The sequence below is a fragment of the Paracoccus marcusii genome, assembly GCF_028621715.1.
GTDB classification, from domain to species: domain Bacteria; phylum Pseudomonadota; class Alphaproteobacteria; order Rhodobacterales; family Rhodobacteraceae; genus Paracoccus; species Paracoccus marcusii.
Genome location: NZ_CP117466.1, coordinates 860731 through 917418, shown reverse-complemented (window position 1 = coordinate 917418; position 56688 = coordinate 860731). Strand labels below are relative to the sequence as shown.

The window sequence follows — 56688 nt, the reverse complement described above, 5'->3', positions numbered from 1 at the left end:
ATCATCGGCGCAATAGGGCTGGTCGTCGACGGCCATTTCCGACACCGGCATGGTCTGGATGTCCTCCAGCAGGGCGGCAGGCTCGATGCCCTGCATCGCGCTCCAGCCCTGAACCGGCTGGTTGGGGCTGGCCGACAACGCCGGCGTGACGCTGAGCAGCGCCACGACGCCGGCGCAGCCAAGGCGGGTGATGCTGTCTGCACGGGTCATGATGATAGCCTTTCTTGCGAATTCCCCAACAAAACGCGGGTTTGTTCGCAAGAGTTCCGTCGGCCCGTCTTACGCCCAGCTGCGCGCCAGTGCCAGGCGGGCCTCCAGCCCCTGCGGCGCGCGGTGGAATTCCAGCCGTCCGCCATGCTGCGCGGCGATGGTCGACACGATGGCCAGGCCCAGCCCGACGCCGCTGGCGGTGCCGGCATTTTCTCCGCGCTGAAAGGCCCCGGTCAGGCGCGCCAGGTCGTCCTCGGTCAGGACCGAGCCGCGGTCGGTGACCGAGATCCAGGCCTCGTCCGCGTCGCCGCCGGTCAGCACCTGCGCCTCGCGCCCGTATTTCAACGCGTTGTCGATGAGGTTGGACAACGCGCGGCGCAGCGCGGTGGGCTGGCCGCGCATCAGCAGGGCGTGGCTGTCCACCGTCGGACGGCTGGTGGTTCGTGAAAACAGCGTGCCGGCGCGGGCAGGAGGCAGCGATGACTGGCGCAGCGTCACGGGCAGGCCCACGTCCTGGTAATCGGCCACGACCGCCTCGGCCAGGGATGTCAGGGACAGCTGGCGGAACGGTTCGGCCCCGATCTCGGCGCGGGTATAGGTCAGGACGCCGTCGATCATCGTCGTCATCTCGTCGATGTCGCGGTCCAGGCGGTCGCGCAGGGCGGCATCCTCGATCATCGCGCTGCGCAGGCGCAGGCGGGTGGCGGGGGTGCCCAGGTCGTGGCTGACCCCCGACAGGACCAGGGCCCGGTTCTCCAGCGCGGCGCGGTCCTGGGCGACATAGGCGTTCACGGCCTCGGCGGTCTGGCGTAGCTCGATCACGCCGCCGACGGGCAGGGCGGCGGTGCGGGCGCGGTGATCGCGCAGCGCGGCCGCAAAGGCGGTGAACGCCCCCGCGACCCCCGCCACCCAGCCCAGCAGCAGGGCCAGCGCCCCCAGGGCCAGCGCGCCAGCCAGAAGGCGGCGGTCGGGCGGCGCGGCTTGGCAGCCCCAGACGGGCGCACCGTCCACGCGGATCCATGGGCCGGTGTCCTGCTGCACGAACAGCCGCGGCTCGCTGCAGAACCGTGCCAGGGTGCGGGTGATCGAGGCCAGGCCCGCGGCCTGGCTGCCGCCGCCGACGGATTGCACCTCGGCCGCGGGATAGGTCAGGTCGGGCGACTGGATGCGCACCGACAGCCGCGCGCCCTGCGACAGGTCGGGCCTGCCGCCGCCGGTCAGGGTGATCACCGTCTGCCGCCAGCCGGGCGGCAGGTCGGGCGCGGCGCGCAGCTGGACTTGGGACAGGCCCTGGGGCAGGGCGCTGCCCGCCTCCAGGCTGTCGGCCAGCGCCAGACCGGCGATATAGGCGCGGTTCAGATGCGCGTCCCAGGCCGCGTCGCTGGCGGTCCACAGCCAGACCGACCCGCCGCCCGCCAGCATCGCCAGCACGACCCACAGGCTTGCCACCACCCGCAGCGACAGGCGGTCAGTCAGCGTCACGCGCGACCTCGGCCGACAGCACATAGCCCAGCCCGCGTTCGGTCCGGATCAGCGCCGGGTCGGTCTTCTGGCGCAGGCGGCCGACCAGCATGTCGATCGCGCGCCCCTCGGCCGCCTCGTCGTCGTCCAGCGCGGCGGCGATCTCGTCGCGGGTCAGGGGGATCAGCGGATTGGCCAGGAACACCCGCAGCAGCGCGGTTTCGCGCGACGACAGGCTGACCTGCCAGCCGCCGGGGGCGGTCACCTCGTCGCGCCGCGCGTCATAGCGCCAGCCCGCGAACCGCAGCACGCTGTCGCGCTTGCGGTGCGACAGGCTGGGCGCGCGGCCCGCGCGGCGCAGCACCGCCCGGATGCGCGCCAGCAGCAGGTCGGGGTTGAAGGGCTTGGCGATATAGTCGTCCGCACCGACCTCGTAGCCGGCCATGCGCTGGTGGTCGGCGGACAGGGCGCTGACCATGATGATGGGCACGTCCTGCGCCTCGCGGATCTCGGCGCAGATCGCCACGCCGTCGTCATCGCCCAGGGACACGTCCAGCAGGATCAGGTCCACCCGGCCGCCGCGCAGCGCGGCCAGTGCGGTCGCGCGGCTGTCGGCGCGCGTCACGTGCAGGCCGTGGCGCTGCAGATAGGCGGCCAGCATGGCGGCCATGTCTGCGTCATCCTCGACCAGCAGAAGGCGGTGCAGGCTCATCAACGGTCCTCCGATCCGTGATCTAGCATCGCAGGGAGGGGTTACGTAACAGTTTGTAACGTAACGCTGCGAAAACTGCCGGGCGCATGGCTGCACTGCGTTGCGGACATGACTGGGCTTGCGGCATGATCGACCCACACGCGGTCACCGAATCCGCGCGGGATAGATCTGGGAGGATCCATGAACATCAAATCCGTTCTGGCGGCTTCGACCGCCGTGATGCTGGCTGCGCCGGCGATGGCCGAACCCACCGCAGAGGTGCTGCACTGGTGGACATCCGGCGGCGAGGCGAAATCGGTCGCCGTCCTGCAGGAGCAGTTCGCGGCCGAGGGCGGCACCTGGACCGACATGCCCGTGGCCGGCGGCGGCGGTGACGCCGCGATGACCGCGCTGCGCGCCCGCGTGCTGGCCGGCAACGCGCCGACCGCCGTGCAGCTGAAGGGCCCCGCGATCCAGGAATGGTACGAAGAGACCGGCCTGGCCGACATCGGCACTGTTGCCGAGGAGAACGGCTGGGCGGACGTGTTGCCCGCGCAGATCGCCGCCCACATGAAGTGCGAGGACCAGTGGTGCGCCGCACCGGTGAACGTCCACCGCGTGAACTGGATCTGGGGCAACAAGCAGATCCTGGACGAGAACGGCATCGAGATGCCCACGACCTGGGAAGAGTTCAACGCCGCGGCCGAAAAGCTGCAGGCCGCGGGCATCACGCCCTTGGCCCATGGCGGTCAGAACTGGCAGGACGCGACCATCTTCGAGACGGTCGTTCTGGGCTTGGGCGGGCCGGAATTCTATCAGCAGGCGCTGGTCGATCTGGACCCCGAGGCGCTGACCTCGGACACGATGAAGCAGGTCTTCGACCAGATGCGGACCATCCGCGGCTTTGTCGACGACAACTTCTCGGGTCGTGACTGGAACCTGGCCACGGCCATGGTCATGAACAACGAGGCCGCCTTCCAGATCATGGGCGACTGGGCCAAGGGAGAGTTCCTGGCCGCCGGCAAGCAGCCGGGCGTTGACTTCGTCTGCGCGCCCACCCCGGGCGAGGGCTTCCTCTACAACGTCGACAGCTTCGCCTTCTTCGAGCTGGACGGCGAGGACAAGCAGCAGGGCCAGGCCCTTCTGGCCAGCCTGATCATGGGCCCGGACTTCCAGAAGACGTTCAACCTGAACAAGGGCTCGATCCCGGCCCGCACCGACGTGGCGCTGGACGACTTCGACGACTGCGCCAAGCAGTCGAACGCCGACATGACCGCGGATGCGGAAAACGGCTCCCTGCTGCCCAGCTATGCGCATGGCATGGCGCTGCGCGGCGCGCCGGCCGGTGCGATCACCGACGTGGTGACCGCGCATTTCAACAGCGACATGTCGTCGGACGACGCCGTGGCGCAACTGGCCGACGCCGTCGCCAACGCGATGTGATCACGGCCTGACGACCCCGCGCCCCGGATCGCGGGCGCGGGGTTTTTCTTTGGGGGTTTACCGGAAATGGAATGGCTTGAACGCAACGTGCCCAAGGTCGTCTTGGCGCCGTCCTTCGTGGCGATCCTGGTCTTTGTCTATGGCTTCATCGCCTGGACGGCCTGGATCAGCTTCACCCGCTCGCGGCTGATGCCGCGCTATGAACTGGACGGTATCACGCAATATCAGCGGCTGTTCGACGCCCCCCGCTGGGACGTGGCGATGAACAACCTGTTCATCTTCGGCGCCCTGTTCATCGTCATCTCGATGGCGATCGGGCTGATGCTGGCGATCTTCCTGGACCAGAAGATCCGGGCCGAGGGCGTCCTGCGCACCATCTATCTCTATCCCATGGCGCTGTCGCTGATCGTGACGGGCACCGCCTGGAAATGGATTCTGAACCCGGGCCTGGGCATCCAGCAGGCGATCCGCGGCTGGGGGTTCGAGAATTTCACCTTCGACTGGCTGATTAAGCCCGAAATGGCGATCTATACCGTCGTGCTGGCGGCTGTCTGGCAGGCATCCGGGTTCGTGATGGCGCTGTTCCTGGCCGGACTGCGTTCGGTCGACACCGAGATCATCCGCGCGGCCCAGGTCGACGGCATTCCTACGCACCGCATCTATTCCGCGATCATCATCCCGACGATGGCGCCGATCTTCCTGTCGGCCTTCATCGTGCTGGCGCACCTGGCGATCAAGGCGTTCGACCTGGTCATCGCGCTGACCGGCGGCGGACCGGGCTATGCCACCGACCTGCCCGCGACCTACATGTACGCCATGGCGTTTTCGCGCGGCGACCTGGGGCAGGCGGCATCCAGCGCCATGATCATGATGATGGTCATCTTCGCCATCGTGGTTCCCTATCTCTACAGCGAATTGAGGCCGCGCCATGACAAGTAAGACCGTGCTGCGGTGGGGCCTGTACGGGATCCTGATCCTGTTCGCCCTGTTCTATCTGATGCCGCTGTTCGTCATGCTGACGACATCGCTGAAATCCCTCGAGGAGATCCGCACCGGCAGCCTGCTGGCCCTGCCGCGAGAGATCACCTTCGCCCCCTGGGCCGAGGCCTGGTCGTCCGCCTGCGCCGGCACCCAGTGCGAGGGCCTGCGCCCGTTCTTCTGGAACAGCGTCCTGATGGCCGTGCCCGCGGTGATGATCTCGACCATCATCGGCGCGCTGAACGGCTATGTCTTCGCCCAGTGGCGGTTCCGCGGCGCGAACCTGTTCTTTGCCGCGATCCTGTTCGGCTGCTTCATCCCGTTCCAGGTGGTGCTGCTGCCGATGGCGCAGATGCTGGGCCTGATGGGTCTTGCGGGCACCATCCCGGGGCTGATCTTCGTCCACGTGATCTATGGCCTGGGCTTCACCACGCTGTTCTTCCGCAACTACTATGTCACCATCCCGCAGGAACTGGTGCGCGCGGCCAAGGTCGACGGGGCAGGGTTCTTCCGCATCTTCTGGTCGATCTTCCTGCCGATCTCGCTGCCGATCATCACCGTGTCGGTCATCTGGCAGTTCACGCAGATCTGGAACGACTTCCTGTTCGGCGTCAGCTTCAGCGGGGCCGGGTCGCAGCCCGTGACCGTCGCGCTGAACAACATCGTCAACTCCACCACCGGCGTCAAAGCCTACAACGTGGACATGGCCGCGGCGATCATCGCCGCCCTGCCCACGCTGCTGGTCTATGTCGTCGCCGGCAAATACTTCATCCGCGGCCTGACCGCCGGCAGCGTCAAGGGATAAGCCATGCCCATTCTGGAAATCGACCACCTGCAGAAAGCCTATGGCGACACCCATATTCTGCACGACATCAACATCAGCATCGACGAGGGCGACTTCCTGGTGCTGGTCGGCCCGTCGGGCTGCGGCAAGTCCACGCTGCTGAACTGCATCGCCGGGCTGGAGCCGATCACCGGCGGCGCCATCCGCATCGCGAACCGCGACGTGACGGGCGTCAGCCCCAAGGACCGCGACATCGCGATGGTGTTCCAGTCCTATGCCCTCTACCCGACGATGACGGTCGCCAAGAACATCACCTTCGGCATGAAGGTGCGCGGCGTCGACAAGGCCACCCAGGCCACCAAGCTGGCCGAGGTCTCGCGCCAGCTGCAGATCGAGCCGCTGCTGGATCGCAAGCCGGGTCAGCTGTCGGGCGGCCAGCGCCAGCGCGTCGCCATGGGCCGCGCCCTGGTCCGCGACCCCGCGCTGTTCCTGTTCGACGAACCGCTGTCCAACCTGGACGCGAAGCTGCGCGTGTCCATGCGGACTGAGATCAAGAAGCTGCACCAGGACCTGAACGCATCCATCGTCTATGTCACCCATGACCAGATCGAGGCGATGACGCTGGCCACCAAGATCGTCGTCATGAAGGGCGGGGTGATCCAGCAGATCGGCACCCCGGCCGAGATCTACAACAAGCCCGCCAACATGTTCGTGGCCGATTTCATGGGCAGCCCGGCGATGAACCTGATCCCGGCCCGCGTCCGGTCCGAGGCGGGCCAGACCCGGATCGAGATCGACCGTCCCGGCGACACGCCGCTGGTCATCACCGACCCGGTGGCCCGCGACCTGCCCGACCAGATCGTCCTGGGCGTGCGCCCCGAGGACATCCACGAGGCGACGGGCAACGCCCATCTGCCCGGAACCGCTCAGGGTGCGGGCGGCGACGTGATGATCGAGATCGTCGAACCGGCGGGTGCCGACACCTTCGCCGTGACCCATCTGGGCGGCAAGGCGGTCACCGCGCGGCTGCGCGCGGAAAGCGCCGTCCGGGCGCGCCAGCCGTTTCCGCTGGCATTCGACCTCTCGAAAGTGTCGTACTTCTCGCCTAAGGACGGGGAACGGCTGAACTGAGAAGGGGTGACAGCATGGCGATGCTTCTGGGCGATGTGGGCGGAACCAATGCGCGGATGGCGATCGCGCGCAACGGGTCCATCGACGCCGGCACGGTCACCCGCTTCAAGGGTGACGACTTTGCCAGCTTCGACGATGTGGTGCGCCAGTTCATGGCGGAACAGCACCAGCCCAACATCTCGTCCATGTGCATCGCCGTGGCGGGGCCGGTCAGCGGCGGGCGTGCGCAGCTGACCAACCGCGACTGGTCGTTCGACGAGGACAACCTGGCGCGGCTGACCGATGCCGACCAGGTGAGGCTGATCAACGACCTGTCGGCGCTCGGCTATTCCACCCCGTCGCTGGCGGGCGAACAGCTGGGCACGCTGCGCGCGGCCCCCGTGACCCGCGCCCGCAACGGGCAGGCGCTGGTCGTGGGCCTGGGCACCGGCTTCAACGTCTGCGCGGTGCGCGTGCTGCCCGGCGGCGCGATCACCGTCCTTGAGGCCGAGGAGGGGCACACCCATCTGCCCGCCAACATCATGGCCCGCCTGCAGGACCGCGTCGGCACCGACGCCGCGGCCGGCTTCTTTTCGACCGAGGAGACGTTCGCGGGCCGCGGCCTGTCGCGCCTGCACGCTGCGATGACCGGCACCGCCCCCATGCGCAGCGAGGACGTCGCCCGCGCCGCCGAGGCGGGCGATCCGGCGGCCGTCGCGACCTATGACCTGTTCGCCGAACTGGTCGGGCTGTTGTGCCGCGAACTGTCGCTGCGCTTCATGCCGCTGGAGGGGCTGTTCCTGGCCGGCAGCGTGGGCCGCAGCATCGCCGACCGGATGGCGCTGTTCGAACCGGCCTTCCTGGCGGAAAGCCACATGCGCCATATCCCTGAAAACACGCCGGTCTTTCTGATCCGTGACGACATGGCGGCGCTGCACGGCTGTCTGGCGGCCCTGGGCTAGGCTTCGCCGGTCCCGCAAAGGTTAACTGCCAATCCGGGAAAATCCCCAAAGATTGCTGGATTCGCCCCGTCGATCCTGTTTGAATTGCCGCAAGCAAAAAGACGGGGCAGGCGATGCGGGCATATCTTAGGGCGATCCTGGTGGCAGGGACGGCGCTTGGCGTGGCGGGTGCCGCGATGGCGCAAAGCAGCTCTCCGTTCTCTGGCCTGTTTGGCGGCAGCAGCGAATCCGAGGGGCCCGTCGCGCTGGACGTGCAGGTCGCCGGCGGGGACGAGGGGCTGACCCGCCAGATCCGCCAGTCGCTGCTGCTGACCGGCGCGCTGAACGAGGATCGCACCACCGGACAGGACGTGCTGGCGGCTGCGCGCGGCGATTACGCCCGCATCCTGGGCCTGCTGTACGATCAGGGGTTCTACGATGGCGCCGTGACCATCACCCTGGACGGGGTCGAGGCCGCCGAGGTGGCGCCCCTGGACGCGCCCGCCCAGGTGTCCCGTGTCGTCGTGACCGTCGATCCCGGCCCGGTCTTCCGCTTCTCGCGCGCCCAGATGGCCCCGGTGGCCCCCGGCACCGAGGTACCTGACGAATACGCCATGGGCGAGATTGCGGGCACCGGCGTCATGCGCAGCACAGCCCTGGCGGGTGTGGACGGCTGGCGCGCCTATGGCCATGCCAAGGCCGATGTCGCCGACCAGCAGATCGTGGCCGATCACGACGCCGATCAGGTCGACAGCCGCATCGCCCTGTCACCCGGCCCGGCCGTCACCTTCGGGCGCATGTCCGTCAGCGGCAACCAGCGCCTGAACGAACGCCGCCTGCGCAAGATCGCCGGCTTCCCCGAGGGGGAGCGCTTCGACCCCCAGGAACTGGACACCGTCCGCCAGCGCCTGCGCCGCACCGGCGTGTTCTCGGCGATCACCCTGCAGGAGGCAGAGACGCTGAGCCCCGGCAACACGCTGGACGTGGACCTGGCCGTGGTCGAACAGCCCCCCCGGCGCATCGGGGCCGGCGCCGAGATCTCGACCACGGACGGGGCGCTGGTGTCGGCCTATTGGATGCATCGCAACCTGCTGGGCGGGGGCGAGCGTCTGCGCATCGACGGGCGGATCAAGGACATCGGATCCGAGACCAGCGACCGCGACGACGAGCTGACGATCCGTTTGGAACGCCCCGCTACGATCACCCCCGACACCACCGCCTATGTCGAGGCCGAGGTGGCCCAAATGCGCGAGGAGGATTACGACGAGGACCTGGCGACGTTGGGTTTCGGTCTGAACCACATCTTCAGCGACCGCCTGACCGCCGACGCGGCGCTGGAATACCAGTACTCGCGCGTCTTCGACGCCAACGGGCGCACCGACTTCAAGGTCCTGGCCCTGCCGATGGACGTGATCTGGGACCGCCGCGAGGATCAGAACAACGCCAAGCGCGGCTTCTATCTGTCCGCCGAGGTGACGCCCTTTGCCGGATTCGAGGACACCAGTTCCGGCATGCGCGCCCTGGCCGAGGGGCGGGCCTTCCGGTCGTTCGGCGCCGATGATCGGTTCACCCTGGCGGGCCGGGCGCGGGCGGGGTCGGTCTTTGGCAGCGAGCTTGCCACGACGCCGCGCAACTATCTGTTCTTCTCGGGCGGGGGCGGCACGGTGCGCGGCCATCCCTATCAGTCCCTGGGGGTCGAGGAGATCGCGGGCCCGGACGGCCCGATCAAGACCGGCGGCCTGTCGGTTGCCAGCGCCACGGCCGAATTCCGCGTCCAGGTGCGCGAGAAGATCGGCGTCGTGGCCTTTGCCGATTACGGCCAGGTCTGGACGGGCGACGCCTTCGGCGGCGAGGGCGACGATCACGCGGGCGCCGGTCTGGGCGTGCGCTATGACACGCCGATCGGACCGCTGCGGTTCGACGTGGCCGGGCCGGTCAGCGGCGACACCGGCAACGGCGTGCAACTTTACCTTGGATTGGGGCAGGCATTCTGATGCGCAAGTTCTGGATCACCGCCTTTGTCGTCCTGTTCCCGATGGCCGTGCTGGGCCAAAGCGCCGCCGAGATCAGCGCCGAGGCCGACAGCGACCGCGGATTTCTGACCGGACTGCTGGAAAGCAACCTGTCCGGAGAGGGGCGCCAGGTGGTGATCGAGGGGTTCCAGGGCGCGCTGTCCTCGCGCGCGACCTTCACCGAACTGCGCATCTCGGACGAGGACGGCGCCTATCTGACCCTGCGCAACGGCGCGATCCAGTGGAACCGCAGCGCCCTGCTGCGCCGCCGGATCGAGATCGCGGAGCTGTCCGCCGACGAGATCCTGCTGCCCCGCCTGCCACAGTCGGACGAACCGGCCGTGCAGGCCGAGGCGCCGGTCTTTGCGCTGCCCGAACTGCCCGTGTCGCTGAACATCGAACAGATCCGCGCCGACCGCGTGATGCTGGGCGAACCGGTCATCGGGGTCGAGGCCGCGCTGAGCATCTCGGGCGGCATCAGCCTTGAGGGGGGCGAGGGCACGGCCCAGCTGACCGTCGATCGCCTGGACGGCCCGCGCGGCCAGTTCGTGCTGGACGCAGGCTATGCCAACGAGACGCAGATCCTGCGCCTGAACCTGGGCCTGGACGAGGCCGCCGACGGCCTGCTGGCCAACCTTGTCGGCATCTATGACAAGCCCGCCCTGACCGCCCAGATCAGCGGCGAGGGCCAGATCCGCGATTTCGCCGCCGACATCCGTCTGGCCACGAACGGCCAGCCCCGCATCACCGGAAAGGTCAGCGCCAACGGCCAGACCGGCGCCGACGGCACCCCCGGCACCGGATTCCGGTTCCAGCTGGGCGGCGATGTCGCGTCGCTGCTGCGCCCGCAGGACCGGGCCTTCTTTGGCCAGGACACCCAGCTGCTGGCCGAAGGCTGGCGGGCCGAGACTGGCCGCCTGGACATTCCGCGTCTGGACATCCGCACCGAGGCGCTGCGCATTGCCGGGTCGCTGTCGACGAACGACCAGTCCGCGCCCCAGCAGGCCAATCTGCAGGTGATGCTGGGCCGCGACGCGGGCGCCCCGCAGGTGCCCGTCCCGCTGCCCTTCGCGGGCGAGGGGGCGACGGTGGATTCCGGGCGGCTGACCTTTGACTATGACGCGGCGCAAAGCGACGGCTGGCGCCTGGACGGGGGCATCGGCGCGCTGAACCTGGACGGGGTGGCGCTTGGCGTGCTGGACCTGGCCGGGCGCGGCCAGATCTTCCTGGACGAGGGCGCCCTGTCCGAGGTCATCGGCGCCATCGATTTTGCCGCCCGCGATCTGGATTTCGACGACGCGTCCCTGGCCGAGGCCGTGGGCACGCAGATCGAGGGGCGGACCGGGTTCAACTTTACCCCCGGCAACGCGGTCGACATCACCAACCTGCGGGTCCGCGGCGCGGATTACGGTCTGGATGGCAACTTCCTGGTCTCGGGCCTGGGCAGCGGCATCACGCTGTCGGTGGATGCGGGTGCCCGGTATACCGACCTGACGCGCCTGTCGGGCGTCGCGGGCCGGCCGCTGACCGGCAGCGCGGATGCCACGGTCGAGGGCTATTACGTCCTGCTGAACCGCAGCTTCGACATCGACGCGCGCGTGTCGGGCCGCGACATCGCGCTGGACCAGCCGCAGCTGGACCGGCTGCTGGACGGCGAATCCACGATCCTGCTGCAGGCGCGCCGCGACGAGCTGGGCCTTGAGGTCGAGGATTTCCGCGTCAACGCCAGCCGCCTGACCGCGACCGCGCAGGGCCTGATCAACTCGACCTCCAGCAATCTGCGCGCGCAGGTGTCCATGCCGTCGCTGGCGGATGCCGGCCCCGAACTGGGCGGGTCGCTGGAGGCCACCGCCGAGGTCACCGGACCGCAGAACCAGCGCCGCCTGACCCTGAACGGGCAGGCCCAGGATCTGCGCATCGGCATCGAGGCGCTGGACAATGCGCTGAGCGGGCAGACCGAGCTGACCGCCAGCGCGCTGCAGACGGCGCAGGGCTTTCAGCTGGAGGATTTCCGGCTGGCCAACCCGCAGCTGAGCGCGGATGCGCAGGGCAGCTTTGCCCAAGGCGCGCTGGACGCCGTCGCGCAGGTGGCGGTCGTTGACCTGTCCTCGATCCGCGCCGATTGGGCGGGCGGATTTCAGGCCCGCGCCACGCTGCGCGAGGAGGATGGCGCACGCCTGATCGACGTCACCGGCAGCGGGCAGGACCTGTCCCTGGGCGCGACCGGGGCGGATGGCGCGCTGACCGGGACGACGCAGCTGGCGCTGCAGGCGTCGGAACGAGACGGGGTCGTGACGATCACCGAGGGCCGGCTGACCAATGACCAGATGCGCGCGGTGGTGCAGGGAACCTATGGTCCGGGCGTCACCGATCTGACCGGCGACGTGAACGTCGCGTCGTTGGCGCCCTTCGGGCCGGGATGGCGCGGCAGCCTGCAGGCGCAGGGCAGCTTTGCCGAGGTCGGCGACGGCATCCGCAGGCTGGCCGTGACCGGGACCGGGCGCGACCTGTCCTTCGGCCAGGCGCAGGTGGACGGCGCCCTTGCGGGCGAGACGCGGCTGTCCGTGACCGGCACCGAACAGGGCGGCATCTTCACCATCGACACCGCGCAGGTCGAGAACCCGCGCCTGTCGGCCAGTGCCACGGGCCAGGTCGGCGCCGGGGCGACCGATGTCGCGGCCACGCTGAACGCGGGCGATCTGCGGTTCCTGGGCAACGGCATCAGCGGCGCGGTCCAGGCGCAGGCCCGGCTGACCGATGACGGCACCACCCGCCGGATCGAAACGACCGGCACCGCCAGCGGCCTGTCCCTGGGCCAGCCGCGGATCGATCCGATCCTGACGGGGCAGACCCGGTTCGATGTGGCGGCCAGCCAGGGGGCGCAGGGCATCTCGGTCCAGCGGCTGAACGTGACCAACCCGCAACTGCAGGTGACCGCGGACGGGGCGCCCGCGACGGGCATCAACCTGAATGCGCGGCTGGCCGATCTTGGCCTGATCGTCCCCGAGTTTCCGGGCGCCGTCGCGGTGACCGGAACCGTGCGCGAGGAGGGCCCGTCCTTTGCGGTCGACCTGCGCGCCACCGCGCCGGGCAGCACCGACCTGCGCATTGCGGGCACCGCCGCCCGCGACGGATCGACCGTCGATCTGGGCGTCAATGGCAGCGCGGATTCCGCGCTGGCCAACACGACCCTGCGGACCCGCAGCGTGTCGGGCCCGCTGGCGATCATCCTGCGTGTCCAGGGCGCCCCGTCGCTGCAGGCGGTGTCGGGACAGGTGCGGCTGACGAACGGCCAGCTGGCCGATCCGGGCCTGGGCGTGCGGCTGGACGGGATCGACGTCACCGCCGGGTTCCAGTCGGGGCGGCTGCAGATCGACGGGGCGGCCAACGTCTCGGCCGGGGGGCGGGTGACGCTGTCCGGGCCGGTGGACCTGACGAACGGAGCGACCGACATCTCGGTTGCGCTGGCGCAGGTCGTGCTGCGCGACCCGAACCTGTACCAGACGATCATCGACGGGCAGGTCCGCTTCAGCGGAACGGCCGCGACTGGCCAGACCCTGTCCGGCCGCATCGACCTGGGTGAGACCGAGATCCGAATCCCCTCGACCGGCCTGGGCGGCGCGCGGGCGATCCCCGACATCACCCATGTCGGCAACCAGCGCCCGCCGGTCCGCGCCACGCGCGCCAAGGCCGGGCTGGAGCCCTATCCCAGCCAGGCCTCGCGCGACGCGGGCATGTCGGGGCCGCCGGCCACGCCGGGACGGCCGCCGGCGCTGGACCTGGTCATCAACGCGCCAAACCGGGTGTTCATCCGCGGCCGCGGGATCGACGCGGAACTGGGCGGCGGCTTTCGCATCCAGGGCACCGCCCGCAACGCGATCCCCATCGGCAACCTGCAGCTGATCCGCGGCCGGGTCGACCTGCTGGGCAGTCGCTTCAACCTGACCGAGGGTCTGGTCGAGCTGCAGGGCAGCCTGATCCCCGTCATTCGCCTGGTCGCCGAGACCGAGCGCGACGAGATCACCACCCGCATCATCATCGACGGAGAGGTCCGCGACCCTGACATCACCTTCGAATCCTCTCCGGAACTGCCGCAGGAGGAGGTGCTGTCCCAGCTGCTGTTCGGGCGGGGGCTGGACAGCATCAGCCCGCTTCAGGCGGCACAGCTGGCCAATGCCATCGCGGTACTGGCCGGGCGCGGCGGTGACGGAATCATCAGCAACCTGCGCGAAAGCGCGGGCCTGGACGACCTGGACCTGACGACCGACGACGAAGGCAACATCGAACTGCGTGCCGGTCGTTATCTGTCCGAGAACGTCTATACCGACGTCTCGGTGGGCGAGGGGGGGCGGTCGTCGATCAACCTGAACCTGGACATCACGCAGTCGCTGCGGGCGCGGGGATCGGTGGGCAGCGACGGCGGCAGCTCGCTTGGGGTGTTCTTCGAGCGCGACTACTGATCAGTCGGCGCCGATCGCGCTGGACAGGGGGCGCGTGTCCTGGGGCAGGCCCTGGGACATTACCTGTCCCGAGGCGATGCCGAAACGCAGCATCCGCCGCCCGCCCGACAGGATGGTGACGGTCCAGCCCAGCAGCTGGCCCTGGGGGCCGGCCATCGCGCCGCTGGCCCGCGGGGCATCGGCATGGTTCAGCGCGTCGCGCAGTGCCGCAAAGCCCCGCCCGGCGGGGGCCGCGGCCTCCCAGGTGGCGATGGCATCGGCCAGGCTTTCGGGCGGCGCGCCCCACAAGCCGCGATAGGCCTGGTTCGACAGGACCAGCTGGCCTGCGTCCGAAAAGACCACCAGCCCGTCCTCCAGCCCGTCCAAGACATGCGCGCCCAGCAGCAGCTCTGCCCGGAATTCGCGGGTCAGCGACATTTCGGAGGTGATGTTCTCGAACAGGAAGGCCACCGCGCCGTCGGGATGGGGGCGGCCGGTCACGCGATAGGTCTGACCGCCCGGCAGGGACCATGTCTCGACGTGGTGGCCGTTGGCGGCGGCGCTTTCCAGATTGGCCATATGCTGTCGCCAGCTGCGATAGTCCTTGGGTTCGGGCACCATGCGCTGTTCGCGCAGCTGGTCCAGGAAATCGAACAGCGACGGCCGCGCGGTCAGGAAGCCCGTCGGCAGGTTCGTCAGGTCGATCAGCGCCGGGTTGAACAGCTGCAGGTTCCGGCCCTGGTCGAAGATCGCCAGCCCGATCGGCAGGTCGGCGAATGTCTTGGTCAGGGTCTGGACGAAATCGCGCAGGCTGCGTTCGGCGCGCACGGCGGCGTCCGCGGGCAGGGCAAACATCATCACCTCGTCGCCCATGCGGTGGCTGTGGCAGTCGTACCAGGACACCGCGCCCTGATCCTCCAGCCCGGCGCGGCGGGTGGCGGTGCCCGCACCCGGCACGGGGCGCGGCGCGTCCAGCAGGCGGGGCAGGGGCCAACCAAGCGCCTCGTCGGACCGGGCCTCGGCACGGCGCAGATAGGCGGCGTTGGCCCAGGTCACGCGGTCCTCCTCATCCAGGCGCCAGACCAGCATCGGCGTCTGGTCCAGCGCGCCGCGCAGCAGGTCCAGCTCTTCCTCCATCGCCTGCAGGGACATCGAATCGACCACGATGCCCGCATGTTCGGCACCCGGATCGGTGACGTTGACGCGCCACAGCCGGTCGCCCAGATCCTCGGCCACAAGGCGCAGGGTGGCGCTGCCCCGCCCCTGCTGGCCCACCAGCTCGATCCGGCCAAGGCGGGGCAGCATGGACAGGCGGTCGGGCGCGTCGGGAAAGCGCGGTCCGATCCAGCGCATCAGGCGCAGCCAGTCGTCATCCGGCGCACCCATCCGGTCCAGCAGCGCGCGGGCCGGCGCGGTCGCGTCGACCAGGCGTGCGGCGCGGAACAGGAACACCATCGGCTGCACCTTGCCGTCCAGTGCGTGCCCGGCCCGTGCCGCGCGGCCCTGGCCCGGTTGTCGGCGGTCCCAGACCCGGATCACCGCCACCGCCAGAAGAACCGACGCCGTCCCGCACAGGACCGCCATCGCCACAAGACCCGCACCCTGAATGTCCACTGCCGACGCCCCCTTCCGTTCGATGGGACCATAATCCGGGCTTGATTAACAGGGCGTTAAGAAACTCAGGCGTCGAAGGTCGGATTGTGGGCGAGCGCGATCCGGTCCTGGGCGCGGATGCGGTCCAGCGGCCAGCGCACCGACACCATGGCACCCGGCCCGCCATTGGCAAAGGTCAGCCGCGCGCCCGACCGTTCCAGCAGCGTCTTGGCGATGAACAGACCCAGGCCCATCCCTTCGTAGCTGCCGCGCTGCGCCTCGGCGCGCCGGGTCAGATAGGGGTCGCCGATCCGCGACAGCAGGTGCGGCGGATAGCCCGGCCCGTCATCGCGCACCGTGACGACCAGCGCGCCCTGGGTCACCTGGGTCTCGATCACGACGCGGCTTTCGGCGAAATCGACGGCGTTCTGGATCAGGTTGCGCAGCGCGTGGATGATGGCCGGATCGCGGTGGATCACCGGGCCTTCGGCATGGATCTCGATCAGGGGGCCGCGGTCCATGTGGGGCTGGGCGGCGTCCTCCAGCACGGCGCGCAGCGGGGCCGCGCGCATGTGCAGGTCGTCCTTGCCCGCGCGCCCCATGCTGCGCAGGATCGCCGCGCAGCGGTCGGCGCTGTCGCGCAGGGCGATGGCGTCTGCATGCAGGTCGGGGCGGTCGCGCAGCTCGTCCGCCAGTTCGCCGGCGATCAGCTTGATGGTGGCCAGGGGGGTGCCCATCTCGTGCGCGGCGGCTGCTACGACGCCGCCCAGATGCTGCAGACGCTGTTCGCGCGACAGGGCCATCTGGGTCGCGAACAGCGCGCCCGAGGTGTCCGACAGTTCCGCCGTCACCCGATGCGCGTAACCCGCAAAGAACACCACGCCGATGACCAGCGCGACCCAGTGGCCGACCGCCAGGATCGGCTCCATCCGCAGGATCTGGCCGTCCGGATCGCGCAGCGGCAGCCCGAAGACCGCCGCGACTGAGATCAGCGCCACCGTGGCCAGCCCCAGGGCCAGCACCTGCCGCGCGTTCAGCGACGCGGCCGCGATCGTGACCGGCGCCAGCACCAACAGCGCGAAGGGATTGGCCATCCCCCCGGTCAGCGCCATCAGCGTCGAGATCTGGACCAGGTCGAAGGACAGCTGCCGCACCGCGCGCCCCGGAGAGGTACGTTTGTGCGGGCGCAGGAACAGCCACAGGTTCATGGTGATCGACGCCGCGATCAGCAGGATGATCGGCGTCTTGACGAAGCCGATGCCCATCATCCACGCGACGATGACCGCGGCCATCTGCCCGCCGATGGCGAACCAGCGCAACAGCACCAGCGTGCGCATGCGGATCGGTTCGGCCTTGGGGGTGTCGATCGGCCGCGACATGGCCTGGTGCAGGTCGGGATCGGCGATGTCGTCGGGGGCTGTGGATGTGGACATCGTCGACCCTTGCTGCGACATTGCCCGATCTTGATACCCGCGCGCCGATGGACGATCAATGCGGGCATTTGACACGCGAAGGAGGCCCGCCAATGACGGACCGGAAAATCCTGCTGATCGGCACTGCGGCCGCCATCGGCGTGCTGGCGGGCGGGGCGCTGTTCCTGACCATGCGTCCGGGTGACGACCAGTTCGCGCAATGCAGCAGCAGCAGCGTCGCGGGGGGCATGGACGCCTTTGGCACACCCTTCACCCTGACGCGCGACGACGGCCAGCGTGTCACCGACCAGGATGTCTTCGACAAGCCGACGCTTCTCTATTTCGGCTATACCTTCTGCCCCGACGTCTGCCCCCTGGACAGCGCCCGCAACGCCGAAGCCGAGGTCCTGCTGACAGAGGCCGGAGAGGATGTGCAGACCGTCTTTGTCACCGTCGATCCCCGCCGCGACACCCCCGAGGTTCTGGCGGACTATACCGAATTGTTTTCCGACCGCATGATCGGCCTGACCGGCAGCGACGAGGAGATTGCTGCCGTAAACAAGGGCTGGCGCAATTACTTCAAGCTGAATGACGAAGAGGATCAGGAATATTATCTGGTCGATCACATGACAAATACCTATCTGGTGATGCCCGGCGGAAAGACGGTCGAATTCTTTTCCCGCGAAACCACCCCCGAACAGATTGCCGAGACCGTCGCCTGTTATGCCGATGCCTCTGCATAAGGCAGTTTGTCGCATGGGGTTTGATATTGCCCGCGCGACTTCCCATTTGCCGTTAAATTCCGTGAAAAGGCCAACAGATGGATCAGTTGAACGCACAAATCGGCCCCGACGCCTCGCTGCTGCTGGTCGACGATGACGAGATCTTCGTGACCCGCCTGGCGCGCGCGATGGAAAAGCGCGGGTTTCAGCCGGAAACCTCGCTGACCGTGGCCGGTGCGATGCGCCTGATCGAACGTCGTGCGCCCGCCTATGCGGTTGTGGACCTGCGGCTTGAGGACGGCAACGGCCTTGACGTGGTCGAGGCGCTGCGCGAACGGCGCGCCGACGCCCGCATCATCGTCCTGACCGGATACGGCGCCATCGCCACGGCCGTCGCCGCGGTGAAAATGGGTGCCACAGATTATCTGGCAAAGCCCGCCGACGCGAATGACGTGACATCCGCATTGCTGTCCAGCGGTGAATTGCTGCCGCCGCCACCGGAAAACCCGATGTCCGCGGATCGCGTGCGGTGGGAGCATATTCAACGCGTCTATGAGCAATGCGAGCGCAATGTCAGTGAAACCGCGCGCCGATTGCATATGCATCGCCGGACATTGCAGCGTATTCTGGCAAAACGCGGACCACGCTGACGATTTAAATATATTGAACGTTTAAAAAAACGGTCTATATTGGATGGGGATTAACATTCCTTATATAGAAACCGGAACCAATGAGCATCGATTTCGACACCATGTCCCTCAAGGAAATGCGCGACCTGCGGACCAAGCTGGATCGCGCGATCAACTCCTATGAGGACCGCAAGCGGCGCGAAGCCCTGACGGCCATCGAGGAAGCCGCGCGCGAGCATGGCTTCAACCTGTCCGAGCTGACCGGCGCCAAGACGCGCAAGTCCGGGACCGTCGCCCCGAAATACGCTAACCCGCAGGACCCGACGATGACCTGGACGGGTCGCGGCCGCAAACCGCGCTGGGTGCAGGAAAGCCTGGAAAGCGGCAAAGAGCTGGACGATCTGCTGATCTGATCCACGCATCGCCGACGTGATCGACAGGGGGCCCTTGCGGCCCCCTTTTGCGTATCAGCATGTCTTGTCGATCAGGGCGATCAGCTGTGCGAACCGTTCAAGATACGCGGCTCGTGTCTGGGCGGGCGGGCGCAGGGTGATCTGCAGGTCTGGCAGCATCTGCGCCTCGGGGACGGGGAAAAGACGCCGCGCCTCGGGCAGGGCAAAGCCTGCGATGGTCACGGCCTCCAGGCGGGCGGACACGCGGTCGGCGGCCTTGATGCGCCGCTTGACCGCCACGGGCAGCGTCGCGGGCAGGCCGAACCGACGGTGGATGGCCGAGGCCAGCCGTTCGTCCATCGCCCCGTATTCCCGCCCCAATGCCGCCTTGACCGGAGAGATCATGTCCCCGATCACGTATTCCGGCGCATCATGCAGCAGGGCCGCCAGCCGCCAACAGGGATCGCCGCCGGGGTTCAGCCCGTCGAAGATCTGTTCCACCAGCAGCGAATGTTCGGCCACCGAATAGGGCCAGTCGCCGCGCGTCTGGCCGTTCCAGCGCGCGACGAAGGCGAGACCGTGGGCGATGTCCTCGATCTCGATGTCGAAGGGCGTCGGGTCCAGCAGGTCCAGCCTGCGGCCCGACAGCATCCGCTGCCAGGCACGCGATGCGGGCTTGGCCATCGGGCCTCAGGACAGGCGCTGATCGGCGGGTGCCGCCTGCGCGGTCTGGGCGCGGCGCGCCAGTTCCTGGCGATACAGCGCCACGAAATCGACCGGGTCCATGTTGAACGCCGGGAATCCCCCGTCGCGGGTCATGTCCGAGATGATGCGACGAACATAGGGGAACAGCATCCGCGGGCATTCGATCATCAGGAAGGGGTGCAGCTGATCCTGCGGCACGCCCTCGATCTGGAACACCCCGCCATAGTCCAGCTCTGCCAGGAACAGCGTCGCGCCGTCGCCCTTGTTGGTCGAGGTGACACGGTACTTGGTGATCACTTCGAACTGGGTGTCGCTGCCGCGCTTGCGGGCGTCCAGGCTGACCTGGACGGTGATCTCGGGCTGGACCTCGCCCTGGGGTGCGCCCTTCTGGGCCACGGCGTTCTCGAAGGACAGGTCGCGGATGAACTGTGCCATGATCTGCATGCGCGGCTGTGCCGCTGCTGCGGGCTGTGCGCCGTTCTGCGGGGTTTCTTCGGCCATGGTCCTACCTTTGTGATGCGGATTTGTCCCAGCTTGTAGCAGGCCGGCCGCCTGCCCTCAATGCCGGGTCCAGCCCGACCCGCGTCCCGGCCGCGAGGGCCCCGTGTCGTCGGTGTCCAGCGGCAGATCGACGGGCGGACGGCGGTCGTCCTCGTCGGCCACGACGAATTCGCCGTCGATCACGCCCTTGTCATAGGGCGGGCGATGCGGGTCGCGGCGCATCGTCGCAGCATGCATCTGGACCCGCGATGCCCGCACGCGGCGCGCAAGCTGCGCCATCAGCATCGTCCGGACCGCGGGGATCAACAGCAGCAGACCCAAGGCATCGCTGAAGAACCCCGGCAGCAGCAGCAGCAGGCCCGCGGCGATGATCATCGCGCCATGCGCCAGCGGGCGTGACGGATCGCGCATCTCGGCCAGGCTGCGCTGGATCTGCATGCCGGCCCGCGCACCCTGGCTGCGCATGATGGCGACGCCGGCCACCGCCGACAGCAGCACCAGCGCCAGCGTGGGCCACAGGCCGATCAGGCCCCCGACCTGGATGAACAGCGCGATCTCGATGATCGGCACCACCAGAAACATGGCGATCAGCCGCATGTGAATTCCCCTTCCTGCCGGCGCGGAAACTGGACTTGCGCCGAGGCACTCCCTACATAATGCACAGACCGCCCGATACCAACGACCCGTTATGACCCAGAGGTTGCCTGCATGTCCAACCCGCTTCTTCAGCTGATCGTCCTTGCCGGGATCGCGATCTTCCTGATCCTACGGCTGAAAAACGTGCTGGGGACGCGTGACGGCTTTGAGCCGCCGCAGGTCGACCAGCCGACGGCCAGCACCACGCCCGCCCGTTTCGAGGTGATCGAGGGGTCTGCCGACGAGGTCGATCACGACATCCTGGACCATGCCGAGGCCGGCGGTGCCGCGGCCAAGGCGCTGGCCGCGATGAAACGGGTCGAACCGTCGTTCGGGCTGCGCGATTTCCTGGGCGGTGCCCGCAGCGCCTATGAGATGATCCTGATGGCCTTCGAACGGGGTGATCTGACCGAGGTGCGCCCGTTCCTGTCCGATCCCGTGGCAGAGGCGTTCCAGTCGGTGATCGACCAGCGCGTGGCCAACGGCCAGACGGTCGAGGCGACCTATCTGGGTACCCGCGACACCAAGCTGGCCGCAGCCGAGTTCGACCCCGCGACCGGTCTGGCCGAGATCTCGATCCGATTCGTCGGAGAGTTGATCGCCGCGACCCGAGACGCCGACGGCACGGTGATCGACGGCGATCCCAAGGCTTCGCGCAAGCAGAAGGACACCTGGACCTTTGCACGCCGCATGGGCCAGGACGATCCGAACTGGCAGCTCGTCGCGACAAGCTGATGCGCCGGCGCAGGGGCCTGACGCCCGAAGACCGGGACCTGTGGTCCCGCGTCGCCCGAACCGCAGAGCCGCTTGACCCCAAGCGCAAAGGACAGGCCGCCGATCTGGCGGCCTTTTCCGCATTCGTCGCACCGCCCGCGGTCGCCCCGGCCGCCGTGCCGCCGCAGCCGCAGGCGATGCCCCGGTTCCGCATCGGTCAGGCGGCCAAGCCCCCCACCCCCGTCGTCGCGCGCCCTCAGACCCCGGCCGAACGTCTGGCCCAAGCCGGGCTGCGAATGGATGCCCGCACGCATCGCAAGATGAGCCAGGGCAAGCTGCGCCCCGAGGCCCGTCTGGACCTGCATGGGCTGACGCTGGCCGCGGCGGGACCGGAACTGCTGCGGTTCATCCTGTCCTGCCATGCGTCAGGGCTGCGGCTGGTGCTGGTCATCACGGGCAAGGGGCGGGGCGATCACGGCCCGCTGCCGACGCGGCCCGGCGCGCTGCGCCATCAGGTGCCCTATTGGCTGCACAGCCCTCCCCTGGCGGCGGTGGTCCAGCAGGTGACGGCCGCGCATTTCCGTCATGGCGGCGACGGCGCCTATTACGTCTATCTGCGCAGGCCGCAATGAAAGACGCCCCCCGAAATCGGGGGGCGCTGGCCTCAGGTCAGTGTGGTCGCGTCAAAGCCTAACGTTGGACTTGGGTCCGGCAAAGTACCAGATGATCAGGCCGACCACCGGCAGGATCACGATCAGCAGGATCCACAGGATCTTGGACTTGTTGCTGGCATTGGTGTTGATGATCTGCGCGATCGCCCAGACATCCAGTGCAAAGATGATGACGCTGAAAAGCCAACCCATGTGATCCGTCCCCTGTTGTGTTCAGCCAGCCAACACCACAGGCTGGCCGCAGGTTCCCCCGTTCACAGCACGTAGCGCGACAGGTCGGTCGACCGCGACAGATCGCCCAGATGGCGTTCCACGAAATCGGCATCGACGCTGACCGACTGGCCGCTGCGGTCCGGGGCTGTGAAGGACAGCTCCTCGAACACCCGCTCGATCACGGTGTACAACCGGCGTGCCCCGATGTTCTCCACGGATGCGTTCACCTCGGCCGCGATGCGGGCCAGGGACGCGATGCCGTCCTGGGTGAAATCGACGGTCACGCCCTCGGTCTGCATCAGCGCGGTGTACTGGCGCGTCAGGGCGTTGTCGGTCTCGGTCAGGATGCGGATGAAATCTTCCTCGGTCAGGGCGCGCAGCTCGACCCGGATCGGCAGGCGGCCCTGCAACTCGGGCAGCAGGTCCGACGGCTTGGCCACATGGAACGCGCCCGAGGCGATGAACAGGATGTGGTCCGTCTTGACCGCGCCGTATTTCGTGCTGACCGTCGTTCCCTCGATCAGCGGCAGCAAGTCGCGCTGGACGCCCTCGCGGCTGACATCGCCACCGCGCGCCTCGGCACGGGCGCAGACCTTGTCGATCTCGTCGATGAAGACGATGCCGTTCTGCTGCACGGCCTCCAGCGCGGTCGCCTTGACCGCGTCGTCGTCCAACAACTTGTCGGCCTCCTCGGCAATCAGCAGCTCATAGCTCTCCGCCACTGTCACCTTGCGGCGCACCTTGCGGCCGCCGAAGGCCTTCATCAGCCCCGACAGATCCATCATCCCGCCCAAGGGCTGGCCCGGCTGGCCCGGCATTTCCATCCCGCCAAGCGGGTTGGAATTGTCCTGCACCTCCAGCTCGATCACCGTGTCGTCCAGCTCTCCGCGCTTCAGCTTGTCGCGGAATATCTGGCGAGTGCCGTCGCGGGCGTCCTTGCCAGCCAGCGCCTCGACGACGCGCTCCTCGGCGGCCTTGTGGGCGCGGGCCTTTACGGCCTCGCGCATCCGCTCGCGCGTGTCGATCATCGCGGCATCCGCCAGATCGCGGATGATCTGCTCGACGTCGCGGCCGACATAGCCCACTTCGGTGAACTTGGTCGCCTCGACCTTGATGAAGGGCGCATTGGCCAGCTTGGCCAGGCGGCGGCTGATCTCGGTCTTGCCGACGCCGGTCGGTCCGATCATCAGGATGTTCTTGGGATACACCTCGTCGCGCAGGTCGTCGCCCAGCTGCTTGCGGCGCCAGCGGTTGCGCAGGGCCACGGCGACGGCGCGCTTGGCATCGCTCTGCCCAATGATGAACCGGTCCAGTTCGGACACGATCTCGCGGGGGGTCAGGTCACTCATGTCGTTCTCCACGGGGTCCGGCGCCGTGCACCGCGCGCCCCTTCTTCTTTGTCCAAATACCCATCAACCGATGGTTTCGACCGTCAGACGCCCGTTGGTATAGACGCAGATGTCGGCCGCGATCTGCATGGCCTTGCGCGCGATCGCCTCGGCATCCAGATCGCTCTCCAGCAACCCCCGCGCCGCGGCCAGGGCAAAGTTTCCGCCCGACCCGATGGCCGCCACGTCATGCTCGGGCTCCAGCACGTCGCCCGCACCGGTCACCACCAGCAGGTCGGTCCCGTCGGTCACGATCAGCATGGCCTCCAGATTGCGCAGATACTTGTCCATGCGCCAATCCTTGGCCAGATCCACGCAGGCGCGCTGCAGCTGACCGGGCGCGGCCTCCAGCTTCTTCTCCAGCCGTTCCAGCAGGGTGAAGGCATCGGCGGTCGATCCGGCAAAGCCCACGACCACGTCGCGCCCGCCGGGGGTCAGGCGGCGCACCTTGCGCGCGCTGCCCTTCATCACGGTCGGACCGACGCTGACCTGCCCATCGCCCGCCACGACCACCTTGCCGCCCCGGCGGACCGCCAGGATCGTGGTGCCATGCCAGCCGGGAAACTTGTCATCAGCCATTGCGCGCTCCGTTCTGTCTACGTTGGGGCAGCAGATATGGACGCCCCGCCCGGCTTGCAACCCGTTGAAAACCGTCCGGTCCCCCCCTAGCGTCGCGCCATGAGCGATCTGCTGCTGACCGTGTATCTGCATCCGCCCGTCCTGCAGACCGCGCAGGCGGGCAAGCTGGGCATCGTGAACCGCATCCGCGCGCTGCTGGAACCCCGGGGCTGGCAGATCCGCATCGCGCGGTCCGGCCCCGATGCGCGCGCGCAGGCGCCCGACCGCCCCGGCCATGCGCTGTTCAACATGGAACGTCCGACCCATGACCGCGCGCTGACCTTTCGCCTCGCCTATCACTATCCCTACTGGCGGCTGGAGCGGGTGGCCGAACGCTGGCGCTGGCCCATCGCGCAGGCCGCGTTCGATCCCGCCCGGATCGAGGACGGTGCCGCGCACAACTTTGCCCGCCGCCTGCGCGACCGCGTGCTGCCGGGGCCGGAGCCGGTACGGGGCGATCACATCCTGATCCCGCTGCAGGGCCACATCCGCCGCCAGCGCAGCTTTCAGTCGGCCAGCCCCGTCCAGATGATCCGCGCCGCCGCCCGCACCGGCCGCCCCTGCATCGCGACCCTGCACCCCAAGGAGGTCTATGACGATGCCGACCGCGCGGCCCTGGACCGGCTGGCGCGCGATCATCCGAACCTGACCATCGGCGGCGACACGGGCGCGTGCCTGCGCGATTGCGCCTTCGTCGTGACCCAGAACAGCGGGGTGGGCTTCGACGGGCTGATCCTGGGCAAGCCGGTCGTGCTGTTCGCCCTGTCGGATTATCATCACGTCACGCTGGACGCGGGGCACCTGGGCGCCGACCGCGCCGTGGCGATGGCGGCGGACCACGCACCCCCGACCGCGAAGTTCCTGGACTGGTTCCTGCGCCGCACCAGTTTGGACATGATGGCGCCCGATGCCGACGACCGCCTGCTGGCGGCCATGAAAAAAGGCGGCTGGCCCGTCTGAGGGGCCGCCGCCTTTCGCACAAATCAGGCAGAGATCAGACGGATTCGTCGATCCAGCTTTTCAGCGCGGCCTTGGGAGCGGCGCCCATGCGGTTCGACACGACCTCTCCGCCCTTGAACATGAACAGGGCGGGGATGCCACGCACGCCCAAGGCCGCGGCCTGTTCGGGGTTCTCGTCGACGTTGATCTTCACGATCTTGACCTTGCCCGCGTATTCGTCGGACAGCTCTTCCAGGGCGGGGCCGATCTGCTTGCAGGGACCGCACCATTCGGCCCAGAAATCGACGATCACGGGGGTGTCGGCCTGACGCACTTCGGCGTCGAATTCAGCGTCGTTCACATGCACGGTGGCCATGTTCGGGCTCCTTTTGGGGATGGGCCGGACGGGCCGGCAGGTCGGGTTCTGTTCAACAGGTATGGGCCGCATGGGGACGGGTCAAGGGGCAGGGGTCGCCTTGACCAGCCCCGCCATCACCCGGTCCAGCAGCGCATCGGGCAGCGTCATCAGGCTGCGCGTCGCCGTCCACAGCACCGCCATGCGGATCGGGCGGTCCGGCCAGATGCCCCGCAGCGCCGCGCGATAGGCCGCCATCTGCCGCAGGATGCCCTCCGGCACGGCATCAGCATCCTGTGGCACGTCGGCATTGGTCTTGTAGTCGACGGCCGTGATCAGCGCGTCGGTCACCGCCAGCCGGTCGATCACCCCGTTCAGCGTCCCCAGGCCTGCGACGGGCGCGGTCAGCGCGACCTCGGACAGGATACGGGCGCCCTCTCCGCGCTGCAGAACCTGCGTCAGGGCGGGCGCGGACAGGACCGCGTGCGCCTCGTCCAGCAGGTCGGCCATGTCGGGGGCGTCGGGCAGGCCGCCTTCGGCCCCCGACAGGATCGCACGGGCGATGCGCGGCCAGTCGGATGCGGTATGGGCGGGCAGATGCTCCAGCAGCAGGTGCAGCCGCGTGCCGCGCAGCATCGCGGCGTCGCGGTCGCCCGCGCTGGTTCCGGCCAGCACCTTGGCGCCGCCCAGCCCGCTGGCCGTCACCGGGCCTACGAAATCAGGCGCGGGCGGGGCCATGCGCAGCGCCCAGTCCGGCGCCGCGACCGGCACGGCCGCATCGGGGGCTGGGCTTTCGGCCTCTGCCGGCCAGTCGCCCCAGGACAGGCGCAGCCCGGTGCCGACGCCTTCGATCGGCAGGTCCTGACGCGTCAGCGCGGTGCGGCCCGCGCCTTCGGCGACCATCGCGTGCCAGCTGTCCAGCCCCTCGCCCGTGTCGCCGGCTGCGGCCACGATCAGCCAACTTTCGGCCCGCGTCATCGCGACATACAGCAGGCGCCGCCGCTCCTCCTCCTGCCGCTGCTGCCATTCGGCGACGGCCATCGCGACCGCGTCGCAGCGTTCGGGCGCGGCGCCGCGCCAGACCGGCATGTCGTCCAGACGCACCAGCGCCTGGCGGTTGTTGGGCTTGCGGACCTGGGTCTCGGGCAGGATCACCACAGGGCTTTCCAGGCCCTTCGACCCGTGCACCGTCATCACCCGGATCAGACCGCCCGCGCCGCCGGGCAGCTGTCGCTTCACCTCGACCTCATCCTGGGCCAGCCAGACCAGGAAGCCGGTCAGGGACGGGGTTTCCACTTGCTCATAGGCCAGGGCCTGGGACATCAGCTCGTCAATGCCGTCCACGGCCTCGGGGCCAAGGCGGGCCAAGAGGGCGGCGCGGCCGCCATGGCGGGTCAGCAGCCGGGCGATCAGGTCGTGCGGGCGCAGATAGTCGGCCTGCCCAGCCAGGTCGTTCAGCACCGCCTGTGCGTCCATGTGGGACGATTCGCGCAGGCGCATCCACAGGTATTCGCGCGACCGGCGGCCATGGGCCAGGCGGTACAGGTCGTCCTCGGACAGCCCGAACAGCGGAGAGCGCAGCGCGGCCGCCAGCGACAGGTCGTCCTCGGGCGTGGCCAGCACCGACAGGGTGGCGATGATGTCGCGCACGGCCAGCTCGCCCGCCAGGCGCAGGCGGTCGGCCCCCGCCACCGGCAGGCCCGCCGATTTCAGCGCCGCGATCAGCGCCGCGAACAGCGTGCCGCGCCGCTGGACCAGGATCTGGATGTCGCCCGCATGCAGGGGCCGCGGCTGGCCCGATTTCGCGTCGATGATGGGACTGCCCAGCATCGCACGGATCTGGATCGCGACATGGCGGGCCAACTGCGTGTCGGCGTCGTTTTCGGACGGCGCATCGACCGGGCGTGTCCAGTCCTCGGGGTCGGTCTTGTCGGGCTTGGGCAGCGCGGGCCAGATGTCCACGCGACCGGGCAGGGCCGCCTTGAAGGCCACGTGCCGGGGCGGATCGCCCAGGCCCGTCGCGGCCTCTCCCTGGAACACCGCGTCGACCAGCGCCAGCACTGCGGGCGATGACCGAAAGCTGTGGGCCAGCCCGCGCTGCTGCATGGGCGCCTGCACGGCCTGGAAATCGGCGGCGAAACGGTCGCGCATCGCCTCGAACACGGTGATGTCGGCACCCTGGAACGAATAGATCGACTGTTTCGGATCGCCCACCACGAACAGCGTGCGGGGCCGGTCATGCGCGCCGGCGCCGCTGGTGAATTCGTCGGTCAGGCGGCGGATCACCCGCCACTGGCCGGGGCTGGTGTCCTGCGCCTCGTCGACCAGAATATGGTCGATGCCGCCGTCCAGACGCCACAGCACCCACTGCGCCATGCTGGATTCCTCCAGCAGCGCGGCGGTGCGGCCGATCAGGTCGTCGAAATCCAGCCAGCCCTGCGCCGCCTTGGCCGCGTTCATGCGCGCCGCGAAGGCATGCCCGAACCGGTGGAGCGCCAGCGTGCGTTCCGCCGCCGCCAGGGCCAGCGCCTGCGGGCGGGCCAGCTCGACCCGCTCCATCAGGGCGTCCAGATCGTCCATGAAGGGGGCGCAGGGGCCGGTGGCCATGGCCTTGGTCGGGATCTTGCCGGTCTTGGCGCCGAACGGCACCTTGGCGCTGCCGCCGAAAAGCAGACACCCGAACAGGCGGGACAGGTCGTCCATGCCGGGATCGCGCCAGTTCACCTGTGCCAGCGCCTCGGCCAGCTTGACGTCATTGGCGGAACTGCCCCGCAGCGGCGGGATCACCGCATCGGCCAGATCACCTTCGCCGCCGGTGAAGACCCCGGCCAGCAGGCTGTCCGCCGTCAAACCGGGGGGCAGGTCCAGCGCGGCCCAGATCGCCGCCGGGTCGGGGGCGTCCGCGTAATCGGCCAGGGACAGCCCGGCCAGGAACCCGTCCAGGTCGTCGCCTCCCTGAAGGCGGGTCAGGTCCGCGATGGCGGGGTGGGATTCCTCGGCCATCGCCTCGATGATCTCGGCGCGCATGGCGCGGGCGCTGCGGTCGTCCAGTTCCGCGAACCCCATCGGCACCCCGGCCTCCAGCGGAAAGCGGCGCAGGACGGCGGCGCAAAAGCTGTGGATCGTCTGCACCTTGAGGCCGCCCGGCGTCTCGATCGCGCGGGCGAACAGGCGCCGCGCGGCGGGCAGGTCGGGGTCACCCCCCTCGCCCAGCTGGGCCAGTTCGGCACGCAGGGCGGATTCGGGCAGCATCGCCCAGGTGCCAAGCCGCGCCAGCAGGCGGTTCTGCATCTCGGTCGCGGCGGCCTTGGTATAGGTCAGGCACAGGATGCGTTCGGGCGGCGTCCCCGCCAGCAGCAGCCGCGCGACCCGGTCGGTCAGCACGCGGGTCTTGCCCGACCCGGCATTGGCCGTCAGCCAGGTCGAGCGCAGCGGATCGGCCGCCGCGATCTGGTTCAGCGTCGCCTCATCCATGATGATCGCCCACCTTTCGCGGCGCCGCGGCATCGGTCAGCGCCCATTCGCCGTACCGCGCCAGGTGATCGTAATCGCCCGCATAGGACGTGCTTTGGGGCGCACGCATCGCGGTGAACCCGGCCTCTCCGGTCACATAGGACCGCAGCAGGCGGACGAAGCCGTCCCAGGTCTCGGCCTCGATCAGGTCGTCATGCTCGCGCGGGTGGGTCTTGCCCTCTCCGCCCAGCTGGATGTAGCGCAGGCCCGCCACGTCCACCGGGCCAAGCGCGTCGAACCCGCCGCGGCGCGCCATCGCGGCCTCTAGCATCAGCTGCTTGTCGAAATGGCGGATCATCGCGTCGGTCGGCGGCGTGCCGGATTTGTAGTCATAGACCACGACGCGGTTGTCGGTCAGCAGGTCGATCCGGTCGGGCTTGGCGGTCAGGGTGATGCCCAGGTCCGCCACGGGCACCTTGCCGCGATGCTCCACGACCATCGGCCGCCCCTCGGCCAGGCGGGTCAGCTCGTCCGCGACGATGCGGTCGGCGATCCGCGCGATGCGCGCCGACCAGAAGGCGCGGGCGGCGGGCCAGGGCACCTCGTCCGCCAGCACCCGGTCGGTCAGCGCCAGGAACCGGTCCCTGAGAACCTCGGGCGGGGTGTCGGGGGTAGGACGGCTGTGCAGCAGCGCCTCGACGATGGCATGCAGGGTCTGGCCGCGCAGCGACGCGTCGGGCTGCGGGCGCAGCGGGGGCAGCGCGCGCAGGCCCAGCACGCGCTTGGCATAGACCGCATAGGGGTCGCGGATCAGCAGCGACACGTCCGTCACCGGCAGGTCCGGGAACAGGGGCAGCGGCGGGATGGGCGAGGGGCGCGTCGCCGGGGGCACCGGGGCGGGGGGCCGCGCCACGGCCTGCGCCAGGGCCAGCCATTCCGCGCCGCGCGCCCGCATTCGGGCCAGCGCCTCTGGACCGCCCCGATCCGGCAGCCCGCCCATCAGGTTCAGCATCCGGTTCAGCCAGCGCGACGGGATGGTCTCGGCCTCGGCATCGCGTTTCGCGCGGGTCAGATAGACCCGGTCGGCAGCCACGGCCTGCTGAAAGTCGTGCGCCGCCAGCCCGATCTGGCGTTCGGGCAAGGGTAGGCCCGCGGCGGCGCGCATCTGGCGCGACAGCCAGGGGTCGGGCGACAGGGCCTGCGGCCAGCCCCCCTCGTTCAGGCCGGACAGGATCACGGTGCCGTGGCCGTGCAGACGCGCCTCGCGCGGGCCGTGGATGCGCAGGCAGTGATGCGCCTCGACATCGTCGCGCACCGCCTTGGCCTGCAGTTCGGTGACCAGCAGCGCGCTGAAGTCGCCCGGGCCGATGTCGGGGCCAAGCGCCGCGTGTTCCACCAGATGGTCCAGCACCGCGCGGGCCATCTGCCCGGCCTTGTCCTGCCACAGCTGAGAGCGTTCCGCATCGCCATCCGGTCCCGCCGCCAGGGCCTGGGCCAGGCCCAGCAGGTCGGCCAGCCGATGGGGCAGGGGCCGCGGCGCCCGGTCGCGGGCCACGGCGGTGATGCGCGACAGCATCGCGGCCAGCCATTCCGCCCAGATCTTGCGCGTGCCGTCGCCCTTGGTCGCCCAATCGGCCAGCGTGGCGGCATCGGGAAAGGCCGGGCCGTTCCGGCGCAGCTGCAGTTCCAGCTCGCGCGTCTCGCGCAGCATGTCGTTGCGCCCGATCGCGGACGATCCGGTCGCGGTCAGCGGATGCTTCAGCAGGATCAGCAGCCGGTCGATGGTCAGCGGCTGACCGAACAGCGCGGCCACCTGGCGCAGGAACAGGCCCGGCGCGGTCAGCGGCAGGGGCCGGCCCGCGCTGTCGTCGGGGCGGATGTGCCAGCGGTCCAGCGCCGCGGTGACGCGTCGGATCAGGCCGCTGTCGGCCGCGATCAGCGTGACCTGTTCGCCGCCGCGTTCGGCCGCGTCGCGCATGATCAGGGCGATGGTCTCGGCTTCCTGGCCGGGCTGGTCGGCCTCGATCAGGGTCAGATCCGCGGTGGCGGCGATCAGGTCGGGCAGGGCAGGGCCCTCGGCGATCCACTGGTCGGTGACCGGCGCGGGCCGCAGCGCCAGAGAGATCAGCCGGTTGCGCCCCTCGGATGGCGGCCGCACCGCGGTCCAGCGCTGCGGATAGCCCGCCTCCGCGATCAGCGGCGCGAACCGCGCCTGCGGATGATCGTCGGCGCGCTCCAGCCCATCCCAGACCGGGGCGGGCTGGTCGAAATCGAAACCGGGCAGCACCACGGCGCCGTTGGGCAGCGCGGCCACCGCCTGCATGTACAACCGCGTCGCCCCGTGCGATCCGGTCGACCCCGCGACGATCACCGGGCCCTGCGGCAGATCGATGCCCTGCGGCCAGTCGCGGGCGGCGGCCTGGGCCGCGGCGCGCTGGCGGGCGGGGCGGTCCTGGGACGGGTCGCCCAGGTGGAACTGGGCCGCGATGCGCAGGAAGGCCAGCGCGTTCTGCCAGTGGCGGGCATGATCGCCGGTGTCGATCGCCTCCAGGTCGGACAGGTCGCGGCCTTCGGTCTGCATCTCGACCATCAGCTGGGACAGGGACTGCGCCAGCACCGGGATCGAATGACCCGCCCCCAGATCGGGGCGCAGGGCCAGCATCTGCGCGATCAGCCGCGCCAGTTCCAGCCGCCGCGCCAGGGGCGGCACCGGTGGGTCCGGCATGACCAGGGGCCCCGGATCGACCCCGGTGATCGATCGGATCTGCGGCAGCAGCAGCGGCCCCGCCCTGTCGAAGGCGCGATACAGCGCCCCCCGCGTAGACGCGGCGTTGACGAAGACTGTGACCCCGGCCAAGGCCTCGGGCGGCTGGTCTGCCATCCGCTCCAGCAGGCCCCGCACGAAGGCGTCGGCAAAATCCACGCCGGGGGGCAGCGCGTAAAGACCGCGCATCTCAGCCATCCAGCAGCGCCTCGGCCAGGGGGATGGCGGCGGGATAGCCCACGTCGCACCAGCCGCCGGGATGGATCAGCCCATGCGCGCGCCCGTCCGCGATCATCAGATCCCACAGTCGGTTCAGCGAAAAGACCGCATCGCCGATTTCGACCAGCCGGTCGGTGCGGATGATCTGCGCCCCCGCATAGACATAGTCGCCCCGCCTGCTCAGGCGACCGCCATCCAGGCTGAAATCGCCCGCCCCCTGCCGCGCCGTGGCCTGCGCCAGCGGCACCAGCGCCAGCAGCGCGTCCATGCGGTTGTCCCACGCCGCCATCAGCGCCGACAGGACGTTCGGCCCGGTCCAGACCACGTCGGGGTTCAGCGTCATCACCGGCCCCGGTCCCAGCAGGGGCAGCGCCTGGCGCAGCCCGCCGCCGGTGTCCAGGATCAGGTCCGGCTCGGCGCTGATCGCGACCTCCTGACCGGCCAGGTGCCGTTCGATCTGATCGCCCAGGTAATGCGTGTTGACCACGATGGGCGCGGCGCCCGCGTCGCGGCCCAGGTCCAGCGCGCGGTCCAGCAGGGTGCGTCCCGAAACCGGGATCAACGGTTTCGGCCGGTCGTCGGTCAGCGGGCGCATCCGCGTGCCCAGGCCCGCGGCAAAGATCATCAGGGACGGCATCGGGCGATCCTTTCGCGCAGGGCGGCGTCGGGGGCGGGCACGTTCGCCAGCATGGCCCGCAGAGGCGCCAGCGCCGGATGCGCCAGGTCGCGCTGCAGATGCGCCCAGACCCGCGGCATGAAGGCCAGATAGCGCGGCTTGCCGTCCCGGATCGCCAGCCGGGCAAAGACACCCAGGATGCGAAGCGCCCGCTGTGCGCCGATCAGGGCATAGGCCGCGCGGAACGGGGCCTCGGCCACGCCGGTCGCGGCCAGATAGCGGGCGATCTGTGCCTGTTCCGTGGCCGGGTCCACGTCGCGGCGCGCGTCCTGCAGGGCGGATACCAGGTCATAGGCCGGATGCGCGGCCACCGCGTCCTGATAGTCCAGCAGGCCCAGGGGCGCGTCGCCGCGCCAGACCAGGTTCTCGGCATGGAAATCGCGCAGGCTGATGGCGGGGGGCAGATCGCCGCACAGGCGGTCGTGCAGATCGGCGATCAGCATGGCCAGGTCCGGCAGGTCGGCCCCCGGATAACAATCGACGAACAGCGCCGCCAGATCGCCCATCGCCGCACCGTCCAGCGGCGCCACGAAAGCGGGGACCGGCTGGCGGTGCAGGTCGACCAGGAGGTCGGTGATGCGGTCGTGGATCAGCGGACCCAGATCGGGCCTGTCGGCCAGCACGCGGGCCACCAGATCGTCGCCCAGATCCTCCAGCAGCAGGAACCCCTGATCGGCGTCCTGCGCCAGAACCCTGGGCGCGCCGAACCCGCGGCCGCGCAGCCAGTCGGTCATCGTCAGGAACGGCCCCACGGACCCCGACGGGTCGTCCATCAGCACGCCCACCCCCGGCAGCCGGAAATACCGCCGGGCCGAGGCATCGCCCGCCAGGGGCAGCACCCGCGCGTCGCCATGCCCCGCCGCGAGGACGAATGTCGCCCGCGCCGCCAGACGGTCCGCGCCGGGGAACGCCATGTCGATGCGGCGCAGGTCGGGGTCCGGGTCTGCGCCGATCGCGATGGTGATGGCGCCGGGCGGGACGTGGTCCAGCCGGTCGGGCCATTCGATCAGGCAGATCGCGTCCTCCATCGCCTCGTTCAGGCCCAGTTCGGTCAACTCGGACGGGTCGGTCAGGCGGTACAGGTCGGCATGCCAGATCTGCGTGCCCATCGGGTCGTCATAGGTCTGGACCAGTGTGAAGGTGGGGCTGGGCACGTCCTCGGCCGCATCGCCCTGGCGGGCGCGGATGAAGGCGCGGGCGAAATGCGTCTTGCCCGCGCCCACCGGACCGTCCAGCAGGATCGTCGCCGGGGGCGCGATCTGGGCGGCCAGCATCCGGGCCAAGGCTGCGGTCAGGGTCTCGGTGGCGATCAGGCGCGTGTTCATGCCCCGGTTCTAGCCTGTCGCGCGGGCGGGGGAAACAGGGCGTGGATGGACGGCGCGCGCGAATGCGCTAGGCTGACGGCGAAACCGACCGGAGGCCCCATGCTGCGCACCGCCCTTGTCCTGACGCTGGCCCTGTCGGGGCCGGCACTGGCCACCCAGGAATACATCCTGCCCACCCTGTTCGACGTGGCGCGGGTCGCGGCCGACGACGTGCTGAACATCCGGGCCGAGCCGGATGCCTCCGCGCCGATCATCGGCACGCTGGCCTTTGACGCGACCCACGTCGAGGTGGTCGAGCAGCGCGCCGGCTGGTCGCGCGTCAACACCGGAGAGGGGTCGGGCTGGGTGTCCGACCGCTATCTGGATTACCGCGTCGACGTCTGGCAGGACGGCGCCCTGCCCACGGCATTCCAGTGCTTTGGCACCGAGCCGTTCTGGGCCTTCATCCCGCAGGGCGACAGCGTTGTGCTGGGCGGTCCCGACATGCCAGAAGATACGCGCCCCGTCCGGGCGGTCCTGTCCACCGGCATCTTCCGCGACCCGACCCGCGCGGTGGTGGCCGACGGGCTGACCCTGACCGCCATTCCGCAGCTGTGTTCGGACGGCATGTCGGATCGCCTGTTCGGGATGCGCGCCCATGTGGTCATCCACGGCGACGCGCCGCGGATGCTGTCGGGGTGCTGCTCCATTCAGCCCTGAAGGCCAAGGACGTCCATCATGTCGTACTGACCCGGACCCTTGTCCTGACCCCAGACCGCCGCGCGGATCGCGCCGCGGGCAAAGATCGCGCGGTCGGTGGCCAGGTGGCGCAGCACGATGCGTTCGCCGTCGGCGGCGAAGATCACGTCATGTTCGCCCACCACGTCGCCCCCGCGGATGGCGGAAAAGCCGATGCTTCCCGGTGCGCGGGCCCCGGTGATGCCGTCGCGGACCGGCACGCGCAGGTCGTCCAGCGCGGCGCCCCGTCCCTGGGCCGCGGCCTCTCCCAGCATCAGGGCGGTGCCCGACGGGGCGTCGACCTTGTGGCGGTGATGGCTTTCGACCACCTCGATGTCCCAGTCGGTGCCCAAGGCGGCCGCGACCTTGCGGGTCAGCCCAACCAGCAGGTTCACGCCCAGGCTCATGTTGCCGGCACGGATGATCGGCGCGTGGCGGGCGGCGGCCGCCAGCGCGTCCAGGTGCCGCTGCTCCAGCCCGGTGGTGCCGATGACGTGGACGGCGCGCGCCTGGGCGGTCAGTTCCGCGAATGCGACCGTGGCATCGGGGCTGGTGAAGTCGATCACCGCCTGCGCCTGGGCGATGGCCGTCACCGCGTCGTCGCTGACCGTGACGCCGGCCGGCGCGCCCCCCATCGCGGTGCCGATGTCCTGCCCGATCCAGTCGTGGCCTGCGCGGTCCAGCGCGCCGACCAGCCGCAGGTGGTCGCTGTCCAGGATCAGGCGGATCAGCATTTGGCCCATCCGGCCCGATGCGCCGGTCACCACGACGCCCGGCCGCTGCGGCTGATCGGTGTTCTGCAAATCGCTCATGGTCCACCCCTGTTGGCTTTGGGGCGTGATACAAGGTTGCGGCCCGCGCCGCGACCCCCTACATCGGGACGCATGGCACAGAACCGCAATTCCCAAGGTCAGGGCCCCAAGCAGCGCCAGCTGCGCGTGGGCGAACTGATCCGTCGCACCCTCGCCGACGTGCTTGCGCGCGCGGACGTGCACGACCCCGACCTGAACCGTCATTCCATCACCGTGGCCGAGGTGTCGATGTCGACCGACCTCAAGGTGGCGACGGCCTATGTGCTGCCGCTGGGCGGCCGCGATGCGCCCGAGGCGCTGGCCGCGCTGCGCCGCAACACGCCGGAACTGCGCCACCTGGTCGCCAAGGCCATGACGCTGAAATTCGCGCCCGAGCTGCGGTTCCAGTTGGACGAGACCTTCGACCGCATGGACGACACCCGCCGCCTGTTCGAGGACGAGCGCGTGCGCCGCGACGTCGCCGCCCCGGACCGGGACGACGATGACGCCTGATCTGCCGCGTCTGGCGGCGGTGGCGGTCGGAATGCTGGTCGCGATGGCGCTGCCGTCGGGGGCCGCGCAATGCGAACGCGTGGACCATGACGGCCAGGGCTATGTGCTGTGCCAGGTCGAGGCCGCGCAGGAACCCGCCCTGCGGCTGTTCCAGAACGGCCCCGACGGCGCGCCCTTGCGCAATTTCGCCAATGTCCGCCGCACGCTGGACGCGGGTCAGACGCTGTCGTTTGCCATGAATGCGGGCATGTTCCATGCCGATTACCGTCCGGTGGGTCTGCTGGTCGTCGACGGGGTCGAACTGTCGCCCATCGTCACCGGCGCCAGCCGCGACAATTTCGGGATGCTGCCCAACGGCGTCTTCTGCACCGGCGGCGCGCAGCCCTTCCAAGTCATCGAAAGCGTCAGCTTTGCCGAGACGCGCCCCGACTGCCGACTGGCCAGCCAGTCCGGGCCGATGCTGGTCATCGACGGCGACCTGCATCCGCGGTTCCTGGCCGACAGCGACAGCCGCTATATCCGCAACGGGGTCGGCGTGTCGCCCGACGGGCAGACCGCGTGGTTCGCGATCTCGAACAGGCCGGTGACGTTCCACGAATTCGGGCGGTTCTTCCGCGACGGGCTGGGCGTGCGCGATGCGCTGTATTTCGACGGCTCGATCTCGCGGCTTTATGCGCCGTCGGTGAACCGGGCCGATTTCGGGCGCAGCATGGGTCCGATCATCGGCCTGGTCGAGTGACCGGTTGACCCCTGCCCGCCGCGGGTCTATCCCCCGGCCCTTGTTTTTTCAGGAGTGATCATGGCGCGCAAGAAGGGCCGGGACATCAACGGCTGGCTGATCGTGGACAAGCCCGCGGGCGTCAATTCGACCGCGGTCGTGGCCAAGGTGCGTTGGGCGCTGGACGCCAAGAAGGCCGGTCATGCCGGCACGCTGGACCCCGACGCGACCGGCGTCCTGGCCGTCGCCCTGGGCGAGGCCACCAAGACCGTGCCGATCGTCACCGACGCGCTGAAATGCTATGACTTCGTGGTGAACTGGGGGTCCGAGACGACCACCGACGACGCGTCCGGCAGCGTGGTCCGCACCAGCGACGACCGCCCCACCGCCGCGCAGGTCGAGGCGGCGCTGGCGGGCTTTACCGGTGACATCATGCAGGTCCCGCCCGCCTTTTCCGCCGTCATGGTCGAGGGCGAGCGCGCCTATGACCTGGCCCGCGAGGGGGTCGAGATGGAGCTGGCCGCGCGCCCGCTATGGGTCGACAGCTTGACCTTTCTGGAGGCCCAGGCCGATACCGCCCGCCTTGAAATGGTCTGCGGCAAGGGCGGCTATGTCCGCTCGATCGCGCGCGACCTGGGCCGGGCCTTGGGCTGTCTGGGCCATGTCGCGCATCTGCGCCGCACCTGGTCAGGCCCCTTCGAGGCCAGCGCCGGGGTGGCCTTCGACCGCATCGACCGTGACGCGCAGGACTGGCTGGAGACGCAGATCCTGCCGTTGGAGACGGGCCTGGCCGACCTGCCCATGCTGCGCGCCACGACCGAAGGCGGCATCCGCATCCGCAACGGCAATCCCGGAGAGGTGACCGGCGGCGCCGAATGGGGCGAGCTGGTCTGGGTCCAGGACGCCAGGGGGCCGGTCTGCATCGGCCGCTATCAGGGCGGCATGGTTCAGCCCGACCGGGTGTTCAACCTGTGATGCCACCGGGGCGGTGGGCGCCCAGAAAGGGCCCCTCGCCCGCCGCGTCGATGCGGGCGATGGCGTCGCGGATCGGCTCGAACGTGACGCACATGGTCCAGGCGGTGGCGTGGATCATCAGATCCCCGGACACGGCCATCGCCACGTGGCCCGGCCAGAACAGCAGATCGCCCCGCGCGATCGTGTCAGTCGGCGCGAACGTCGCGCGCTGCAGGTCGCTGTCGCCGGGGCAGGCGATGTCGCAGGCGGTCAGCGCGGCCTGCACCAGCCCAGAACAATCGATCCCCGCCCGGCTGTTTCCCCCCCACAGATAGGGTGTGCCCAGCAGGCTTTCCGCGACCGGAACGGGGTCGCCGGCCGGGCCGTCGGCCAGATGCTGGACCGGGACATGGCCGCCGGTCGCCAAGGTGGCAAAGCGCCCCTGGACCTGGGTGACCGACACCCGCGCGCCCAGGGACAGCGAAAACCGCTCGGGCCGCTTCATGTCGGGTTCCAGATAGACATGGGTGGCCGGCGCGGTGACGCGGTGGGTGATGGGCGGCAGGCTGCCGCTCAGCGCGGTGTCGGCGATCCAGCCGCAATAGCCGTCCAGCGCCGCGCGCACGAAGCTCATCCCCGCCTCGCGGTCGATCACCGTCACGTCGGCCCCGAAGTTCAGCTGCCGGTCGCGGCGGCCTTCGGGGGCGTCCAGCAGGTCGACCACCGGAATGATCACCCGTGCGGGCTGTCCCGGCACGAAGGACGGCCGGTCCAGGACGCCGCGCAGGCTGTCCAGGGCCACGCGGTCGGTGGCGGGCGTCAGACGGCGGTCCATCAGCGCGCCAAAATCTGCGGCAGCGCGGCAAGGATCGCGCGCGCGCCCTGCCCGACGCCGCCCTTGGGGCGGCCCGGCGCGGCGGTGGGCTGCCAGCCATAGATGTCGAAATGCGCATAGCGTCCCGCGCCCTCGGCAAAGCGGCGCAGGAACAGGGCGGCGGTGATCGACCCGGCCATTCCGCCCGCGGGGGCGTTGTCCAGATCGGCGATGCCGGGTTCGATTAGCGATTCATACGCGTCCCAGAAGGGCATCCGCCAGACCGGGTCGCCGACCTGCATCCCGGCGGCCTGGATCGCGGTCGCGGTCGCGTCGTCGTCGCAGTAAAGCGGCGGCAGGTCGGGACCAAGCGCCACCCGCGCCGCCCCCGTCAGCGTCGCCAGAGAGATCATCAGGTCGGGGCTTTCCTCGACCGCATAGGTCAGCGCGTCGGCCAGCACCAGGCGACCCTCGGCATCGGTGTTGTTCACCTCGACCGACAGCCCCTTGCGGCTGGCCAGCACGTCGCCGGGGCGGAAGGCGTTGCCCGCGACGCTGTTCTCGACCGCCGGGATCAGCACCCGCAGGCGCAGGCCCGATGCGGCGCCGCTGCGCGCCAGCATCTTGAGCAGGCCAAGCGCGGTCGCGGCCCCGCCCATGTCCTTCTTCATCAGCCCCATCGAGGCGCCGGGTTTCAGGTTCAGCCCGCCGGTGTCAAAGCACACGCCCTTGCCGACGATGGTCAGCATCGGCCCCGCATCGCCAAGCCGGATGTCGATCAGTCGCGGCTCGCAAGCGGCGGCGCGGCCGACCGCGTGGATCAGGGGAAAGTTCTGCTTCAGCAGCTGGCCGCCGCAGATCACCTCGACCCGCGCGCCCAGATCGTTAGCAAGACCGCGCGCGGCGGCCTCCAGCTTGTCGGGGCCCAGATCGCTGGCAGGGGTGTTGATCAGGTCGCGGGTCAGGAATTCGCCCGCGGCGATGGCCAGCAGGCGGTCGGCGTCCACGCCTTCCGGGCAGACCAGCCGCGGCCCCTGGACCGGCGCGCCCTTGTAGCGGGTGAACCGGTACTGGCCCAGCAGCCAGCCAAGCGCCAGCTGATCGGGATTCAGACCCTGCGGGATGCCGGCCAGATGCCAGTCGCCCTTGGGCAGGGCATGGGCGCGGGCCAGGTGGAACCGGTCGCGGCCGGCCTGCGCCCGCTCGCCCAGGCCCATGATCGCGCCGCGCAGCCCGCCCGACGCATCGGGCAGCAGGCACAGCTGTCCCGCCTTGGCCGCGAACCCGCAGGCCTGGGGCCAGTCGCCCGCGTCCTGGGGCAGGGGGTCGCCGGTCCAGACCAGCCACAGCGGCAGGGTGGCATCAGAGGCGGGCGCAAATTCGGGGGTCATGGGCAGGTCCTTGGCAGTTCGGCGCACAGCCTACAGCACCGCGCCCCGACTGCAACCTCAGGCCAGGGCCGTCCGGTCCCAGATCGCCGTCAGCGACCGGTTGCCCACCCGCAGCAGGCGCGCGCGGATCGCGGCCAGCGCCGGCACGTCGCCGCGTTCGGCGGTGCTGCCCAAGTCCATCGCGACGCCGGCCAGCGACAGCAGGCCGATCTGCCAGGCCAGGCGCGACATGCGTTCGGCATGCGCCGCCGCCTGTGCCAGGTCCGCGTCGTCCAGCGCACCGTCCACCGCCGTCAGCGCCGCCGCCAGCTGTTCCAGCGCCAGGCCGATGACATGCTGGGCCGATGTCTCGCCCAGCTCGGCCACGATTTCCGCGACGCGGCGGCTGTCCACGCGGACCGCCTCTGATATGGCCAAAGCCGAAATTTGTGCCATCCGCACCTCCAGGGGATCTGTCCCCGCACGCGCCGACCATGCGGGGCAAGCGGTGAAGAAAGCCTTGAGGCGGGATCAAGAAAAGGCTCGAATTTGTCTCAATCCCGGCCTATCACCCCTGTCAGAAAGCGAGGTGCCAGATGAACGACCTGTCTCCGTTGCCGCAATATCTGGTCAAGCGTTTCCACGGCTGGAAGGCGACGTCCTATGCCGAGAACGCGGCCTGGTTCCGCCGGCTGGCGACCGAAGGACAGCGCCCGCGCGCGATGGTCATCTCCTGCTGCGACAGCCGCGTGCACGTGACCAGCATCTTCGGCGCCGATTCGGGCGAGTTCTTCATTCACCGCAACATTGCCAACCTGGTACCGGCCTATGCGCCCGACGGGTTGCAGCACGGCACCTCGGCGGCGGTCGAATATGCCGTCACGGCGCTGAAGGTCGCGCATCTGATCGTGGTGGGCCACACCAATTGCGGCGGCGTCAAGGGATGCCACGCGATGTGTTCGGGCGCCGCGCCCGAACTGGAGGAGAAGACCAGCTTCGTCGGTCGCTGGATGGACATCCTGCGCCCCGGCTATGACCGCGTGAAGGACCTGCCCGAAGCCGAACAGGTCAACGCGCTGGAGCGCGAGGCCGTGCTGGTGTCGCTGGAGAACCTGATGACCTTCCCCTTCGTCCGCGCGGCGGTCGAGTCCGGGGAAATGTCGCTGCACGGTCTGCTGCACGACATCAGCGAAGGCACGCTTTTGCAGGCCGATGACGGCGGCAGGCGGTGGGTGTTGATCTGACACCCGCCCGCCCGGCGCGTCTTCAGGCGTCGGGCCGCCAGCGGATGACCCGCCAGACATACAGCGCGACAAAGCCCAGAACGATCGCCGTGGACAGCGGATCGATCAGGTGGCTGACGGCCTCATAGCCGTTTTCAAGGACATAGCCGGCGATGGCCAGCCCGCCCGTCCAGATGAAGCTGCCGATGGCGGTGAACAGCAGGAACCGCCCCACCGGCATCTGCGCCAGCCCCGCGGGGACCGAGATCAGCGTGCGGATCGTGGGCAGGAAGCGGCCGAAGAAGACCGCGGCCCCGCCATGCCGGGCGAACCAGCCCTCGGCCGAGGTCAGCTCGTTGGGCGTCAGCGTCAGCCAGCGGCCATAGCGGACCACGACGCGGCGCATCCGCGCCGGGCCGTAGGCCACCCCGATCACGTACCAGAACCACGCGCCCAGGGTCGATCCGACCCCGCCCGCCAGGATCGCCAGCCACAGGGGCGTGCCGCCGCGGGCGGCGTTGAACCCCGCCAGCGGCATGATCAGTTCCGACGGAATCGGCGGAAAGATGTTTTCCAGCAGCATCAGGGCAAAGATTGCCCAGGCCCCCCCGCTTTCCAGCAGGCCGGTGATCCATTCGAACAAGGATCAGCCCTTCTTCAGGATGCGGTTGCCCAGCAGTTCGGCGATCTGCACCGCGTTCAGCGCCGCACCCTTGCGCAGGTTGTCGCTGACGCACCACAGGTTCAGGCCGTTCTCGACCGTGCCGTCCTGGCGGATGCGGCTGACATAGGTGGCGTATTCCCCCACGCATTCGACGGGGGTGATGTAGCCGCCGGGCTCGCGCTTGTCGATCACCATGACGCCGGGCGCCTCGCGCAGGATGTCGCGGGCCTCGTCCTCGTCCAGGAAATCCTCGAACTCGATGTTGATCGATTCCGAATGGCCGACGAAGACGGGGACGCGGACGCAGGTCGCGGTGACCTTGATCGACTTGTCCATGATCTTCTTGGTCTCGGCGACCATCTTCCATTCTTCCTTGGTCGCGCCGTCTTCCATGAAGACGTCGATCTGCGGGATCACGTTAAAGGCGATCTGCTTCTGGAACTTCTTGGGTTCCTTTTCCTGACCCGGCACGTACATGCCCTTGGTCTGGTCCCACAGCTCGTCCATGCCCTCCTTGCCCGCGCCGCTGACCGACTGGTAGGTCGAGACGACGACGCGCTTGATGCGGGCGCGGTCATGCAGGGGCTTGAGCGCGACGACCATCTGCGCGGTCGAGCAGTTGGGGTTCGCGATGATGTTCTTTTTCGCATAGCCCTGGATCGCGTCGGGGTTCACCTCGGGCACGATCAGCGGCACGTCGGCGTCGTAGCGATAGAGCGAGGAGTTGTCGATCACCACGCAGCCCGCGGCCGCGGCCTTGGGGGCGTGGATCTTGGTCGCATCCGATCCGATGGCGAACAGCGCGATGTCCCAGCCGGTCCAGTCGAACTGCTCGATGTCCTTGATCTTCAAAGTCTTGTCGCCAAAGCTGACCTCGGTGCCCTGGCTGCGGCGGGACGCCAGCACGGCGATCTCGTCCACGGGGAACTGGCGTTCGTCCAGGATGTTCAGCATTTCGCGGCCCACATTGCCCGTGGCGCCGGCGACGACGACTTTGTAACCCATTTCGGGGGAGCTCCTTTTTCTGCGGTCGGGGGCATTTACCGCAAACGGCCGCGCAACGCCAGCGCGCGTTGCAGGTCCGCACCCGGTCGCGGGGTTCCGGCAACAGGTCGGGCGGCCCCGGCGACTGCCGCAAAACGCCGCAGGGACGGCTTGTGCGCGCCCGGCTGACCGGACGCGCACAAGCGGTTTTCAGAACCGCAGGCCCAGGCCCGCACCGACGGTCGCCTGCGATCCGGCGTCATGGCCGATGCGGCTGTCCAGCGTCACCCAGGCATCGGCCTGGTCGGACAGGGCCGTCTGGGCCGACAGGCCGATGCGGGCAAAGTTGCGGTCCTGTCCATCCAGCGTCACGCGGCGGTCGTTGCCGGTGCTGTCGGTCACGCGGATGCGCGAGGGCGCCCCTTCGGCCAGGTCGTGGACCAGCGTGCCTTGCGCCGACAGCGTCACGTCGCGCCCGGCGACGGCCAGATCGGTGCCGACGCGGCCGCCCAGCTGGACCTCCAGGCTTTCGATTGCCTGACCGGCATAGGTGACCGCGCGGCGGTCGCCCGACCCTTCCGAAAACCCGCCGATCCGGGTGCGGCTGTAATCCAGCCCCACGACCGGACCATAGGTCACGCCCGATGCCAGCGCATAGTCGCGCCCGGCCTGGACTCGCGCGCCCAGGGTATAGGCATTGGTCGACCAGTCGAAATCCCGTTCGACGATGGTCGCGCCCAGGCCCGAGCGCAGCACGAAGTCGCGCGTGCCCTCAAGGTCCGACTTGCCCCAGCTGACCGCGCCGATCACCCAGTCGTCGTTCATCGCATAGGCCGCGTCCAGCGACAGCTGATAGGCGGTCGATTCCAGGTCGTCGCCGCTGCGCAGGTCGTCGCCGGTGCGTGCATAGGCCAGCTGGCCGCCCAAAGACAGGCCGGGGGCCACCTGGTACGACGCGCCCGCCCGCGCCATCAGCGCAGCCCCGCCGTCGCGCCCGAAGGTCGCGCTGCTGTCCGGCGTGGCCAGGCCCTGCACCGCGATCGAGGGCGTGATCTGGCCAAAGGGCGCATCCGCGCCCAAGCGGTCACGCGTCGCGCGCAGCGACAGGGCGGCCAGGTCAGCCTGCTGTCGGGTGGCCAGATCGGCGATCTGGGCCGCCGACAGGGCCGCGTCCTGGGACGACGCCACCAGGTCGGCGCCCGTCTCCTCGACCAGCAGGCGGGTCAGGATGCGGGCATAGTCGCGCATGCGCTGTTCGAACCGTTCAGGGCCCAAGGCCGCCAGCAGGAACGCCCAGTTGTCCTCGGTCGGGTCATGCCAGGTCGAACCGCCGGGGATCAGCGGATTGTCGGTCTGGGTATAGCCGTCCAGATCGCCCAGGTCCCAGTTCGTCGCCTCCAGCCACAGGATCGGGATGCTGTAGCCTTCGAACACGGCGGCGTCGGAACAGCAGCCGGTGTTGATCGGATAGTCCGGGTTCCGTCCGGGGTTGCTGCGCAGATCGATGCCAAGCTCGTCCGCGATGGCGTGCGCGCGGGTCCACAGCGACAGCAGCGCCGGGTTCTCCAGGTATTCGGTCCCGGCATGGGCATACATGAAGTCGCCTGTGATCAGGCTGTCGATGTTGATCATCCCGGCCATGTCGTCGCGGCGGCCGCCAAGGGTGTCGACGTAATGGGCCGCCCCCTGCAGGCCGACCTCCTCGGCGCCGAAGGCCACGAACTCCAGGCCGACATCGGTGGACAGCCCGGTCATGTGCGCCGCCAGTTCGGTCAGCACCCCCGCGCCCGAGGCATTGTCGTCGACCCCCTGCAGGTCGGGCGATGTTCCGGCGCTGTCGAAATGCGCCCCCACCACGATGAAGCGGTCGCTGGCGCCGGGCATCGACACGACCAGGTTTTGCGACGGGCCCAGCGTGGCGCCAGACCGGCTGGTGGCGGTGAAGTCCTGACGCACGACCGCATTGCCGCCGAAGGACAGGCGGTCGCGCATGTATTGGGCCGCGTTGAAGAAGGTCGTACCGCTGTCCGGCGCGCCCGTGAAGCGGCCCGGATAATTCAGCGCCAAATCGCGCATCGTATCATAGCCATAGGCGCCGAAATCCTGCGCCAATGCCGGGGTGGCGCAGATCAGCGCCGTGGAGGCCAAGGCGGCCTTGATGGTTCTCATGGGGTTTCCCTGCCTGCTTTTTGGTGTCCCCCGCGCGGGGGAAGCGTACAGGATTGCACAGCGCGCAGCGCGTGCAAGGCCGCCTCAGCGGATCAGCGTCAGACGGTGGTCCTGGCGCAACAGATCGGCGACCCAGGCACCCTCGGCCGCGAAATCATGCGGCACCTGCGCGGCATTGCGCCGTCCCGACAGCGACAGGCTGGCGAAGAAGTCGAAACCATAGAGCGTCAGCGATGCCAGATCGCTGCGCAGGCACAGATCGATCAGCATCGCGCCTGTCGTGGGCGGCGCGCCCAGCCGCCCGGCCAGCATGTCGATATCCGCCAGGGGGTGCAGGTAGAAGCCGGGGCTGGACGCGCTGTCCCAGTCCAGCCGCTTGCGTTTGGGCGACATCCACAGGATGCGGCCGGGGTCCAGGCGCGCACGGTCCGCGTCCGGCAGGCGCGTGGCCAGTCCCAGCCAGTCGGTGCGCGTACCGTGGCTGGCAGGGCTGGGCATCGGCGCGCGGTTGATGCGGACGACCCTGTCGGCGGCATCGATCCGTGCCCCGTGGGCCTGATCGGCAAGCGCGCGGGCATTGCCGATCAGCGCGACATGGCGGCCCGACAGGTCGGCCAGCAGCGCGGATTGCGGGACCGACAGCGCGGCCAGGGGCGCGTCGCGGCGCATCAGGCGCGCCGTGGCAAAGGCCAGCCGGTTCACAGCAGCGACCGATAGACGTCGACGATGGCCCGCGCCTCGCCCTCGATGGCGTGGTTCGCGGTGACATGGGCGCGGGCGGCCTGACCCGCCGCGGCGCGGCCTGCGTCGTCGTCCAGCCAGCGGGCCAGCGCGGCGGTCAGGGCGGGGGCGTCGTCTTTCGGGACCAGGCTGCCGGTCTGGCCGTCGCGGATCAGCGCCTCGTAGGCACCGACGCGGGCGGCGACGGTGGGGACGGCGCAGGCGGCGGCCTCCAGTGGCGTCAGGCCGAAGCCCTCCCAGCGGGCAGGGGCGGCAAAGAGATCCAGCGCCTGGTAATGTGCGATCACCTGGTCCCACGGCAGTTCGCCCAGGAAGCGGATGCGACCGTCCAGCCCGGCCGCCTTGATGCGCGCCTGCAGGTCATCGGCAAAAGCGCGGTTGTCAGGGGTGATGCGGCCGGTGAAGATGATCTGCACCCGCGGGCGCGAGGGCAGCAGTTCCAGCCCGGCCTGCACCAGCAGATCGACGCCCTTCTGCGCGCGGATGCGGCCGAAGCAGCCGATCAGCACCGCGTCCGGGTCCAGCCCCAGCCGCGCGCGCAAAGCGGCACGGTCCGGGGCGGGGTGGAACACGTCCGTGTCGACCCCGTGCAGGATCACGGTCGCGGGGCATTCCAGATAGCTGGCCGCCTGGGGCGAGGTCGCGATCAGCGCGTCCTGTTGCCGGATCAGCCAGCGGGTGAAGCCGGTGTGCCGGCGCTGGGCGGCGGACGTGAACAGCAGGCGGTACCGGCGCCGCAGCAGGCGACGCAGGATCAGCCCCAGCGCCATCTCGGTGTTGCGGCGCGCGTGCCAGACCCGCCATCGGTCGCGGGGCAGGGTGGCCGCGCGCACCAGGGGAATGTGCGGGACATCCGCGGGCAGGCCGGGGCCGGTCGCGCGGATGTCGATCATCCGCGCCTGGACCGGGATCAGCCGCACCACCGTGGCCGTCACCCCGGAAAGGCGACGTTTCAGGTTCGGTGCGACGATCAGCGGGTCAGTCATGGGCGGCGGCCTCGGGCGTCAGGAAATACAGCAGGAACCCGATCGCCAGCGGGATCAGGAAGAACAGCCACAGCATAGCGAAGGCCTGCGCGGGCGCATAGGCACCCTGTGCCGCGGCATAGACCGGGCGCGACGCGAACTGCATCACCCCGACCCCACCGATGGAGATCATGTTGAGGAAGGTCATCCCGCGTCCCACCAGATGTGGTGGCAGGAACGATCGTCCATGCGCCATCAGCAAGGGATAAGCCGACCCGAAGAACCCCAGCACGACCAGCAGCGCGGTCACTGTGGGCAGGGGCAGGGCGGGGGCCTGCCACATCACCGCCAGCGTGACGATCATCACCGCGGAAAACAACATCGTCGCACGGCGCGCGCTGCCGGCCAGGCGCGCGGCGGGTCCGACGGCAAAGCTGCCCGCGACCATGGCCAGGCCCATCGCCAGCGTGACCCGGCCGATCTGGGTCGCGTCGGCGCCATGCACCTGCTCCAGCCAGGGGGCGGCCCACAATCCGCGGATTGCCGCCGTCACCGCATAGTTCACGCCGAACAGCGGCACGATGAACCACAGCGCGCGCAGGCGCAGGATCTGACCGATCGAGCCCTGCGGATGCCCCGCGCCCAGCCGCGCCGGGTCGCGCACCGCCGCCAGGACCAGCGCGGCCACCATCAGTGTCACGGCCGCAAGCCCCCACAGGGTCTGGCGCCACCCCGCGGCCTCGATCACCCAGACCAGGGGCGAGGCGCCCAGGATGTTGCCCAGCGATCCGAACCCCACCAGCACCCCGGCCAGCATCCCGAAGGACGCGGGCGGGTATTCGCGCGCGAAGATGAAATACGGCCCCATCAGCGCCGGAGAGCAACCGATGCCCAATGCGGTCATCGCCAGATGCAGGTGCCACGGTGCGTCTGCCATCGCAAAGATCACCGCGCCTCCGGCCCCGCCCACCGCCATCAGCCACGCCACCGTGCGGCGCGGTCCGAACCGGTCCAGCGCCGCCCCCACCGGCAGCTGCATCAGCGCGAAGGCGATGAACCACAGCCCCGATGACAGGGCCAAATCGCCGGGGCCGGCGCCGACCTGATCCTGCAGCACCGGGGCCAGCACGGCCAGAAAGGCCCGATAGAATTGCGACAGCATATAGGCCAGCACCAGGCTGACCAATCCGGCCTTGAGCATGAATTCGTTCCTCCGTTCCCCGGCGCCACGCTGGGCCAAGGACGCGGAAGCTGCAAGACGTGCAAATCACGCCGGGGCGGCGGGGCGTTATTCGGCGGGGACGGCTTCCGCGTCGGAGGCCGTGTCGCTGGCGCCCGCGGCGGCGGCCTTGGCGGCGGCGGCCTCGGCCAGGCCCGGCGTCACGGGCTGGGTGCTGCCGCCCATCCCCTCCAGCCGGGCGATCAGTTCGGGAACCTGCGGGCCAAGCCGGTCGCAGGCATCCGCCTCCTCGACCACGGCAAAGGCCGGGCGGACATAGTCACGGTCATAGCTGACCGGGTCCAGCCCCAGCCGTTCGGTCAGCGCATCAGTGGTGCCGGCCATCAGCTGAAATTCCGGACCGCTGACATCGTGTTCGGGGCATTCCGCGGTGATCACGGTCATCTGCGCGACGTCGCGCGCCAGCGCCTGCGCCTCGTCGTCGGACAGCCCAGACACGTCCGGCAGCGGTACCACGACCCGGTCGCCCGGCACCCCGTCCGAGGTCTGCGCCAAGGCGGGTTGCGTCAGCGCCGCCGCGGCGGCGATCATCAGGACAGTCCAGCGGGTCATCGCATTCCTCATTCACAGGGCTGGTCGGGCGACAGGGTCGACCAGCAGCCCCCCGGGCGCAAGGCAAACTGTCGTGAGCGCCCGTTCCCCGCCGCGCTTGACCCTAGGGCGGGCGGCGTCTAACCCGAAGCCGCAGCCTGCGCTGTCGCGGCTGGCACCTGATGGAGGGATCATGTCCGACCGCTATTCGCTTCTCATCCTGCCCGGCGACGGGATCGGCCCCGAAGTCATGGGCGAGGTGGTCAAGGTCATCGACTGGTTCCAGGTGAACCGCGGCATGACCTTCGACGTGACCCATGACCTGGTGGGCGGCGCTGCCTATGATGTGCATGGCGTGCCCTTGGCGGATGCGACGATGGCCAAGGCTCAGGCGGTGGATGCGGTCCTGCTGGGTGCGGTCGGCGGCCCGAAATACGACGTCCTGGATTTCAGTGTTAAACCCGAACGCGGCCTGCTGCGCCTGCGCAAGGAGATGGACCTGTTCGCCAACCTGCGTCCGGCGCAGTGCTTTGACGCGCTGGCCGACTTCAGCAGCCTGAAGCGCGAGGTCGTGGCCGGCCTGGACATCCTGATCGTGCGCGAGCTGACCTCAGGCGTCTATTTCGGCGAACCGCGCGGCATCCATTCCGACGACAACAATCCCGACAACGAGGGTGGCCGCGTCGGCATCAACACCCAGCGTTACACCAGCGGAGAGATCCGCCGCGTCGCCCGGTCCGCCTTCGAGCTGGCCCGCGCCCGCGGCAACAAGGTCTGTTCGATGGAAAAGGCCAACGTGATGGAATCGGGCATCCTGTGGCGCGAGGAGGTCCAGTGGGTGCATGACAACGAATACCCCGACGTGGCCCTGTCGCACATGTATGCCGATAACGGCGCGATGCAGCTGGTGCGCGCGCCGCGCCAGTTCGACGTGATCGTGACCGACAACCTGTTCGGCGACCTGCTGTCGGACGCGGCGGCGATGCTGACCGGCTCGCTGGGCATGCTGCCGTCCGCGTCGCTGGGCGCGGTGATGGCGAACGGCCGGCCCAAGGCGCTGTACGAACCGGTCCACGGATCGGCACCCGACATCGCGGGGCAGGGCAAGGCCAACCCGATCGCCTGCATCCTCTCCTTCGCCATGGCCCTGCGCTATTCCTTCGGCGAGGGTGCCGCGGCCGACGCGCTGGAGGCCGCGGTCGAGCGTGTGCTGGCCGACGGCCTGCGCACCGCCGACCTGATGGGGCCCGACGGCGGCACCCCGATCAGCACGGCGCAGATGGGCGATGCCATCGTCGCCGCGCTGGAGGCCTGATTGGCCCTGACCGCCAATGTCAGAGGCGCATTGCTGCAGCTTGCGGCGATGGGCCTCTATGCCACGCATGACGTGGTGATCAAGTCGCTGGGTGCCATCTATCCGGCGATGCAGATCCTGTTCTTCGCATCGCTCCTGTCGTTCCCGCTGGTCAGCATCGTGCTGATGCGCGACCCCCAGCCCGGCACGCTGCGCCCGGCCAATCCGGGCTGGGTGATCCTGCGCACGTTGTGCGCCGTGGTGGCGGGGATGGCGGGGTTCTTCGCCTTCTCGACCCTGCCGCTGACGCAGGTCTATGCGATCCTGTTCACGACGCCCCTGCTGATCACCATCCTGTCGATCCCGCTTCTGGGCGAGAGGGTCGGCTGGCACCGCTGGGCCGCCGTCATCGTCGGCCTGACCGGCGTGCTGATCGTGCTGCGCCCGGGCGGGCAGGAGATCCAGCTGGGCCACATCGCCGCGATGGCCGGCGCCACGGCCAGCGCGTTGGCCGCGGTGATCATCCGCCGCCTTGGCCGGGCCGAACGCCCGATGGTGCTGATGATGTGGCCGATGCTGGGCAACTTCTTCGCGACCGGCGCGGCGCTGTCGGTCAGCTATCAGCCGATGGAGCTGGTGCATCTGGCGATGACCGGCATCATCGCGGGGCTTGGCCTGATGGGCGGGTTCCTGGTCATCATGGCCTATCGCACCGGAGAGGCCGCGATCGTGGCGCCCATGCAGTATTCGCAGATCCTGTGGGCGACCGGCTATGGCTGGTTCCTGTTCGGAGAGGGCGTCGACCCCGCCACCCTGCTGGGCGCGGGGGTGATCATCGCCTCGGGCATCTACATCGTCTGGCGCGAAGGCCGCGGCGTCAGCGCCAATCGCCCCGCCACCAGCGCCCGCCTGCGCGCCGAGACGGTGACGGCGCCGAAATCGACGATCCTGCAAAGATTGTGGGCGCCCCGTCGCTGATGGGGGCTTGCATTCTCCGGATCGTCGCGCTACCTGCCCGTCCTACGGTCGGAGCGTAGCGCAGCCTGGTAGCGCACCTGCTTCGGGAGCAGGGGGTCGGAGGTTCGAATCCTCTCGCTCCGACCATTTCCCCGATGTTTAGCGGCAGATAGTTTTGCCTTTTCTGTCAGTCGGTCTGCCTCTCAGGCATCTCAGATATACGAAAGCGGACGGTCACAGGTCGGCGCGTGAACGACGCGCAGAGCCGTTTGCTGGCATTCGTGTTCGCCGCGCACTGTTTGGGCTTTCCGGACGCAGCGTTGGGCACGACCCTCAACGGAAGGCCGAAGCATAAACCCTGACAAGTACGCTGGAATCTTTCCATGCGACTTGTATGTTTGTCGGGCAATAGGCGGTTAAGAATGGCGGAGAAATTGGCAGGGGCACAGCAGGAACTCATCGTTCGTGGCGAACAGGTGGAACGGGTATTCATCAACTACCTGGACAACAAGTACGTTGTGAACCGACGCTATCAGCGAAAGCTGATCTGGACGATTGAAGAGAAGCAGAACTTCATCGACTCTATCATCAGGGGCTTCCCGGTTCCGATTATCCTGCTTGCCGAGCCGCTTGGACGGCAGGACGGCACCCTGGAAATCATCGATGGGATGCAACGGATGAACGCCATTACGTCATTTATCGGGAACGAATATACAGTCGGCGGAGGATACTTTGACCTCAACACCTTTGCGACGACGAAAGATCTCCTCGATCGCAAGGTGATCGAACAGAGGACTCCGATCCTTGATCGCGATCAGTGTTTGGCGATTGCGTCCTATCCGGTGCCGCTCTCGATCTACGAGGCGGCTCGTGGCGAGTCCGTGGAAGAAGTCTTCCGGCGTATCAACTCCGGTGGCCGACAGCTCTCCCGGCAGGAACTGCGGGCGGCAGGCGCCACAGACGCCTTTGCCGACTGCGTTCGCCAGATCTCGGCAGGCGTCCGGGGCGACACCTCGAACTCAGACCTGCTTCTGCTCGGCGAGATGAATAAGATCAGCATAACCAATCGCGAACTCGATTACGGCATCAGTGCCGACAGCGTGTTCTGGGTGGCGCATGGAATTTTGACAAAGGACCAGCTTCGGCAGAGCCGAGACGAGGAGATGGTAGCTGACCTGGTTGCATACATGGTCTCAGACGAACCTTTGCCATCCCGGACGGAGCTGTTCGACGACTACTATGGCGCTACATTCCCGGTGACCACGACAAGCAAGGCAAGGTTTGATGCTGTAGATAACGCGATCAGGAAGCGAAGCCCGGAACTGGTCGATCTTGACTATCAGCGTGTACAGGACGCTCTTATCCTGTTGCTTGGGCAAGCCCGGACCACGTTCACAACGCTCATCTTCCCGAATGGGAACGGCGGCAATCCAGTGCCGCGTTACTTCCAAGCCGTATTTCTCGCCTTTCACGATCTGATCGTGAGGCGCGGCATGGTCGTGTCCAACAGCGCGGGCCTCATCAGGTGCCTCACCGACTGCGGGAAGAACGTCGAGATCCAGGACGGTGGCAAATGGGGCGCGGAAAACCGCGGTAAGACGGTCAACTCCGTCGTAGGCTGGATCCAAGGTCATTTCGAAGACGACAAGAACCCCGATCCAGCAAAGGTTCATTGGGTTACCAAGTTCCAGAACCTCCTGACGAACTCGAAGACTGAGCAGGCTGCTTACGACTTCAAGCAGGGCTTCTACACGCTCAATGCCAACCCCTCGTTTGACGAGGGTTCGTTCGACAAGATCATCGAAACTTGTGCTGCCATAGCAAACATCGGCAAAGGGCATAAGGGCTATGTCCTCGTGGGCGTTGCCGAGAATGCCGCGACGGCGGCTAGAGTGCATGATTTGTTCGGAATTCAGCCTTTGACCCATGGCGGCTTCTACGTGACCGGAGTGGAACACGAGGCTCAGCACTCCGGAAAAAACCTTGACCAGATGTTCCAAGATATCACCGACCGAATTAGTCGATCTGCTCTGTCGGAGCCTCTGCGCTCCTACGTGAATTCTCATGTGAAGTGCGTCCAGTATTTCGACAAAACAATTTTTGTTTTCGAGGTGCTTGGCCAGGAAGGTCCATCCCATGTCGGCGGGAAATGGCCGGAACGCCAAGGCCCACAGGTGAAGGACGTAACTCCCGACCGAATGGGCACTCTCTTCGAACGCTTTAAGTAAGTCGTTTGACAGCGTCCTATATGGATAGAGCCATTTTTACTTCTGGCGCTCTGCTCCGGTTTCTTCAGCGTAGCGTCGTCCACGCTGAGGAAGCAATCGATGGGTGGAGGGGTACCGCGATCGCTGATCCAGCAGACAGCCGCGCCTCCGCTTCGCTCTGGCACAGCTGACGACTCTTCATTTATTTGTCCGCCTGCCATCCGGCCAGCAATCTGAACGCGGGCTCTGGTGCCGCTGCGCTCAGCCTCCACGGAGAAATCCGGTTCTCCCCTCGCACAAGCGCGCGTGTCCCTCCAATTTCACCGTTCCGGCCCAGTGTGTCAGATCTCCCTCCGGCCGCTGGTTTCTAGGTGCGCATTGTCGATGCGCCTGATAACAATTTCACAACCTCACGCATCTCGGGCAGGCGATACATTGTACGACAACGCATTCAACAAGATTGAAAAAGACCTTCGCGCTGAAGAGGGCATTGCTAATGAGCTGGACTATGTAGAGCAGACCTCATGGGTCTTGTTCCTCAAATACCTGCACGATCTGGAAACTGAGCGTCAGGACCGCGCTGAGCTGGACGGCGACGATTACACGCCGATCATCAACGGCGGGTTCCGTTGGGACAAATGGGCAGCTCCGAAGAAGAACGGTGAGCTTGACCACAATGTCGCCCGCATCGGCGATGACCTGATCAAGTTCGTAGATCAGGAATTATTCCCGTACCTCGCCTCCTTCCGCCAATCCGCCACCAGCCCGCAGACCATCCAATACAAGATCGGCGAGGTATTCACCGAGCTGCGCAGCAAGTTCCGTTCAGGCTATATCCTGCGTGACGTTCTCGAAGCCGTAGACGGTCTGTCCTTCAACACCCAGGCAGGACGGCACGAGCTGTCCCAACTTTACGAAACCCGTATCCGGCGCATGGGTAATGCGGGCCGCAACGGGGGTGAATACTATACGCCGCGCCCGCTGATCCGCGCCATGATCAAGGTCACGGACCCCAAGATCGGCGAGACGATCTATGACGGCGCGGTTGGTTCGGCGGGCTTTCTCTGCGAAGCCTATGATTATCTGCGCACCGACAAGCTGTCGGCATCCGATTACGAAGCCCTGCAAACCAAGACCTTCTACGGTCAAGAGAAGAAGGGCCTCGCCTACATCATCGGGATCATGAACATGGTTCTGCACGGGATCGAGGCTCCGAACCTTATCCACGCCAACACGCTCAATGAAAACGTGATGGATATTCAGGAAAAGGACCGCCACGACATCATCCTCGCCAATCCGCCCTTCGGCGGCGGCGAGCGGCGCGAGGTCCAGCAGAACTTCCCAATTCGCACCGGCGAGACCGCCTATCTGTTCCTGCAACACTTCATCCGCAAGCTACGGGCCGGTGGGCGTGCTGCTGTCGTGATTAAGAACACCTTCCTCAGCAACACCGACAACGCCAGTGTCGCCCTACGCAAGGAACTGCTAGAGGCGACAGAGCTGCATACCATCCTCGATTGCCCGCAAGGCACGTTTCAGGGGGCAGGGGTCAAGACTGTCGTGCTGTTCTTCGAAAAGGGGGCACCGACGCGGGACATCTGGTTTTACCAGCTCGATCCGGGCCGCAACATGGGCAAGACCAAGCCGCTGAACGATACTGACCTGGCTGAGTTTATGGAGTTGCAGCGCACCCGGCCTAACGGGCCGAAAAGCTGGATCATGAAACGCGCTGATCTTGATGAGCACACCTACGATTTGTCGGTCAAGAACCCCAACGCGCCCGAGGCCGAGGCGCTGCGAAGCCCCGAAGAGATCATCGCCGACATGCTGGCGCGGGATGCTGAGACGGCACAAATCCTCGAAGATATTCGGGGGATGCTGTGAACGACTTAGGCGTGGAAGGGTGGCATGAGCGGCAACTAGAAGAAGTTGCTGACGTGGGCGCGGGTAATCCCGCACCGCAGGACAAGAAGCTGTTCGAAGGTGGGCGGTACCCTTTTATCAGAACGTCGGACGTTGGCCAAATTCGATTTGGCGAGATCGAGAGCACATCAGACCTTTTGAACGAGAAAGGAGTTGTAGGACTCCGTCTTGTTCCTGCCGGAACGATTTTGATGCCGAAGAGTGGCGCCTCAACCTTTCTGAACCATCGTGTTATCACCCGTCGAGACGCTTATGTGTCAAGCCACTTGGCTACAATCACCGCGAAGAGCGGACTCGCTGAGCCTCGCTATCTGTTATATGCTCTTAGCAGGATTGCCGCGCAGGAATTGCTGCCGGAGAATTCTTATCCGTCCCTGAATCTTTCTCTCATTAAATCTATCAAGCTGCCCCTCCCACCGCTTGAAGAACAACAGCGGATTGTTGCGGTTCTGGACGAGGCATTCGAGGGTCTGGCCCGCGCCCGCGCCCACGCAGAAGCCAACCTCCAAAACGCGCGGGAGTTGTTTGGCAGTGCTTTGCATGTAGCGTTTAAGGATGAAACCATCTCATGGAATAACACTGCGCTTGCTACGCTTGGCTCAGTCGTCACTGGGTCAACGCCAAAAACCTCAGATCAGGGAAACCTTGGGGATCACTTGCCCTTCGTGACGCCCGGCGATTTTTTGCCAGATGGCTCGCTAGCTTATGACAACCGAGGTTTAAGCGAGAAGGGAGCCTCAGTTTCTCGTATACTTCCCACTGGTTCTGCATTGATGGTTTGTATTGGTGCGACCATCGGAAAGACAGGCTATTGTGATCGCCCCATAGCCACGAACCAGCAGATCAATGCAGTTATTCCAAATGACCATATTAGTGGCGAATACCTTTACTATCAGATGCTAACTCCTGAGTTTCAGGCTGCCGTCATGCATGGCTCTGGTCAAGCAACATTGCCGATCATCAATAAGGGTAAATGGAGCAAGCTCACTGTCCGTGTCCCAAACGATCTGACGAAACAGACACACATTGTTAATCGGCTTTCTGGCCTTCGCGCCCAAATCGATACAACATTGGCACAATACAAGGCTCAGATTATGGATATCGCTGACCTACGCCAGACCCTTTTGCATAAGGCATTTTCTGGAGAATTGACGTGAGACTACATCTATGACTGACACGTTTGACACCTTCTTGCGAATTCCTATCAGCTTCAAGAATGGCGAGTGGGTGACCCCAACAGGCCAAAAGCTGACTGCGCTAGAAGGAACCACGGCAGAGCTTGTTCTGCCCGCGGAGGCCAGCTCAAAACTTTGGCCTCAACGAGAGGTGCCTGCGCGTAAGCTCTGCCAGTTTCTCGCCGCAGGTGCGCCTTTGGTGTTTTGCGCTTCAGGTGAGACAGCATGAATCACTGACGGGGACGCTTCTGAAGCACCTGATACCACCGCACGCCATGCGTGGAAAAGTTGAGTGGGGTTCCGTAAAAGGCTGGCACTCGACGGAAGCGCACTTCATCCAGATCGCACTCGGCGCATCAACCGAGAAGCAAAAAAAGAAAGTCCCTGGTTTCATAGGTGGTCTGCTGGTCGAGATCCGAGGCAAGGCGATCAAGGTAATGGACATTTCGCCCATCACGCTGCCAGAGGGGATAAGCGAGAAAAAGCCTTCATCTTTAAATCATGCCTTCACGATCCTGTCGGAGGTCTATGAAATACATCGCGCCGCTCATACCGGCAGCATCTACGAGACAGTTTTCTACCAGGGTGGCGATGATCGTTGGTATCCTCTGGGCCACCTTCGAAAGCTTGGTGGCACTGACTTTGGCAACACAGCTCTCGCCCATGAAAAGACTGCTGACCTGTTCTCGGAACTAAATGAACATTGAGAGCCAAACGATTTTAGGATGTGCCGTGCATGAGTAT

General features: G+C 67.9%; 52 protein-coding genes and 1 tRNA gene (2 of these 53 cut by a window edge). 26 read left to right on the top strand and 27 right to left on the bottom strand.

All coding sequences use genetic code 11. The features are described 5' to 3' along the window. The 3 genes from PRL19_RS04435 to PRL19_RS04425 all read right to left on the bottom strand — a co-directional run. Positions 1–210: the 5' end (the start) of a hypothetical protein gene (locus PRL19_RS04435; RefSeq protein WP_273744013.1), read on the bottom strand. It extends 213 nt beyond the left edge of the window; the window shows 210 of its 423 coding nt (coding positions 1–210); its start codon is at positions 208–210; its stop codon lies beyond the left edge, outside the window. A 69-nt stretch (positions 211–279) separates the two neighbouring features. Continuing rightward, positions 280–1692 (bottom strand): ATP-binding protein, encoded by a 1413-nt coding sequence (locus PRL19_RS04430; RefSeq protein WP_194885976.1) that lies wholly within the window; start codon positions 1690–1692, stop codon positions 280–282. After that, positions 1679–2383, bottom strand: coding sequence for a response regulator transcription factor (locus tag PRL19_RS04425; RefSeq protein WP_045981924.1), 705 nt, complete (start codon positions 2381–2383; stop codon positions 1679–1681). The genes PRL19_RS04430 and PRL19_RS04425 overlap by 14 nt, the downstream gene beginning before the upstream one ends. Positions 2384–2563: 180 nt before the next feature. On the opposite strand from PRL19_RS04425, the gene PRL19_RS04420 reads away from it, so the two are divergent. From PRL19_RS04420 to PRL19_RS04390, 7 genes are all read left to right on the top strand, one after another. Further along, positions 2564–3805, top strand: coding sequence for an ABC transporter substrate-binding protein (locus PRL19_RS04420; RefSeq protein ID WP_045981925.1), 1242 nt, complete (start codon positions 2564–2566; stop codon positions 3803–3805). 66 nt (positions 3806–3871) lie between these two features. Then, positions 3872–4744 carry a carbohydrate ABC transporter permease gene (locus tag PRL19_RS04415; protein WP_045981926.1) on the top strand — a complete coding sequence of 291 codons (873 nt, stop codon included), beginning with the start codon at positions 3872–3874 and terminating at the stop codon, positions 4742–4744. Further along, positions 4734–5588: a carbohydrate ABC transporter permease gene (locus PRL19_RS04410; protein ID WP_045981927.1), complete on the top strand. Its 855-nt coding sequence runs from the start codon at positions 4734–4736 to the stop codon at positions 5586–5588. The genes PRL19_RS04415 and PRL19_RS04410 overlap by 11 nt, the downstream gene beginning before the upstream one ends. Positions 5589–5591: 3 nt before the next feature. After that, the gene (locus tag PRL19_RS04405; RefSeq protein ID WP_273744010.1) at positions 5592–6698 is read left to right on the top strand and encodes an ABC transporter ATP-binding protein; all 1107 of its coding nucleotides are present in this window, start codon (positions 5592–5594) and stop codon (positions 6696–6698) included. Positions 6699–6712: 14 nt separating this feature from the next. Further along, a complete protein-coding gene (locus PRL19_RS04400) occupies positions 6713–7639 on the top strand; it encodes a glucokinase (RefSeq protein WP_273744009.1) in 927 nt (308 codons plus the stop codon). Between the two features lie 113 nt (positions 7640–7752). Beyond that, complete coding sequence (locus tag PRL19_RS04395) at positions 7753–9612, top strand: autotransporter assembly complex protein TamA (RefSeq protein ID WP_273744008.1); 1860 nt, start codon at positions 7753–7755, stop codon at positions 9610–9612. After that, positions 9612–14090 carry a translocation/assembly module TamB domain-containing protein gene (locus tag PRL19_RS04390; protein ID WP_273744007.1) on the top strand — a complete coding sequence of 1493 codons (4479 nt, stop codon included), beginning with the start codon at positions 9612–9614 and terminating at the stop codon, positions 14088–14090. The genes PRL19_RS04395 and PRL19_RS04390 overlap by 1 nt, the downstream gene beginning before the upstream one ends. Here PRL19_RS04390 and PRL19_RS04385 read toward each other — a convergent pair whose 3' ends face one another. Both PRL19_RS04385 and PRL19_RS04380 read right to left on the bottom strand, forming a co-directional pair. Further along, entirely contained in the window at positions 14091–15683 is a 1593-nt protein-coding gene (locus PRL19_RS04385; protein WP_273744006.1) for a PAS-domain containing protein, read from the bottom strand. A gap of 65 nt (positions 15684–15748) precedes the next feature. Continuing rightward, entirely contained in the window at positions 15749–17095 is a 1347-nt protein-coding gene (locus PRL19_RS04380) for an ActS/PrrB/RegB family redox-sensitive histidine kinase (protein ID WP_232303323.1), read from the bottom strand. 92 nt (positions 17096–17187) lie between these two features. Between PRL19_RS04380 and PRL19_RS04375 the strand changes: the two genes are divergently transcribed. From PRL19_RS04375 to PRL19_RS04365, 3 genes are all read left to right on the top strand, one after another. After that, complete coding sequence (locus PRL19_RS04375) at positions 17188–17817, top strand: SCO family protein (protein ID WP_127897517.1); 630 nt, start codon at positions 17188–17190, stop codon at positions 17815–17817. 77 nt (positions 17818–17894) lie between these two features. Further along, on the top strand, positions 17895–18446 hold the full coding sequence (locus PRL19_RS04370) for an ActR/PrrA/RegA family redox response regulator transcription factor (RefSeq protein WP_042252328.1): 552 nt from the start codon (positions 17895–17897) through the stop codon (positions 18444–18446). An 80-nt stretch (positions 18447–18526) separates the two neighbouring features. Continuing rightward, a complete protein-coding gene (locus tag PRL19_RS04365; protein WP_046000505.1) occupies positions 18527–18838 on the top strand; it encodes an H-NS histone family protein in 312 nt (103 codons plus the stop codon). Between the two features lie 54 nt (positions 18839–18892). Here the strand turns inward: PRL19_RS04365 and PRL19_RS04360 are convergent, their stop codons facing one another. The 3 genes from PRL19_RS04360 to PRL19_RS04350 are packed head-to-tail and all read right to left on the bottom strand — an operon-like array spanning position 18893 to position 20620. After that, positions 18893–19501 carry an HD family hydrolase gene (locus PRL19_RS04360; protein ID WP_273744005.1) on the bottom strand — a complete coding sequence of 203 codons (609 nt, stop codon included), beginning with the start codon at positions 19499–19501 and terminating at the stop codon, positions 18893–18895. Positions 19502–19507: 6 nt separating this feature from the next. Next, positions 19508–20023 carry a protein-export chaperone SecB gene (gene secB, locus PRL19_RS04355; RefSeq protein WP_045981936.1) on the bottom strand — a complete coding sequence of 172 codons (516 nt, stop codon included), beginning with the start codon at positions 20021–20023 and terminating at the stop codon, positions 19508–19510. A 57-nt stretch (positions 20024–20080) separates the two neighbouring features. Then, a complete protein-coding gene (locus tag PRL19_RS04350; protein WP_139598295.1) occupies positions 20081–20620 on the bottom strand; it encodes an FxsA family protein in 540 nt (179 codons plus the stop codon). Between the two features lie 111 nt (positions 20621–20731). Between PRL19_RS04350 and PRL19_RS04345 the strand changes: the two genes are divergently transcribed. Then, entirely contained in the window at positions 20732–21394 is a 663-nt protein-coding gene (locus tag PRL19_RS04345) for a Tim44/TimA family putative adaptor protein (RefSeq protein ID WP_046000502.1), read from the top strand. Further along, positions 21394–22005 (top strand): Smr/MutS family protein, encoded by a 612-nt coding sequence (locus tag PRL19_RS04340; RefSeq protein WP_148910831.1) that lies wholly within the window; start codon positions 21394–21396, stop codon positions 22003–22005. Before PRL19_RS04345 ends, PRL19_RS04340 begins: the two co-directional genes overlap by 1 nt. Before the next feature lie 51 nt (positions 22006–22056). Here PRL19_RS04340 and PRL19_RS04335 read toward each other — a convergent pair whose 3' ends face one another. The 3 genes from PRL19_RS04335 to hslV form a co-directional block, all read right to left on the bottom strand. Next, complete coding sequence (locus PRL19_RS04335; RefSeq protein ID WP_045981940.1) at positions 22057–22236, bottom strand: PLDc N-terminal domain-containing protein; 180 nt, start codon at positions 22234–22236, stop codon at positions 22057–22059. A gap of 62 nt (positions 22237–22298) precedes the next feature. Then, complete coding sequence (hslU, locus tag PRL19_RS04330) at positions 22299–23606, bottom strand: ATP-dependent protease ATPase subunit HslU (RefSeq protein ID WP_273744004.1); 1308 nt, start codon at positions 23604–23606, stop codon at positions 22299–22301. A 63-nt stretch (positions 23607–23669) separates the two neighbouring features. Further along, positions 23670–24224, bottom strand: coding sequence for an ATP-dependent protease subunit HslV (gene hslV / locus PRL19_RS04325; RefSeq protein WP_046000500.1), 555 nt, complete (start codon positions 24222–24224; stop codon positions 23670–23672). 99 nt (positions 24225–24323) lie between these two features. On the opposite strand from hslV, the gene PRL19_RS04320 reads away from it, so the two are divergent. Continuing rightward, a complete protein-coding gene (locus PRL19_RS04320; RefSeq protein WP_273744003.1) occupies positions 24324–25223 on the top strand; it encodes a hypothetical protein in 900 nt (299 codons plus the stop codon). Between the two features lie 34 nt (positions 25224–25257). Here the strand turns inward: PRL19_RS04320 and trxA are convergent, their stop codons facing one another. The 5 genes from trxA to tsaE all read right to left on the bottom strand — a co-directional run bounded on the left by trxA (position 25258) and on the right by tsaE (position 33994). Further along, entirely contained in the window at positions 25258–25578 is a 321-nt protein-coding gene (gene trxA / locus PRL19_RS04315; RefSeq protein WP_046000498.1) for a thioredoxin, read from the bottom strand. Between the two features lie 81 nt (positions 25579–25659). Next, positions 25660–29031, bottom strand: coding sequence for a double-strand break repair helicase AddA (gene addA, locus PRL19_RS04310; RefSeq protein WP_273744002.1), 3372 nt, complete (start codon positions 29029–29031; stop codon positions 25660–25662). Next, positions 29024–31972: a double-strand break repair protein AddB gene (gene addB, locus PRL19_RS04305; protein WP_273744001.1), complete on the bottom strand. Its 2949-nt coding sequence runs from the start codon at positions 31970–31972 to the stop codon at positions 29024–29026. The genes addA and addB overlap by 8 nt, the downstream gene beginning before the upstream one ends. After that, positions 31965–32630, bottom strand: coding sequence for a nucleotidyltransferase family protein (locus PRL19_RS04300; protein WP_273744000.1), 666 nt, complete (start codon positions 32628–32630; stop codon positions 31965–31967). The genes addB and PRL19_RS04300 overlap by 8 nt, the downstream gene beginning before the upstream one ends. Beyond that, positions 32618–33994, bottom strand: a complete 1377-nt coding sequence (gene tsaE / locus PRL19_RS04295; protein ID WP_273743999.1) for a tRNA (adenosine(37)-N6)-threonylcarbamoyltransferase complex ATPase subunit type 1 TsaE — start codon at positions 33992–33994, stop codon at positions 32618–32620. The genes PRL19_RS04300 and tsaE overlap by 13 nt, the downstream gene beginning before the upstream one ends. Before the next feature lie 99 nt (positions 33995–34093). On the opposite strand from tsaE, the gene PRL19_RS04290 reads away from it, so the two are divergent. Further along, positions 34094–34693 (top strand): SH3 domain-containing protein, encoded by a 600-nt coding sequence (locus PRL19_RS04290; RefSeq protein ID WP_273743998.1) that lies wholly within the window; start codon positions 34094–34096, stop codon positions 34691–34693. Here the strand turns inward: PRL19_RS04290 and dapB are convergent. Then, positions 34684–35523, bottom strand: coding sequence for a 4-hydroxy-tetrahydrodipicolinate reductase (dapB, locus tag PRL19_RS04285; RefSeq protein ID WP_273743997.1), 840 nt, complete (start codon positions 35521–35523; stop codon positions 34684–34686). The genes PRL19_RS04290 and dapB overlap by 10 nt on opposite strands. Before the next feature lie 72 nt (positions 35524–35595). On the opposite strand from dapB, the gene rbfA reads away from it, so the two are divergent. The 3 genes from rbfA to truB are packed head-to-tail and all read left to right on the top strand — an operon-like array spanning position 35596 to position 37708. Beyond that, positions 35596–36015, top strand: coding sequence for a 30S ribosome-binding factor RbfA (rbfA, locus tag PRL19_RS04280; protein WP_045981949.1), 420 nt, complete (start codon positions 35596–35598; stop codon positions 36013–36015). After that, positions 36005–36754 carry a phosphodiester glycosidase family protein gene (locus tag PRL19_RS04275; protein WP_420704411.1) on the top strand — a complete coding sequence of 250 codons (750 nt, stop codon included), beginning with the start codon at positions 36005–36007 and terminating at the stop codon, positions 36752–36754. The genes rbfA and PRL19_RS04275 overlap by 11 nt, the downstream gene beginning before the upstream one ends. A 60-nt stretch (positions 36755–36814) precedes the next feature. Beyond that, positions 36815–37708, top strand: coding sequence for a tRNA pseudouridine(55) synthase TruB (gene truB, locus PRL19_RS04270; protein ID WP_273743996.1), 894 nt, complete (start codon positions 36815–36817; stop codon positions 37706–37708). Here the strand turns inward: truB and PRL19_RS04265 are convergent. From PRL19_RS04265 to PRL19_RS04255, 3 genes are read right to left on the bottom strand one after another with little or no spacing between them, the layout of a single operon-like run. Beyond that, complete coding sequence (locus PRL19_RS04265; protein ID WP_273743995.1) at positions 37698–38522, bottom strand: C40 family peptidase; 825 nt, start codon at positions 38520–38522, stop codon at positions 37698–37700. The two genes, truB and PRL19_RS04265, sit on opposite strands and share 11 nt — an antisense overlap. Beyond that, positions 38522–39892: a leucyl aminopeptidase family protein gene (locus PRL19_RS04260; RefSeq protein ID WP_273743994.1), complete on the bottom strand. Its 1371-nt coding sequence runs from the start codon at positions 39890–39892 to the stop codon at positions 38522–38524. Before PRL19_RS04260 ends, PRL19_RS04265 begins: the two co-directional genes overlap by 1 nt. 57 nt (positions 39893–39949) lie before the next feature. Continuing rightward, entirely contained in the window at positions 39950–40327 is a 378-nt protein-coding gene (locus tag PRL19_RS04255; RefSeq protein WP_045981954.1) for a hypothetical protein, read from the bottom strand. A gap of 140 nt (positions 40328–40467) precedes the next feature. Here PRL19_RS04255 and PRL19_RS04250 point away from each other — a divergent pair, with 140 nt between their 5' ends. After that, positions 40468–41115 carry a carbonic anhydrase gene (locus PRL19_RS04250; protein ID WP_273743993.1) on the top strand — a complete coding sequence of 216 codons (648 nt, stop codon included), beginning with the start codon at positions 40468–40470 and terminating at the stop codon, positions 41113–41115. Positions 41116–41137: 22 nt separating this feature from the next. Here the strand turns inward: PRL19_RS04250 and PRL19_RS04245 are convergent, their stop codons facing one another. The 7 genes from PRL19_RS04245 to PRL19_RS04215 all read right to left on the bottom strand — a co-directional run bounded on the left by PRL19_RS04245 (position 41138) and on the right by PRL19_RS04215 (position 48409). Further along, entirely contained in the window at positions 41138–41737 is a 600-nt protein-coding gene (locus PRL19_RS04245) for a DedA family protein (RefSeq protein WP_045981956.1), read from the bottom strand. 3 nt (positions 41738–41740) lie between these two features. Next, the gene (locus PRL19_RS04240) at positions 41741–42763 is read right to left on the bottom strand and encodes an aspartate-semialdehyde dehydrogenase (protein ID WP_045981957.1); all 1023 of its coding nucleotides are present in this window, start codon (positions 42761–42763) and stop codon (positions 41741–41743) included. A 189-nt stretch (positions 42764–42952) separates the two neighbouring features. Continuing rightward, a complete protein-coding gene (locus PRL19_RS04235; protein ID WP_273743992.1) occupies positions 42953–44911 on the bottom strand; it encodes an autotransporter domain-containing protein in 1959 nt (652 codons plus the stop codon). An 84-nt stretch (positions 44912–44995) separates the two neighbouring features. Beyond that, positions 44996–45613 (bottom strand): glycosyltransferase family 29 protein, encoded by a 618-nt coding sequence (locus tag PRL19_RS04230; RefSeq protein ID WP_127897505.1) that lies wholly within the window; start codon positions 45611–45613, stop codon positions 44996–44998. Continuing rightward, entirely contained in the window at positions 45610–46638 is a 1029-nt protein-coding gene (locus PRL19_RS04225; protein WP_273743991.1) for a glycosyltransferase family 4 protein, read from the bottom strand. Before PRL19_RS04225 ends, PRL19_RS04230 begins: the two co-directional genes overlap by 4 nt. Further along, complete coding sequence (locus PRL19_RS04220) at positions 46631–47818, bottom strand: MFS transporter (RefSeq protein ID WP_273743990.1); 1188 nt, start codon at positions 47816–47818, stop codon at positions 46631–46633. Before PRL19_RS04220 ends, PRL19_RS04225 begins: the two co-directional genes overlap by 8 nt. 87 nt (positions 47819–47905) lie before the next feature. Next, the gene (locus PRL19_RS04215) at positions 47906–48409 is read right to left on the bottom strand and encodes a hypothetical protein (protein ID WP_273743989.1); all 504 of its coding nucleotides are present in this window, start codon (positions 48407–48409) and stop codon (positions 47906–47908) included. 172 nt (positions 48410–48581) lie between these two features. Here PRL19_RS04215 and leuB point away from each other — a divergent pair, with 172 nt between their 5' ends. From leuB to hsdR, 8 genes are all read left to right on the top strand, one after another. Further along, the gene (leuB, locus tag PRL19_RS04210) at positions 48582–49703 is read left to right on the top strand and encodes a 3-isopropylmalate dehydrogenase (protein WP_273743988.1); all 1122 of its coding nucleotides are present in this window, start codon (positions 48582–48584) and stop codon (positions 49701–49703) included. Between the two features lie 6 nt (positions 49704–49709). Continuing rightward, positions 49710–50660 carry a DMT family transporter gene (locus PRL19_RS04205; RefSeq protein ID WP_084693835.1) on the top strand — a complete coding sequence of 317 codons (951 nt, stop codon included), beginning with the start codon at positions 49710–49712 and terminating at the stop codon, positions 50658–50660. A gap of 49 nt (positions 50661–50709) precedes the next feature. Beyond that, a tRNA-Pro gene (locus PRL19_RS04200) sits at positions 50710–50786 on the top strand. A 275-nt stretch (positions 50787–51061) separates the two neighbouring features. Then, positions 51062–52867: a DUF262 domain-containing protein gene (locus tag PRL19_RS04195; protein ID WP_273743987.1), complete on the top strand. Its 1806-nt coding sequence runs from the start codon at positions 51062–51064 to the stop codon at positions 52865–52867. Between the two features lie 414 nt (positions 52868–53281). Next, positions 53282–54730 (top strand): class I SAM-dependent DNA methyltransferase, encoded by a 1449-nt coding sequence (locus tag PRL19_RS04190; RefSeq protein WP_273743985.1) that lies wholly within the window; start codon positions 53282–53284, stop codon positions 54728–54730. Further along, a complete protein-coding gene (locus tag PRL19_RS04185) occupies positions 54727–55926 on the top strand; it encodes a restriction endonuclease subunit S (protein WP_273743984.1) in 1200 nt (399 codons plus the stop codon). The genes PRL19_RS04190 and PRL19_RS04185 overlap by 4 nt, the downstream gene beginning before the upstream one ends. 233 nt (positions 55927–56159) lie before the next feature. Next, complete coding sequence (locus PRL19_RS04180) at positions 56160–56651, top strand: hypothetical protein (RefSeq protein WP_273743983.1); 492 nt, start codon at positions 56160–56162, stop codon at positions 56649–56651. Positions 56652–56680: 29 nt separating this feature from the next. Continuing rightward, positions 56681–56688 carry the start of an EcoAI/FtnUII family type I restriction enzme subunit R gene (hsdR, locus tag PRL19_RS04175; RefSeq protein ID WP_273743982.1) on the top strand. It continues 2320 nt past the right edge of the window, so only the first 8 of its 2328 coding nucleotides appear in the window; it begins with the start codon at positions 56681–56683; its stop codon lies off the right edge, out of view.

Excerpts from the sequence above, each read along its gene's own strand:
- trxA (WP_046000498.1), bottom strand. The coding sequence starts at position 25,578 with ATGGCCACCGTGCATGTGAACGACGCTGAATTCGACGCCGAAGTGCGT.
- secB (WP_045981936.1), bottom strand. The coding sequence starts at position 20,023 with ATGGCCGAAGAAACCCCGCAGAACGGCGCACAGCCCGCAGCAGCGGCA.
- PRL19_RS04195 (WP_273743987.1), top strand. The coding sequence starts at position 51,062 with ATGGCGGAGAAATTGGCAGGGGCACAGCAGGAACTCATCGTTCGTGGC.
- PRL19_RS04265 (WP_273743995.1), bottom strand. The coding sequence starts at position 38,522 with ATGGACCGCCGTCTGACGCCCGCCACCGACCGCGTGGCCCTGGACAGC.
- PRL19_RS04340 (WP_148910831.1), top strand. The coding sequence starts at position 21,394 with ATGCGCCGGCGCAGGGGCCTGACGCCCGAAGACCGGGACCTGTGGTCC.
- PRL19_RS04320 (WP_273744003.1), top strand. The coding sequence starts at position 24,324 with ATGAGCGATCTGCTGCTGACCGTGTATCTGCATCCGCCCGTCCTGCAG.
- PRL19_RS04420 (WP_045981925.1), top strand. The coding sequence starts at position 2,564 with ATGAACATCAAATCCGTTCTGGCGGCTTCGACCGCCGTGATGCTGGCT.
- PRL19_RS04390 (WP_273744007.1), top strand. The coding sequence starts at position 9,612 with ATGCGCAAGTTCTGGATCACCGCCTTTGTCGTCCTGTTCCCGATGGCC.
- PRL19_RS04220 (WP_273743990.1), bottom strand. The coding sequence starts at position 47,818 with ATGCTCAAGGCCGGATTGGTCAGCCTGGTGCTGGCCTATATGCTGTCG.
- PRL19_RS04425 (WP_045981924.1), bottom strand. The coding sequence starts at position 2,383 with ATGAGCCTGCACCGCCTTCTGCTGGTCGAGGATGACGCAGACATGGCC.
- tsaE (WP_273743999.1), bottom strand. The coding sequence starts at position 33,994 with ATGAACACGCGCCTGATCGCCACCGAGACCCTGACCGCAGCCTTGGCC.
- PRL19_RS04335 (WP_045981940.1), bottom strand. The coding sequence starts at position 22,236 with ATGGGTTGGCTTTTCAGCGTCATCATCTTTGCACTGGATGTCTGGGCG.
- PRL19_RS04405 (WP_273744010.1), top strand. The coding sequence starts at position 5,592 with ATGCCCATTCTGGAAATCGACCACCTGCAGAAAGCCTATGGCGACACC.
- PRL19_RS04260 (WP_273743994.1), bottom strand. The coding sequence starts at position 39,892 with ATGACCCCCGAATTTGCGCCCGCCTCTGATGCCACCCTGCCGCTGTGG.
- hslU (WP_273744004.1), bottom strand. The coding sequence starts at position 23,606 with ATGAGTGACCTGACCCCCCGCGAGATCGTGTCCGAACTGGACCGGTTC.
- PRL19_RS04365 (WP_046000505.1), top strand. The coding sequence starts at position 18,527 with ATGAGCATCGATTTCGACACCATGTCCCTCAAGGAAATGCGCGACCTG.
- dapB (WP_273743997.1), bottom strand. The coding sequence starts at position 35,523 with ATGAGCGATTTGCAGAACACCGATCAGCCGCAGCGGCCGGGCGTCGTG.
- hslV (WP_046000500.1), bottom strand. The coding sequence starts at position 24,224 with ATGGCTGATGACAAGTTTCCCGGCTGGCATGGCACCACGATCCTGGCG.
- PRL19_RS04360 (WP_273744005.1), bottom strand. The coding sequence starts at position 19,501 with ATGGCCAAGCCCGCATCGCGTGCCTGGCAGCGGATGCTGTCGGGCCGC.
- PRL19_RS04255 (WP_045981954.1), bottom strand. The coding sequence starts at position 40,327 with ATGGCACAAATTTCGGCTTTGGCCATATCAGAGGCGGTCCGCGTGGAC.
- PRL19_RS04410 (WP_045981927.1), top strand. The coding sequence starts at position 4,734 with ATGACAAGTAAGACCGTGCTGCGGTGGGGCCTGTACGGGATCCTGATC.
- PRL19_RS04215 (WP_273743989.1), bottom strand. The coding sequence starts at position 48,409 with ATGACCCGCTGGACTGTCCTGATGATCGCCGCCGCGGCGGCGCTGACG.
- addA (WP_273744002.1), bottom strand. The coding sequence starts at position 29,031 with ATGGATGAGGCGACGCTGAACCAGATCGCGGCGGCCGATCCGCTGCGC.
- PRL19_RS04350 (WP_139598295.1), bottom strand. The coding sequence starts at position 20,620 with ATGCGGCTGATCGCCATGTTTCTGGTGGTGCCGATCATCGAGATCGCG.
- PRL19_RS04235 (WP_273743992.1), bottom strand. The coding sequence starts at position 44,911 with ATGAGAACCATCAAGGCCGCCTTGGCCTCCACGGCGCTGATCTGCGCC.
- PRL19_RS04375 (WP_127897517.1), top strand. The coding sequence starts at position 17,188 with ATGACGGACCGGAAAATCCTGCTGATCGGCACTGCGGCCGCCATCGGC.
- addB (WP_273744001.1), bottom strand. The coding sequence starts at position 31,972 with ATGGCTGAGATGCGCGGTCTTTACGCGCTGCCCCCCGGCGTGGATTTT.
- PRL19_RS04415 (WP_045981926.1), top strand. The coding sequence starts at position 3,872 with ATGGAATGGCTTGAACGCAACGTGCCCAAGGTCGTCTTGGCGCCGTCC.
- PRL19_RS04395 (WP_273744008.1), top strand. The coding sequence starts at position 7,753 with ATGCGGGCATATCTTAGGGCGATCCTGGTGGCAGGGACGGCGCTTGGC.
- PRL19_RS04345 (WP_046000502.1), top strand. The coding sequence starts at position 20,732 with ATGTCCAACCCGCTTCTTCAGCTGATCGTCCTTGCCGGGATCGCGATC.
- PRL19_RS04225 (WP_273743991.1), bottom strand. The coding sequence starts at position 46,638 with ATGACTGACCCGCTGATCGTCGCACCGAACCTGAAACGTCGCCTTTCC.
- truB (WP_273743996.1), top strand. The coding sequence starts at position 36,815 with ATGGCGCGCAAGAAGGGCCGGGACATCAACGGCTGGCTGATCGTGGAC.
- PRL19_RS04300 (WP_273744000.1), bottom strand. The coding sequence starts at position 32,630 with ATGCCGTCCCTGATGATCTTTGCCGCGGGCCTGGGCACGCGGATGCGC.
- PRL19_RS04400 (WP_273744009.1), top strand. The coding sequence starts at position 6,713 with ATGGCGATGCTTCTGGGCGATGTGGGCGGAACCAATGCGCGGATGGCG.
- leuB (WP_273743988.1), top strand. The coding sequence starts at position 48,582 with ATGTCCGACCGCTATTCGCTTCTCATCCTGCCCGGCGACGGGATCGGC.
- PRL19_RS04370 (WP_042252328.1), top strand. The coding sequence starts at position 17,895 with ATGGATCAGTTGAACGCACAAATCGGCCCCGACGCCTCGCTGCTGCTG.
- PRL19_RS04240 (WP_045981957.1), bottom strand. The coding sequence starts at position 42,763 with ATGGGTTACAAAGTCGTCGTCGCCGGCGCCACGGGCAATGTGGGCCGC.
- PRL19_RS04290 (WP_273743998.1), top strand. The coding sequence starts at position 34,094 with ATGCTGCGCACCGCCCTTGTCCTGACGCTGGCCCTGTCGGGGCCGGCA.
- rbfA (WP_045981949.1), top strand. The coding sequence starts at position 35,596 with ATGGCACAGAACCGCAATTCCCAAGGTCAGGGCCCCAAGCAGCGCCAG.
- PRL19_RS04275 (WP_420704411.1), top strand. The coding sequence starts at position 36,005 with ATGACGCCTGATCTGCCGCGTCTGGCGGCGGTGGCGGTCGGAATGCTG.
- PRL19_RS04250 (WP_273743993.1), top strand. The coding sequence starts at position 40,468 with ATGAACGACCTGTCTCCGTTGCCGCAATATCTGGTCAAGCGTTTCCAC.
- PRL19_RS04380 (WP_232303323.1), bottom strand. The coding sequence starts at position 17,095 with ATGTCCACATCCACAGCCCCCGACGACATCGCCGATCCCGACCTGCAC.